Origin of the sequence: Pedobacter agri (assembly GCF_032678665.1) — a bacterium.
Classification (GTDB): Bacteria; Bacteroidota; Bacteroidia; order Sphingobacteriales; family Sphingobacteriaceae; genus Pedobacter; species Pedobacter agri_A.
In genome coordinates this window covers 230,686-288,356 of sequence record NZ_JAVTSH010000005.1, presented here as the reverse complement: position 1 = coordinate 288,356, position 57,671 = coordinate 230,686, and the positions used below count along the sequence as shown (strand labels likewise).

General features: G+C 38.9%; 43 protein-coding genes (2 of these 43 only partly in view). 5 read left to right on the top strand and 38 right to left on the bottom strand.

The window, feature by feature from the left end; genetic code table 11:
* The 10 genes from R2Q70_RS12440 to R2Q70_RS12395 all read right to left on the bottom strand — a co-directional run.
* A protein-coding gene (locus R2Q70_RS12440; RefSeq protein WP_316807904.1) for a toxin-antitoxin system YwqK family antitoxin crosses the window boundary here: on the bottom strand, positions 1 to 490 show its 5' portion. 353 nt of this gene lie to the left of the window's left edge; the window shows 490 of its 843 coding nt (coding positions 1–490); the start codon lies at positions 488 to 490; its stop codon lies beyond the left edge, outside the window.
* Positions 490 to 852: a hypothetical protein gene (locus R2Q70_RS12435; RefSeq protein WP_316807903.1), complete on the bottom strand. Its 363-nt coding sequence runs from the start codon at positions 850 to 852 to the stop codon at positions 490 to 492. The genes R2Q70_RS12440 and R2Q70_RS12435 overlap by 1 nt, the downstream gene beginning before the upstream one ends.
* Before the next feature lie 148 nt (positions 853 to 1,000).
* Positions 1,001 to 1,660: a hypothetical protein gene (locus R2Q70_RS12430; RefSeq protein ID WP_316807902.1), complete on the bottom strand. Its 660-nt coding sequence runs from the start codon at positions 1,658 to 1,660 to the stop codon at positions 1,001 to 1,003.
* Positions 1,657 to 2,397: an XAC2610-related protein gene (locus R2Q70_RS12425; RefSeq protein ID WP_316807901.1), complete on the bottom strand. Its 741-nt coding sequence runs from the start codon at positions 2,395 to 2,397 to the stop codon at positions 1,657 to 1,659. The genes R2Q70_RS12430 and R2Q70_RS12425 overlap by 4 nt, the downstream gene beginning before the upstream one ends.
* 4 nt (positions 2,398 to 2,401) lie before the next feature.
* Positions 2,402 to 2,914: a murein L,D-transpeptidase family protein gene (locus R2Q70_RS12420; protein WP_316807900.1), complete on the bottom strand. Its 513-nt coding sequence runs from the start codon at positions 2,912 to 2,914 to the stop codon at positions 2,402 to 2,404.
* Positions 2,915 to 2,963: 49 nt separating this feature from the next.
* Positions 2,964 to 3,710 carry a DUF2931 family protein gene (locus R2Q70_RS12415; protein WP_316807899.1) on the bottom strand — a complete coding sequence of 249 codons (747 nt, stop codon included), beginning with the start codon at positions 3,708 to 3,710 and terminating at the stop codon, positions 2,964 to 2,966.
* A gap of 4 nt (positions 3,711 to 3,714) precedes the next feature.
* Positions 3,715 to 4,023 carry a hypothetical protein gene (locus R2Q70_RS12410; RefSeq protein ID WP_316807898.1) on the bottom strand — a complete coding sequence of 103 codons (309 nt, stop codon included), beginning with the start codon at positions 4,021 to 4,023 and terminating at the stop codon, positions 3,715 to 3,717.
* A 12-nt stretch (positions 4,024 to 4,035) separates the two neighbouring features.
* Positions 4,036 to 4,611, bottom strand: coding sequence for a hypothetical protein (locus R2Q70_RS12405; RefSeq protein WP_316807897.1), 576 nt, complete (start codon positions 4,609 to 4,611; stop codon positions 4,036 to 4,038).
* Positions 4,612 to 4,627: 16 nt separating this feature from the next.
* Positions 4,628 to 5,062 (bottom strand): hypothetical protein, encoded by a 435-nt coding sequence (locus R2Q70_RS12400; protein ID WP_316807896.1) that lies wholly within the window; start codon positions 5,060 to 5,062, stop codon positions 4,628 to 4,630.
* 17 nt (positions 5,063 to 5,079) lie between these two features.
* Positions 5,080 to 5,376: a hypothetical protein gene (locus R2Q70_RS12395; protein ID WP_316807895.1), complete on the bottom strand. Its 297-nt coding sequence runs from the start codon at positions 5,374 to 5,376 to the stop codon at positions 5,080 to 5,082.
* 193 nt (positions 5,377 to 5,569) lie between these two features.
* On the opposite strand from R2Q70_RS12395, the gene R2Q70_RS12390 reads away from it, so the two are divergent.
* The 4 genes from R2Q70_RS12390 to araA all read left to right on the top strand — a co-directional run bounded on the left by R2Q70_RS12390 (position 5,570) and on the right by araA (position 10,350).
* Positions 5,570 to 5,794, top strand: a complete 225-nt coding sequence (locus tag R2Q70_RS12390; protein ID WP_316807894.1) for a CDGSH iron-sulfur domain-containing protein — start codon at positions 5,570 to 5,572, stop codon at positions 5,792 to 5,794.
* Positions 5,795 to 6,005: 211 nt separating this feature from the next.
* Positions 6,006 to 7,706, top strand: coding sequence for a ribulokinase (locus R2Q70_RS12385; RefSeq protein ID WP_316807893.1), 1,701 nt, complete (start codon positions 6,006 to 6,008; stop codon positions 7,704 to 7,706).
* Complete coding sequence (locus R2Q70_RS12380) at positions 7,703 to 8,401, top strand: L-ribulose-5-phosphate 4-epimerase (RefSeq protein WP_316807892.1); 699 nt, start codon at positions 7,703 to 7,705, stop codon at positions 8,399 to 8,401. Before R2Q70_RS12385 ends, R2Q70_RS12380 begins: the two co-directional genes overlap by 4 nt.
* Before the next feature lie 458 nt (positions 8,402 to 8,859).
* Entirely contained in the window at positions 8,860 to 10,350 is a 1,491-nt protein-coding gene (gene araA / locus R2Q70_RS12375; protein ID WP_316807891.1) for an L-arabinose isomerase, read from the top strand.
* Positions 10,351 to 10,608: 258 nt separating this feature from the next.
* On the opposite strand, the gene R2Q70_RS12370 is transcribed toward araA, so the two are convergent.
* From R2Q70_RS12370 to R2Q70_RS12295, 16 genes are all read right to left on the bottom strand, one after another.
* Positions 10,609 to 11,628: a zinc-binding alcohol dehydrogenase family protein gene (locus R2Q70_RS12370; protein WP_316807890.1), complete on the bottom strand. Its 1,020-nt coding sequence runs from the start codon at positions 11,626 to 11,628 to the stop codon at positions 10,609 to 10,611.
* 129 nt (positions 11,629 to 11,757) lie between these two features.
* The gene (locus R2Q70_RS12365; protein ID WP_316807889.1) at positions 11,758 to 12,546 is read right to left on the bottom strand and encodes an SDR family oxidoreductase; all 789 of its coding nucleotides are present in this window, start codon (positions 12,544 to 12,546) and stop codon (positions 11,758 to 11,760) included.
* A 162-nt stretch (positions 12,547 to 12,708) separates the two neighbouring features.
* Positions 12,709 to 14,997, bottom strand: coding sequence for a DUF5703 domain-containing protein (locus R2Q70_RS12360; protein ID WP_316807888.1), 2,289 nt, complete (start codon positions 14,995 to 14,997; stop codon positions 12,709 to 12,711).
* Positions 14,998 to 15,109: 112 nt separating this feature from the next.
* Entirely contained in the window at positions 15,110 to 16,537 is a 1,428-nt protein-coding gene (locus R2Q70_RS12355; RefSeq protein WP_316807887.1) for a sialate O-acetylesterase, read from the bottom strand.
* A 339-nt stretch (positions 16,538 to 16,876) separates the two neighbouring features.
* A complete protein-coding gene (locus tag R2Q70_RS12350; RefSeq protein WP_316807886.1) occupies positions 16,877 to 19,066 on the bottom strand; it encodes a glycoside hydrolase family 127 protein in 2,190 nt (729 codons plus the stop codon).
* A complete protein-coding gene (locus tag R2Q70_RS12345) occupies positions 19,041 to 22,478 on the bottom strand; it encodes a glycosyl hydrolase (protein ID WP_316807885.1) in 3,438 nt (1,145 codons plus the stop codon). Before R2Q70_RS12345 ends, R2Q70_RS12350 begins: the two co-directional genes overlap by 26 nt.
* A gap of 92 nt (positions 22,479 to 22,570) precedes the next feature.
* Positions 22,571 to 23,869 carry an L-fucose:H+ symporter permease gene (gene fucP, locus R2Q70_RS12340; RefSeq protein WP_316807884.1) on the bottom strand — a complete coding sequence of 433 codons (1,299 nt, stop codon included), beginning with the start codon at positions 23,867 to 23,869 and terminating at the stop codon, positions 22,571 to 22,573.
* Between the two features lie 160 nt (positions 23,870 to 24,029).
* The gene (locus R2Q70_RS12335) at positions 24,030 to 24,470 is read right to left on the bottom strand and encodes a MaoC/PaaZ C-terminal domain-containing protein (RefSeq protein WP_316807883.1); all 441 of its coding nucleotides are present in this window, start codon (positions 24,468 to 24,470) and stop codon (positions 24,030 to 24,032) included.
* Between the two features lie 270 nt (positions 24,471 to 24,740).
* Positions 24,741 to 25,832: a Gfo/Idh/MocA family oxidoreductase gene (locus R2Q70_RS12330; protein WP_316807882.1), complete on the bottom strand. Its 1,092-nt coding sequence runs from the start codon at positions 25,830 to 25,832 to the stop codon at positions 24,741 to 24,743.
* Positions 25,829 to 27,067: an extracellular solute-binding protein gene (locus R2Q70_RS12325; protein WP_316807881.1), complete on the bottom strand. Its 1,239-nt coding sequence runs from the start codon at positions 27,065 to 27,067 to the stop codon at positions 25,829 to 25,831. Before R2Q70_RS12325 ends, R2Q70_RS12330 begins: the two co-directional genes overlap by 4 nt.
* Entirely contained in the window at positions 27,060 to 28,223 is a 1,164-nt protein-coding gene (locus tag R2Q70_RS12320; protein ID WP_316807880.1) for a CaiB/BaiF CoA-transferase family protein, read from the bottom strand. The genes R2Q70_RS12325 and R2Q70_RS12320 overlap by 8 nt, the downstream gene beginning before the upstream one ends.
* Positions 28,224 to 28,429: 206 nt before the next feature.
* Positions 28,430 to 29,581: a CaiB/BaiF CoA-transferase family protein gene (locus R2Q70_RS12315; protein WP_316807879.1), complete on the bottom strand. Its 1,152-nt coding sequence runs from the start codon at positions 29,579 to 29,581 to the stop codon at positions 28,430 to 28,432.
* Positions 29,578 to 30,738, bottom strand: a complete 1,161-nt coding sequence (locus R2Q70_RS12310; protein WP_316807878.1) for an ABC transporter substrate-binding protein — start codon at positions 30,736 to 30,738, stop codon at positions 29,578 to 29,580. Before R2Q70_RS12310 ends, R2Q70_RS12315 begins: the two co-directional genes overlap by 4 nt.
* A gap of 49 nt (positions 30,739 to 30,787) precedes the next feature.
* Positions 30,788 to 33,304: a beta-galactosidase GalB gene (gene galB / locus R2Q70_RS12305; RefSeq protein WP_316807877.1), complete on the bottom strand. Its 2,517-nt coding sequence runs from the start codon at positions 33,302 to 33,304 to the stop codon at positions 30,788 to 30,790.
* A gap of 12 nt (positions 33,305 to 33,316) precedes the next feature.
* Positions 33,317 to 34,420, bottom strand: a complete 1,104-nt coding sequence (locus R2Q70_RS12300; protein WP_316807876.1) for a glycosylase — start codon at positions 34,418 to 34,420, stop codon at positions 33,317 to 33,319.
* Positions 34,421 to 37,171, bottom strand: coding sequence for an alpha-L-rhamnosidase (locus R2Q70_RS12295; RefSeq protein ID WP_316807875.1), 2,751 nt, complete (start codon positions 37,169 to 37,171; stop codon positions 34,421 to 34,423).
* Positions 37,172 to 37,446: 275 nt separating this feature from the next.
* Here R2Q70_RS12295 and R2Q70_RS12290 point away from each other — a divergent pair, with 275 nt between their 5' ends.
* On the top strand, positions 37,447 to 38,220 hold the full coding sequence (locus R2Q70_RS12290) for an IclR family transcriptional regulator (protein ID WP_316807874.1): 774 nt from the start codon (positions 37,447 to 37,449) through the stop codon (positions 38,218 to 38,220).
* Positions 38,221 to 38,321: 101 nt separating this feature from the next.
* Here the strand turns inward: R2Q70_RS12290 and R2Q70_RS12285 are convergent, their stop codons facing one another.
* The 12 genes from R2Q70_RS12285 to R2Q70_RS12230 form a co-directional block, all read right to left on the bottom strand.
* A complete protein-coding gene (locus tag R2Q70_RS12285; RefSeq protein ID WP_316807873.1) occupies positions 38,322 to 40,496 on the bottom strand; it encodes an amylo-alpha-1,6-glucosidase in 2,175 nt (724 codons plus the stop codon).
* A 91-nt stretch (positions 40,497 to 40,587) separates the two neighbouring features.
* On the bottom strand, positions 40,588 to 42,177 hold the full coding sequence (locus R2Q70_RS12280) for a sodium:solute symporter family transporter (RefSeq protein ID WP_316807872.1): 1,590 nt from the start codon (positions 42,175 to 42,177) through the stop codon (positions 40,588 to 40,590).
* A gap of 238 nt (positions 42,178 to 42,415) precedes the next feature.
* A complete protein-coding gene (locus R2Q70_RS12275) occupies positions 42,416 to 43,501 on the bottom strand; it encodes a Gfo/Idh/MocA family oxidoreductase (protein ID WP_316807871.1) in 1,086 nt (361 codons plus the stop codon).
* A gap of 187 nt (positions 43,502 to 43,688) precedes the next feature.
* Complete coding sequence (locus R2Q70_RS12270; RefSeq protein ID WP_316807870.1) at positions 43,689 to 46,310, bottom strand: L-rhamnose mutarotase; 2,622 nt, start codon at positions 46,308 to 46,310, stop codon at positions 43,689 to 43,691.
* 1 nt (position 46,311) lies between these two features.
* The gene (locus tag R2Q70_RS12265) at positions 46,312 to 47,205 is read right to left on the bottom strand and encodes a sugar phosphate isomerase/epimerase family protein (RefSeq protein WP_316807869.1); all 894 of its coding nucleotides are present in this window, start codon (positions 47,203 to 47,205) and stop codon (positions 46,312 to 46,314) included.
* A 6-nt stretch (positions 47,206 to 47,211) separates the two neighbouring features.
* On the bottom strand, positions 47,212 to 48,804 hold the full coding sequence (locus R2Q70_RS12260; protein WP_316807868.1) for an acetylxylan esterase: 1,593 nt from the start codon (positions 48,802 to 48,804) through the stop codon (positions 47,212 to 47,214).
* On the bottom strand, positions 48,779 to 49,072 hold the full coding sequence (locus tag R2Q70_RS12255) for a GIY-YIG nuclease family protein (protein ID WP_316807867.1): 294 nt from the start codon (positions 49,070 to 49,072) through the stop codon (positions 48,779 to 48,781). The genes R2Q70_RS12260 and R2Q70_RS12255 overlap by 26 nt, the downstream gene beginning before the upstream one ends.
* Before the next feature lie 273 nt (positions 49,073 to 49,345).
* Positions 49,346 to 50,482 carry a sialidase family protein gene (locus R2Q70_RS12250; RefSeq protein WP_316807866.1) on the bottom strand — a complete coding sequence of 379 codons (1,137 nt, stop codon included), beginning with the start codon at positions 50,480 to 50,482 and terminating at the stop codon, positions 49,346 to 49,348.
* Positions 50,483 to 50,556: 74 nt separating this feature from the next.
* Positions 50,557 to 51,234 carry a DUF3826 domain-containing protein gene (locus tag R2Q70_RS12245; protein WP_316807865.1) on the bottom strand — a complete coding sequence of 226 codons (678 nt, stop codon included), beginning with the start codon at positions 51,232 to 51,234 and terminating at the stop codon, positions 50,557 to 50,559.
* 177 nt (positions 51,235 to 51,411) lie between these two features.
* Complete coding sequence (locus R2Q70_RS12240) at positions 51,412 to 54,150, bottom strand: alpha-L-rhamnosidase (protein WP_316807864.1); 2,739 nt, start codon at positions 54,148 to 54,150, stop codon at positions 51,412 to 51,414.
* A 178-nt stretch (positions 54,151 to 54,328) separates the two neighbouring features.
* Entirely contained in the window at positions 54,329 to 57,100 is a 2,772-nt protein-coding gene (locus R2Q70_RS12235) for a glycoside hydrolase family 2 protein (protein WP_316807863.1), read from the bottom strand.
* A protein-coding gene (locus R2Q70_RS12230; protein ID WP_316807862.1) for a sialate O-acetylesterase crosses the window boundary here: on the bottom strand, positions 57,100 to 57,671 show its 3' portion. Its footprint extends 991 nt past the window's final position; 572 of the gene's 1,563 nt are visible here — the last part of the coding sequence; its start codon lies beyond the right edge, outside the window; its stop codon occupies positions 57,100 to 57,102. Before R2Q70_RS12230 ends, R2Q70_RS12235 begins: the two co-directional genes overlap by 1 nt.

Below are 57,671 nucleotides of genomic sequence, written 5' to 3'. Positions count from 1 at the left end.
GCACCTGATCTCCAGAAAATGTTTGTGATAAGCCATGTTTTTTATCTAATTTATAAACTGATTTGTTCACCAGTTTACCGTTGCTGAACATCTCACTGACTCCATTTTTTTTGCCGTCTTTATAATCCTGACGTAACCAAACTTTACCCTGGTTGTCGTAATTTTCTTTAATCCCGTTGCGAACACCGTTTTTATAATGAAGTTTACATTCCATGGTTCCGCCCTGCGAATACCAAAATGCCTCACCCGTAATTACGCCCGCTTTGATATTGTAAAGTGCAAAACCGCCTTCATCAAATGGTATTTTGTATTTTCCCTGTAAAAGCTTGTTATTTAAACTCAATACCAATTGGCTGCTATCTGAACTATAATTTTTTTGGAGGTGTTTCCATTTAATTTCTTCGGGGAGTTGGGCAAATACCGAACTTGCGATTAAACTAAATGTTACGATGAGGTAAAATTGGGAAGTTCTTTTAAACAGTTTCATCATTAATATAATTTATCACGCTGTTCGTTCCATTTTTTTGCCAACACATCCAAAAGGGCGAGGTAATCCTTTTTCTCCTGCCCCTTTAATTTGTCTTCAATTTTAAGTGAAGTGATGGCCCAATCGGAAAATGAAATACTCAATTGAGGTGCGTTATCTTTTGCATTGCTGTTAACTGAGGTAAGCACTAAATTATACAGGTTTTTGTATTCATTGAGATGATTGTTTATGGTTTCATCGCTAAATTTTGGAATTTTAATATCCGATTTGGAGAAATAATCTACACCATCACTTTTCAGTGAATTTGAACAGGCAAGAAGAGCGCCCACAAGAAATAAAAGACAAAAGATTTTAATGTTTTTCATAAATAATAAAGTTTTATGATACCAATTTATTGGTTTTTCACTCACAAAAATTTACCCTTTATTATTCGCCAGCTTTGATTTATTATTCGTTATTGTTTGCCAGATATTGTTAAATCTATAATAGCCAGCGCTAAATTCACCTGATCAATTATCCGGCAAATACAATTCGTTGAAAACGCAGCTTTTTGCCGTCAAGAATATCAAACACATAAATCTTATTGTGTTCTCCTTCACTCACCGGATCTCCATTTTCATCTACGGCGTTATTGGTATAACTAAGGTTTAAGTGAAGTGTGGTTTTATCTTCCTCATAACAGTTTGCTAATAGTTTGAAGTTAAAATCGCCTTCATTAAACTCCTGGGTTTCTGCCTCATGTTTTTGAAGAAGACTTGCCGTTTTTAGCTTCATGATAGATTTTAGCAGATCCTTATCGAAAATTTGGTCATAGTAGCGTTCAAAGTCTTTTTCGTACAATAAACTGGGATTTGTGTATTTGGCTTTTCGTTCTTTAAGCTCGTCTGCTGTAAACTGAACCGGATATCCCCAGTTATCATCGCCGACAGGAAAACTAAAGTAGGTTTTTAGCTTAGCGACATCTTTGCTGTACAAAGCCTGCCGAAAATCTTTCAAATCGTCAACCCACGATGTATTGCTTTTATTTTCTGCACTGATACCAGTAGTAGCTTTGCTCAATGTTGATGTATCATTTTTAGCAGCTAGATCTGATACATGAGTTGACTGATCTGGTTTGTTCTTGCAAGAACTCACTGCAACCAATAACATCAGTATAAAAACGCTATTTTTCATTTTATTTTCTCTTTTTTTAAAATCGTTAAGATTTTTCGATTTAATATATCTTCATCTCCTTCAAAATCATCTCCAAAACTTTCGCCAACCTGAAAAACTTTGTGATTGGAAATTTTATACACACTGAAGTAGTTCTTCCCGGCATACCCATAAGATAAGATCACCTGATGTTTTTGATCATAACTTGGATTTACCACTTCATCAAAGCCCTGAACTTTCGTTACCTGATTTTTTTTTGGATTGATCAGATAGAGATAATGATATTCGTTACTTCCGCGAGCGCCAGTTTCTTTAAAAATAAGTAAATCCTCAACACCATCGCCATCAAAATCTTCATATTTAAGTGTTTCACCGCCGTTTGGCTGAACAAAAATATTTTCTGCCCAAATAATTTTATCTGTCAATCCCCTATCTATCCCGAAATATACACGTACATTCTTTTCCTTTTCTATGTATTCTTCATCATAGTTTTGAATGGCAATTACGTAAGTGCTGTCCGAAAATGGATGGTAATACTGCCAAACACAATTTGGATCGCATTGATTGAAAATTTTGCTATCACTTGTATTCTGCAGAACTTGATGCACATTCCCTGCTTGTTTTTTCCTCTGTTTAAGCGAGGTGTCAGTTTTTAAAACTGGTAGTTTTTGCGGTGCTGAACTACATCCAAATATCAACAATAAAAAAGATAGCATACCTAAACTTTTCAACGCTAAAAATTTTATTTTACGCATCATCGAATCACGGATTAATTTGAATCTTGGTTCCGATTTCCACCGACTGATACAACTCATCAACTTCTGTATTTGTTAAAGCAATGCATCCGTTGGTCCAGTTAAACCACCTTTGAAATTTGTTGATGAAACCCAAACCATTTCGCAAGCCGTGTATCTTAATATCGCCACCTGGTGATTTGCCTATTGATTTTGCATGTATCATATCTTGTGCATTCGGATAGGAAACGCCTAAGTTTTTATGGTAGCCACTTTTATCGTTTTTTGCATTAATGGTATAAATGCCTTCTGGTGTTTTCTCATCACCTTCGAATTCTTTATGTCCTGTTGGGTTGTCTCCAAATGAAACCTGATAAGTTTTAAGGAACTTTCCTTGCTGATATGCGAGCATCTTATGTTGTGATTTAAAAACCACCAAAGAATCTATCTGTGCAGTTGTAGCAAGTTTAGCTTCCGGATAGACATTATAAACCAAAGCAGCAACCAATATTGGAACCATTAGCAGCAATATCTTTTTCATTTTTTCATTTTTTAATAGATCTGAAGTCTTTATTGGTGTAGAACGTACACTATTCGATATAGCCGTTCTTCTTCTGGTATTTCCACAGTTCCTTGTTTTTATCAATGTAGTGCGTTGGCGTATCTATGTAATTTGCTTTAATGTCCCACCCTCTATCGAGTTTTAGTTTCACACTATCCGGCAAGTCTTCAAAACGTTTTTTTATGTAATCGACTTTTGATAACCGTTTTTCGTAATAAGTTTCATCGCCTTGTGGTTCTTTTGAAGTTAACTTTTGCTTCAAGATTAATTTTTCCAGAAAAACACCCCGCAACCATACCGCCACGTTTCCATTATTAGCAATGCCCACCAAAAAAGTAAGACCTTTAACATCTCCCGATGGGTTGTATAATTTTATTGCCTGTTTGTTTAGAAAGGCTGAATTAAAACTCTGTTCAATTTCTTTTTCAGGCAAATTTAAAATGTCGCTGTAAAATTTTTTATCCCTCCAAGAAACATATTGCAAAACCAGTTGCACGGGTAAACGTTCCCGCCGGTTGCTTTCAGCGAAATAGTATGCTTCGCCCCATTTAGAGGTATAATTTTCTACAGCCTCATCTTTTATATAACCCAAATCGCCATCAGCCAAAATAAAGTAAGCGTTATGGATCGCTATTGGATAACTTTCTGGTGCGCAAACGCTTGAAAAATAGTGATATCGCTCCCAACCTTTGTAACTAAAAATTTTGAAAACAATTGCCCCAACCAAAATCAAAGTAATGGCCAGGTATAATTTGTTGATTAAATTGAACCTCATGATATTAATGTTGAAATGCCCTGGCTAAGCCTGCGGCATACCACAATAAGCCTATTAATAGCAAACTAATGATTAATGAAGCGGCAAAAAGCCATTTGGCTATCCGATAACGCTTGCCATGATAACTGAATACATAAAGGCCCAATAACACCGTTGCACCGAAAGATAGATAGCAATAATTTATGATGCCCTGATCATTTGCGTTGTCACCAATATTTGCAAAAACGAGTAGCAAAACTAAATTAACAATGATAAGCAAAATAGATAGATTGCTATTTTTCTGTTTGTTTAATTGCAATTCTTTATGTTCCATATCGTGATGTAATTACATTTTATTGGCCTTAACTAAGCTGTCTAGCAGCACTTCGAAAGTTTCCGTTTTGCCACCGCAAGCATTGTAAACTACTTTTCCTTCAGGGTTTATTAAAATTTTAGCAGGTGTGCAATAAACATTTTCGTTAATCACCTGATCCTTTTCCGGCCCCTGGGTATTATCAATTTGTTGAAAATTGAATTTAGCTTCGATTATGCTTTTTGTCATCGCGGCTGCATCATCAGAAAATCCATTTACAATGCCAATCATCGGGAAATGTTTACCAAACTTTTGATGCGTGGCATTCAATTCTGCGACCAAATCATAACTGTCTGATTTTTTTAAGTAGCTATTTTGGTAAACAAAAATTACCCAGTACTTCCCTTTATTATCTGCCGATTTGAATAAACTCCCATCAGCGGTTTTTACCGAAAAATCTTTCGGGCTATCGCCTAGCAGCAAATCGATAGCTGTTTTATCTGCAATAACCACCTCCTTCATTTCTTCATTTTTTATTTTCTCCTGAGATTCACCGTCGCATCCAAATAAAGCGATGATCATCAGACTTAACAATGTTAACTTTTTCATAAATAGGGCGTTTTAATTAACAATCGTAGTTCTCATAGTGTGTTCGTTCGAGATCGGTCTCAATAATCTCTTTCTCTTTAACTGAAAGATTTGTTTCTGCTAATGAAACTTTCAACTGTGTTTTACCATCCGGACTTATCCATACTCCATTCAGGCTTTTTCCATCTTTTTTCAGTATCATCACTCCCGAAAAATTATATTCTGTTAGGCAGAAATTGCCCTTGCCATTGGTAGATACAGAAAGTTCTATCCAGTTTTTTCCTTTACCGTATTGGTAGATGCCTTCATATATATTCAGCATGGAGCCACCACATTGGTTGCCCCGCTCTTTTAAATACAAACGCACTGTCCGGTTGTTTACGGTACCACTGTATAAAGTTGTTTTAATATCTTGAGCATTAGCGCTGGTGAAGGTTATAAGGCTGATGAATAAAGCTAGTATGATTTTCATAATTCTATTCTAAATGGTTAATATTGATGATTTACATACAGGCTGATGATAAATATCACTCCGAGTGAACATGCGGCATAAGTACTGATTAAACCTTTGCGATTGAGCTGTTTTGCAAATAATATTAATGCTTCTACGATTAAAAATGCTTCCCAGGCCACAAAGAAAATCATTGGAACAAACTTTTCCAGATTAACAGACATGCCACTGTTTCCACTTTCGCCCCTTGAAAATAAAGCAGCCACAAAAAAACCTAAAGGAACGGCACCAATCATCAGCCTGAGCAAAAAACGTTCTGTCAATTCTCTCTTCATTTAATTAAAAATACATTTATTGAATGCTTAGGTTTTAGAAGATTCATATTCGCTAAGGATGGTTCACTATTCGCATGTAATGGCTTACTATTTGCAAAGCAAACAAGTTCTACACGGAACGTTTCTAAACTGCAAACAGATTCTTTATTTTATTTCATTTTGAATTAATTTTGAGGCATAATAACAAAACATTATGTCTAAAACGAAACTAACGATCAATAACAATGGATCGGTAAAAATTGAAGGCGATTTCGAAATTGTTGATAGAAACGGAAACGTTTATGGTTTACAAGGAAGAGAAGTACTTTCGATCTGCCGTTGCGGTTTATCTAAAAACAAACCTTTTTGCGATGGTGCACACAATGGCCACTTTGAACATGAAGCCCTCGCTTTTGATTTACCTCCGAAAAAGGTATAAGCCGAAATTTTATATTTGCAAAGCCTTGCAGAAATGCAGGGCTTTCGCATGTAAAATGAATATTATAGTTAAGTTAAGCCATTACAGAAAAACTATTCAACAGCTCTCCTGGCGCATTCCCAAAATCATTTTTATGAGTTGGGGATGAAAAAAATATTTAAAATTTTTTAGTTTAAATAAATAAACGTTAATTTGACGATTATTTATTGTTATGAGCACAGCAAACTATGTAATTGGTGTAGATTACGGGACGGATTCTGTTCGGTCCGTTTTGGTAGATACCGCTAACGGAAAAGAGATCTCCTCTTCCGTATTTCTTTACCCCCGATGGCAAAAAGGCCTGTACTGCAAGCCATCGATCAATCAGTTCAGACAGCATCCCTTAGATTATATTGAAGGGTTAACCCATACCATTAAAGATTGTTTGGCAAAGGCCGGAGGATCGGAAATAGCACCATTGGTTAAAGGTATTTCAATAGATACTACAGGATCTAGTCCAGTAGCGGTTGATGCATCAGGAACACCCTTGGCATTAACTCCAGGTTTTGAAGAAAATCCAAATGCCATGTTTGTACTTTGGAAAGACCACACTGCCGTTAAAGAAGCTGCTGAAATTAATGAGCATGCCACTAAATTCCCGGTAAACTACTTGAAATATGTGGGTGGAATTTATTCTTCTGAGTGGTTTTGGTCTAAGTTGTTACGCATTTTAAGAATCGATTCATCTATTAAACAAAGTGCACAATCATGGGTTGAGCATTGCGATTGGATTCCATTTTTACTAACTGGCGGAACAGATGTTTCGACCATGAAACGCAGTCGCTGTGCTGCCGGACATAAAGCATTATGGGCAGAAGAATTTGATGGACTACCTCCAGAAAGTTTCTTCAGCAGCCTTGATCCGCTTTTGGCTGGCTTTAGAGAAAAACTTTTTGTTGACACTTATACTTCTGATGTTTCAGCAGGAACATTAAGTAACGAATGGGCAGAAAAATTAGGACTTACCACTGAAGTTATAATTGGCGTTGGAGCTTTCGATGCACACATGGGCGCCGTTGGTGGCCAGATTGAACCTTACTATCTGAGTAAAGTGATGGGCACCAGCACTTGTGATATTTTGGTGGCACCAAACCAGGATTTGCATGGAAAATTAATTAACGGAATTTGCGGGCAGGTAAATGGCTCTGTAATTCCTGGAATGGCTGGTTTAGAAGCAGGCCAATCGGCCTTTGGCGATGTTTATGCCTGGTTTAAAAACTTAATCAGCTGGCCTTTAAATCATTTGCTAACTGAATCTAGTTTAATTGATGAAGCAACAGCGGTTGCTTTAAAAGATGAACTGGAAAGCAAAATTATCGCTAACTTAAGCAAGCAGGCAGAAGCACTGGAAGATGATGACTATGCAGAATTAGCGATAGATTGGCTAAACGGCAGACGCACACCTGATGCCAACCAGGAACTTAAAGGAGCCATTACTGGTTTAGGTTTAGGTACCGATGCCCCAAGGTTTTTCCGTGCTTTAGCTGCTGCCACTTGTTTCGGCGCAAAGGCCATTGTCGACCGGTTTAAAGAGCAAGGTGTACCGGTAAAAGGAATTATTGGTATTGGTGGGGTGGCCAAAAAGTCATCTTATATTATGCAAATGATGGCCGATGTTTTGGAAATGCCGATCAGAATTCACCGCTTTGAACATACCTGTGCTTTAGGTGCAGCCATGTTTGCAGCTGTTGCAGCAGGCATTTACCCTACCATCGAAGCCGCCATGGCCGCTATGGGAACCGGATTTGAAAAAGAATATACCCCAAATGTGAAAAAGAAGAAAATGTACAGAATGCATTATCAACAATATTTGGGTTTAGGCAGATATTTAGAGCGTTACAACAAAAAAGACGTAAAACCTTATTTATCATGAGCATTTACCAGGATATAAAAGACCAGGCTTATTTAGCCAACATGCAATTACCAAAACTGGGATTGGTACTGTTTACTTTCGGAAATGTTAGTGCTGCAGATCGTTCTAAAGGCGTTTTTGCCATTAAACCAAGCGGCGTTCCTTATGAGGATCTATCGGCAGAGAAAATGGTGATCGTTGATTTTGATGGTAACACCGTTGAAGGAAATCTACGCCCATCATCCGACACGAAAACTCACGCCGTTTTATACAAACACTGGGAAGATGTTGGTGGTATTGTCCATACACACTCAACTTACGGAACGGCATGGGCACAGGCTCAAAAAGCCATTCCAATTTATGGAACCACTCATGCCGATCATTTAACAGTTGATATTCCATGCGCACCGCCGATGGATGATGCCATGATTAAAGGCAATTATGAATACGAAACCGGGTTTCAAATTATGAACCATTTTGAAAGTTTGGGCTTAAGCCATAAAGAAGTGGAGATGATTTTAGTGGGCAACCATGCCCCGTTCACCTGGGGAAAAACAGCAGAAAAAGCGGTTTATAACAGTGCGGTATTAGAAGCGGTAGCGCAAATGGCTTTGTTAACGCAACAAATTAATCCGCAAGCACCTAAATTAAAGGGTTCATTGATTGAGAAGCATTACGAGCGCAAGCATGGTGCAGGTGCTTATTATGGGCAATAATTGGTTGGGAGAAAAGCGTTTGGGGTGTTGAACATCTAGAATCGTCATTGCGAGGGACTATTGTTCATATTTCGTGGCAATCTCATCCTAAAAATGACTTGAAAAGCAAGTGCAGTAGTGCTTTGGTTACGAAAGTCCCGCCATTTGCTCCAATCTTTTTGTTATGGTGTATTGCGCTATTGAAACCTCGCAGGTTTTCAAAACCTGCGAGGTTTAGTAAAAATAACAAAAAGTATTTACGCTCCTGTCGGGTTTAAGACAGTAAGGTTTACCTAAGTAAATTAAACCTGATTGGAGTGAGCATGAAGTCCCAACTATTGGTTGGGCGAAATAAAACGGAAAGCAGGACTATCCTATCCGATTTAAACAGAAACCTGCTTTTCATAAAAATAAAAATTTTAGTTGGCTGTTATTTCAGTTAACCAATTAAAACGCTAAAGCGATTAAACAGATTTAAAATGATTGATTTAAAAAAATTACAAGTTTGGTTCATCACCGGCACACAACATTTGTACGGTGAAGAAACCTTGAAACAAGTGGCAGACAATGCCCAACAAGTAGCAGATTCGTTAAACCAGAATAAAAATATTTCGGTTTCGGTAGTGTTTAAGCCAATTGTAAAAAGCACAGAAGAAATTTTTGAAACTTTACAACAGGCCAATATTGATGAGAACTGTATTGGTGTGATTACCTGGATGCATACTTTCTCGCCTGCTAAAATGTGGATTAGAGGTTTAAATGTTTTGCAGAAACCTTTGTTGCATTTGCATACACAATTTAACCGCGATATTCCGTGGAATACGATCGATATGGATTTCATGAACCTGAACCAAAGTGCTCATGGCGACCGTGAATTTGGTTTTATGGTTACCCGCATGCGAAAAGACCGCAAGGTTGTGGTGGGACATTGGCAGGATGAGGAGGTAGCAAAACAAATTGATACCTGGTGTAGAGCCGCTGCTGGATGGAACGATTGGCAAGGTGCAAAATTTGTTCGTTTTGGCGATAACATGCGTTTTGTTGCTGTTACTGATGGTGATAAAGTGGAAGCCGAAATGAAATTTGGTTTCGCAGTAAATACTTATGGCATAGGTGATCTAGTAGCGGTAATTAATGCAATACCTGAGGAAGCTATTCAAAGTTTATTAAGTGAGTACGAAGAAACTTATGAAATGGCCGAGGATTTGAAAGCTGGTGGTGCCAGACATCAATCTGTTTATGATGCAGCTAAAATTGAATTGGGTTTAAGAAAGTTCTTAGTTGACGGCAGCTTTAAAGGTTTCTCTGATACTTTTGAAGATTTGCATGGCATGATTCAGTTACCAGGTATTGCGGCTCAACGTTTAATGGCCGATGGTTATGGTTTCGCTGGTGAAGGCGACTGGAAAACTGCTGCCTTGGTACGTGCCTGTAAAGTAATGGGTGCTGGCTTGCCTGGCGGAAATGCTTTTATGGAAGATTATACTTACCATTTTGACCCTGAAAACTCAATGGTTTTGGGTTCGCACATGCTAGAAGTGGATGCAAGTTTAGCTTCTGGTAAGGCAAGTTTAGAAGTTTATCCATTAGGTATTGGTGGCAAAGCAGATCCTGCTCGTTTGGTGTTTAATGTTGCAGGTGGCGATGCTTTAAATGCATCTTTAATTGATATGGGTAACCGTTTCCGCTTATTAGTGAACGAAGTAAAAGCTGTTGAAGCTGAAACTGATTTACCAAACTTACCTGTTGCACGTGTGCTTTGGAAACCACTTCCGGATATGAAAACAGGCTGTGCTGCCTGGATTTACGCTGGTGGCGCTCACCATACTGCTTACAGTCAGAATTTAACTACCGAGCACCTATTAGATTTTGCAAATATTGCTGGTTTAGAATATGTAAACATAGGCGCCGATACCAAAATCAATCAATTCAGAAATGAATTGCATTGGAATGAGGTCGCCTATAAATAAAATACAAGCTCTCAATTACATCTTAAAAGCCGATAGTTTTTCAAATTATCGGCTTTTTATTTCAAATTCTGGTTGGTGTGTCACAAACCAGTAGGGAACAGAAAAGGGCAATTTCTTCATCAGAAATTGCCCTTACTTATTTTAGTTTTGCTTGTTCAACCGTCATTGCGAGGCACGAAGCAATCTCTTTTCAAACTTTCAATAGCGACTGCTTTAAGATTGCTTCGTACATCGCAATGACGACAGGTATATAATTTTTTAATCTTCTATCTTTACCATCGCTTTAATCACACCATTTTTCGGATCCAACCAGCTTTCAAATTCATCTTTCACTGCTTCGAATTTTACCTGATGTGTAATGTAATTTGTAGGATTTACCAAACCCGCTTTCATTGATTTGATTACATGCTCGAAATCTTCAATCGTTGCATTTCTACTGCTCATCAGGGTAGATTCACGTTTATGAAATTCCGGATGGTTGAAAATTAAATCGCCTTTTTGCAAACCAATTAACACAAACCTGGCACCATGCGCCATGTAATTAATGGCGTTATTGATTGCTTTTTGATTTCCTGTCGCATCAATGACTACTGTTGGCATATCGCCATTGGTAATTTTACTGAGTTGCTCGGTAACATCTGGCGATAAAGCGTTTATGACGTGCGCTACGCCCAGTTTTTCTTTACAGAAAGATAAACGGTCGTCATTAATATCTAATGCGATTACATTTCCACCGGCAATTCGGGCAAATTCCATGGTACCTAAACCAATCGGACCGGCACCAATCACCAACACAAATTCACCAGGTTGAACATCGGCTCTGCGAACGCCATGTGCGCCAATGGCCAAAGGTTCAACCAAAGCCAATTCATCATAGCTCAGGCCTTCACCATGTAGAAGTGTTCGAGAAGGAACCTGAAGATATTCACGCATTCCGCCATCTACATGAACACCGCAAACCTGCATTTTAACGCAGCAATTTGGTTTGTTCATTCTGCAAGCAATACACTCACCACAATTGAAATAAGGAATAAACGTAACTGCCTCTCCTATTTTAAAATCTTCAGCACCATCAGCCTCCACCAATTTTCCTGAAAGCTCGTGACCTAAAACTCTCGGGTAACTAAAAAAAGGCTGTGTTCCTTCAAAGGCATGCAAATCTGTTCCGCAGATCCCAATTCGTTTAATTTTTATGATAGCGTGGTCTTTCTTTAATTCAGGTTTTTCAGTTTCTGAGTATTCAAAGGTGCCGGGTGTTGTACAGGTAAGGGTTTTCATTATTTAATGATAGAATTTTGAATGATAGAATGAGTGAGTAATTGAATGATGGAATGAGTGAATTGCGAATTAATGAATGGTTAATAGCGATTTCAAAACATTCTCTCAATCTATCATTCACTAATTAAATTACGCGTTTGCCAAAGCTCTGTCTAAATGAACATAACCACCATCCACATGGATAATTTGCCCGGTGGTATGGCTCGATTTATCAGACATTAAAAAAGCCGTCATGTTTGCAATTTCTTCAGCCGTAGTCATTCTGTTTTCTAACGGGATTTTAGATGTAATTTCATCCAATTTCGCCTGAGCATCAGATAAGGTCTCAATCCAGGTTTCATAAGCAGGCGTCCAGCATTCGGCTACCACAACCGCATTTACGCGGATTCCGTATTTCAACAACTCCACTGCCCACTCACGTGTTAACGCATTTCTACCACCATTTGCAGCAGCATAGGCAGAGGTATTGCCTTGTCCAGTTTCTGCGGTTTTTGAAGTGATGTTTACAATTGCACCTTTGCTTTTAATTAACTCAGGCAAGGCATGGTGTGCCATTAAATAATAATGAACTACATTTTTATGGAGTGAAGCCATAAAATCTTCATAGTTCCCGCTTTCCAGTCCTACACCATCATTCACACCTGCGTTGTTTACCAGACCGTCTATCCTACCGAATTTGGCTACAATTTCTGCAACTACTTTTTGGCAATCTTCAGGTTTTGAAAGTTCAGCTACAAACTGCGCTGCCTTTCCTCCAGTTTGTTCAATTGCATCAACTACTTTCTGATTATCTTCTGCTTTTCTGCCCACAATTACCGCGATGGCATTTTCTTTTGCAAAAACTTCTGCAATACTTCTACCAATACCTTTTGCGGCACCAGTGATAATGATAACCTTTTCTTTTAAATTTAAATCCATATCTTTTTTAATTAGTGAATTTTGAGTGAGTGAATTAGTGAATGTGTCACGAAAGTCGCTATTCAAGATTCTATCATTTTTTAATTAGTAAATGAGTGGGTTTTGAATGATTGAATGTTATAAGCAAATCGCCATTCAAAATTCAATAATTCAATCCTTCTCTCATTCAATCATTACTTTGACGTCCGCCCTCCTCGCTTCCGGAAAGACTTTCAAAATTGCTATTTTTCCGTTTTTCAATTCTACTTCTACAGTGGTTTGATATGGCGCATGTAACTTAAAATGTACATCCCAATCTCTAGGCCATGCAGGGAAAAGATAAATTTTCTTGCCGTCAACCTGCATTAACATTTCCTGCAAACCAATCATGCCCGAGCCTCCCCAATTATGGTCTGGAGTCCAATCGAAACCAGGCCCCCAAAATGCCGGAAATCTTCTGCCTGAATCTTTCAGTTTTGCTGTTGTTAATTTAGCTGCCTCCTCAGTTAAGCCCAATCTAGCGGCAAAAATATTGTCTTGTTTCCAACCTACATGACTCCTGAATTTCAAAACATCGGTATCTAATTGGTAAGTATTAATTGCCGTATCTAAACCTGGCTTTCCCACTCCGTAAATTCCCCATGGATAAACCGGGTACAATTGCGGGCTTTCTGTGTTGTTAATGCGCTCCCAAAGTTTTGCAGGCGCAATGGTGGTATGACCATCAAATGCTCTGAAATTTATTGGCGGAATGGTTTTTAGCATCTCCTGCCAACCTGCCTTTTGTTTTTCAGATAAACCCGGAAACTCAATTAATCTTTCTAAAACGGTTTTTAAACCAGCGATTGTCGAGGTAGAATTATAAGCCATTTTATAAGTTTCAGCTCCTGAACCCGGATATAAAACTAAATGACCGTTTGCATCTAATGATTTCGCCCCTCTTTGTTTAGCCAGATAAGTATAATGTTCTTTAAAAAATGTTAACGAGCTTTCAATTAATGGAAGATATTTTTCAATGTTTGCTCCGTGATATCTTTCCGTTTCCAGAATCATCATGCAAAACTCCAAAACGGTATCCCATTCGTATTCCAGCCAGGCATTGTATTCCATGCCTTTGTTAAAATTAGCTGGGCGTTTCCAGCCATATTCCGCAGGGTTTGGTAATCCAAAATTTTCTAATTGTTCGGTAAAACTGGCACCTTTATGTCCCCATGCAGCTTCTGTTCTGATTTCAGCATTCTTTAATAAATCAAGATAAAAATCAAATTGCGGCTTCATCATATTGAAATCGCCACTTTTGAGCATAGGCCAATACACCAACCGCTGATTTTGAGCCGTATGTGTGCCGCCACCCCAATTTCGGAAGTCGGGTGTATATCTTAAAGCGGTATCTGTGAGTTGAGGATCGAAAGTAAATAAACCACCATTAAACTTCGTTGGGTAATTACCGAAAGCATTGCAGCCCAACATGTACCGGAAAAGCTGGTAGTTTTTGGCCGATTGGTTCGCGGTTTCATCCTTAGCGTTGATGTTAATGAAACTCTTTTTCCAGAAATCATTCCACCATTTGATACTGGCTTTCTGGTCGCCCTTGTAAGGAACTGCTTTTAATTTCTGTTCCCATTCCTGAATGGAGGTTGATTTTGAAGTATTTAGTGTAATCGTAATTTGGGAAAATTTAACAGGCTTTTTGCTCTTTAATGTCCAACCCTGGAATGCCGTATTTAAATAACTTCCCTTGTAATTTCCTGCAGGAATCATGTGATTACCCTGCATCAAGCCGCCAAAAATCAAGTCTTTTAACGGATTGAATAACTCAGATTTTCGATCATCCAGACCTTGCTGCTTTACGGCTACATCAAAAACGGTTTCAGCTTTATTTTGATGATAAAATTGAACTCCATTATTTTTAAAGGCAATTTCATCCATAAAAGTTTTCACAACACCTTGCGGCGCCCATTTATACGAATTCTGGTTATTCTCTTTGCCTTTAGTAATCCGGTCTTCAAACCTCCAGCTTTCGTAACTGGCTTCGGTAGAGATGTTTTGATTGGATTGCACATCAAGATGAACGACCGGATTAAAAACATCGACCCAAACTTTTATTTTTGTGTTTAGTTTATCATTCGAACCGCTGATTTGGGCGTATCCATCTTTTAAAATCAATTCTTGTTTAAATGTTTTACCTTCAAATGGATTTGGACTAAGTTTCAGTTTTACCCTACCCAATTTAAGCAGCGTATTGTTTTCATCGAAAGTTCCGCTACGTGATAAATAAAGATAAACATCTCCTTTTTCTACCCAGAGATTTAAACCTACATCACCTCCGCCAACAGGCATTGATTCTGAAGAATTTTGGCTTTGAGAGGTCCACGTAATGTTTTCTTGTGCATGAGTTGTGGAGATAAACCACAAAGACACTAAGAACACAAAGAAGAGGTTTACCGTCTTTGTGTATATTAGATATTTCAAAACCGTGTTTTTCGGCATTATATTCTTTGTTTCTATTTTAAATTTGTCATCATTGCGAGGTACGAAGCAATCTATTAGTGAGATTGCTTCGTGCCTCGCAATGACGTTATCATCAATTATCCCAGTCATCCGTTCTGAATGATGAAACCGGTAAACCATCATTTCCAAATAAATCGCCAATAACAAAATCTTTAAACGCATAACGAACTGCAACAGGGTTTTTTACCTGTTCAGCTGAAACAGTTATACTGCTTCCTGTTATTACTGCTTTCGCAGGATAAAATTTCTTGTCCGCTCCTGCAACTTCAAACAGACACAGTTCTTTGCCGAATGAAGTTAAGCCATTTGGTACATTTTGAAACTTAATTACTGCTTTATTTTTATCGATGGTTAGCGATTCATAAGTTGGACTTAATGCACCAAAACCTTTAATGCCATAAGTTTGAGCCAAAGCAAGATACGCTAATCTTTCGCCTCCTTGTCTTTTGCCTGCCGGGTGGATTGATTTTTCTTCACCAATATCCATCAAAACTGCCATGCCAGAATTTGGAATTTTAGCGAGCGATTTACGCTGCGCATCTCTTAAAAAAGCTGAATTGAATTTCCCTCCAACATGATAAGGTGGCAATTGTGCATAATTGTAAGGAGCAATCTGGGCATAATAAAAAGGGAACTCACCATGATCCCAATTTTTTCGCCAGGAAGAAACCATCGCCGGAAACAATTCTTCGTAGCGATCAGGTCTTTCATAATTGGATTCACCCTGGTACCAAATGGCGCCCTTGATTCCATAACCCATCACCGGATAAAGCATTCCATTATACAGCGTCGTTGGTGTCCTGCTTACTTCTTTAATGGTATCGCCCTTTGATGGAATTTTAACTTCAGGAAATGCTTTCAAATCTTCGGGAGACATCCAGGCTTCGATTGAAGATCCACCGTAGCTGTCATTGATAATCCCAATAGGAACATTTAACAATTCACTTAATAAAGCACCAAAATAATAGCCGGTTGCACTGAAATTTGAAACCGTTTCGGGGCCAGCAAGTTTCCATGGAGAGGGTTTGCTGTTTTCTTGTTTTTCGATGATCGAAGAACGTGGAACGGTGTAAAGTCTGATATTTTTGTTTGACGATTTTAAAATGGCTTCATTTGAACCTATGATAGGCTGACTTTTGAAACCTTTCATCGGCATCTCCATATTCGATTGACCACCACAAAACCAAACTTCACCAATTAAAATATCGGTTAAAATTAACTTCTCACCATCATTGAGTTCAATATCGTAAGGTCCGCCGGCTGCTGGTGTAGCCACTTTAATTTTCCACTTTCCATTCTGGTCAGCAATAACCGAATAGTTTTGCTTATTCCATGATGTACTGATTTTTACTTTGGTGGATGGTTTTGCCCAACCCCAAATGGCTACGTTGCTTTGTTGTTGCAAAACCATGTGGTCGGTAAAAATAGAAGCTGGTTTTACTGTTGCAGCTGCAATGGCGCAAAAAGCAAGGTTTAAAAATACGATGAGTTTTAGTTTCATTTTATTATTTTCAAATTTTTAGTCGGTCGTCACCCTGAATTTATTTCAGGGTCTTAAAAGCAAGTCTTTCTTCAATAGACCTGCTGATCCCGAAAGTTCGAGACAGCATAATGACATCCTAATAATCCGTCTGTTTACTTAATCTAATTCCTTTTATTGTTGATTTTTAATTCATTCTGTCTTTAATCTTACCATCTAAGACATCTTAGAACACCTAAGTCAATATCAACTAAGATGAACTTACCTGTCTTAGATGGTTAAGTTTTTTATACTTGCCTTCATTGCGAGTTACGAAGCAATCTAGCTATCAGAGATTGCTTCGTACCTCGCAATGACGATTTACTTACTAACCGGTAACCAAACCGACATTTCTGAATGACCACGATTGCCCCAGGCAAAATATGGCACCAGTTTTATTTCGGTTTCCATATTGTTGGTATTAACCGGGCGATACAAAACGTTCTTCCAGCTATTTGGCTCAACAACTTTAGCATTACCTACCAGACTCATCATCTCCGCTCCATCGATGCTAATTGGTTTTGCTTCAAATTTAGTTGATGTTGGTACAAAAGCGTTAAAGATACTCTTCCCCGGCAAATCAGTTGATTCCAGGCAGTACACTATCGGTCCGCGTTTAACGGCAATTTGGTTTCTATTTTCTTCAACCAAAGGATTAGCTTCAATCAACGTAGCATCCATCGGGAGATTCAATTCGATTACATCGCCTTTTTTCCAAACCCGATTAATTTCTGCGTAAGTTCCTGAAACAACTTTAATGTTTTCTGGCTTTCCATTGATGCTGATTTGCGCATGCTGCGTCCATGCCGGGATTCTAAGAAACAAAGAATATGGTTTATTTCCAATCTCTTTCACAGCGATTTTAATCTTTCCATCCCATGGATAATTGGTTTCCTCTGATAGAGAAATCTTACTTCCATCAGCTAATTTAGTAGTTAAATTATTACCGCCATACAAATTGAACCACAAACCTTTATCCGAAACGCTATAAGCATAATCGCTCACTTCAGCAATAGTCCTTACCACATTTGGCGGGCAACAATTTGATAAGCCAATGTACGGCACTCTGTCTTTCGACCAGCGCTGTTTGAAAGGCAAATCATCCGATTGTGCCAATGGATTAGTGTACAAAAAGTTCTTTCCATCAAGGCTGATTCCAGATAAAACGCTGTTGTGCAAAGCCAATTCCATTACATCCGCATACTTGGCATCGCCAGTAATTTGCAGCATCCGCCAGTTCCAAAGCACATTACCAATATTGGCGCAGGTTTCGTTGTGCGCAGTAAAGTTTGGCAATTGAAAATCGCGACCGAAAGCCTGATGAATTTTCTGAACATCGGCAGGATTATACGAAGTGCCATCTGGTGATGTTCCATCATAAAGCGAACCACAACCACCTGTAATGTACATTTTATGCTGATTTACGTCATCCCACATCAAATTCAACGTATTTAAAAGCGAATCTTTACCTGTTTCAGCATACAAATCGGCAACACCTGCATACAGATAGTTTGCCCTTACCGCGTGTCCCATCGCTTTTGTTTGTTTCAGGAATGGAATCCTGTCCTGATTATCATCTGTTCCATCATCAATTTTGCCCTTTATAGCGATTAAATGTTGAGCCAGTTCCAGATAACGAGGGTCGTTTGTGGTGCGGTACATTTCAACAACGCCCATGTAATGCGATGGGCAAATGGCGTTCCTGGCCAACGTTGGCGATGCTGATTTGTAAAAATTGTACAGGTAATCTGTTGCTTTTTTGGCTATATTAAGCAAAGTAGTTTTGCCTGTTGCCCGATAGTGAATGCAGCCAGCCGTCATTAAATGGCCGATATTGTAAGATTCGAAGCTTAACCGATCCTGAAATTGGTTTTTAGAACCAGTTTTACGTTGCTCAATCATCGTCTTGGTATAGATGTAACCATCTTCACGCTGCGATTTCCCAATCACAACAATAGCTTTATCCATCATTTCATTCAATTTTGGATTTTTGGTCGAAGCATATAAACTTGCCACAGCTTCCAGGGTTTTGTAATAATCGCCATCATGGAAAGACGGACCAGCATGTGAGCCCGTATCTAAACCAGCCGCAATTTCAAAGTTTTTAAAAGCATGACTTATTTTAGGGTCGTTATAAATTGCCCACATGTTCGGCACCATGGTTTCGGTTGCCACCCTAAATCTGTCGGCCCAAAAACCTTTGGTCCAGGTCACATCGCTCATGTTTACGCTATGCAGTTTGGCATATTTACTTTTCGAGGTATTAACAAGCGCTTTATCTTGTGCGTTGGTTTTTAGTAAACAGAAGAGTAGAATTAATATTCCTATAATCCGGAAATAGAATCGTCTTTTCGACTGAAACGCAGTGAAATGGAGAAATCTTTGAACTATACCTATCGAAAGGTTCAAAGATTTCTCGACTTCGCTCGAAATGACGATAATAGCTTTTCTTTTTAACAACTGAAATTGTGGAACGCTATTCTTTTTAATCGCTAATAAATCTCTCATCATTTTCTTCAATTTGTATTACAACTGGTCCAAATAAACCAGCAGGATTTAAAGGCTTCCCTTCCAACCTGAAAGGCGCTGTAGTTTTGGTAAGTCTTTTATTTTCTGGTAATTTACTATCGCCAATTAAACGGTTAGCCCAGGTATTCACAACCTCAATGGTAATTTCATTTTTACCTTTTTTAATCGCTTTGCTGATGTCCAATCGGTGTGGTGCAGTCCATAATGTACCGCAGTTTATACCGTTAATTTTCACTTCTGCCATGCTCGAAAATCCACCTAAATCAATCCACGCATTTTTTGTATCTCCTTTGTAAGTGAAGCTTTTTGAATAAACAGCCGTTCCGGAATAGTACTTAATTGAACTATCGGGATGTTTCGTCCAATCCATTAGCTCCTTAAAAATAACAGCTTTTGAGGGGCCGTGATAAGCAGAATTAAATTGAACCTGCCAATCTTTAGAAATATCCTGAATGGTTTTAAACTTATCAGAATTTAGCCCGGTTTGCAGTTGATTTAAATTAGTCTTTTCCTTAAAGATTGCGAACAAAGAGCCATTTGCCGGCAGTCTTAAATTGAAATAAGTTCTACCATCATTAATCGACCAGCTTTTTAGAGCGATTGTATCGTTACTAACCGGATTGTAAATTTTCGGTACCATTCCACTTATTCTGAAAGAAAAATTAAATGCTCTTTCTTTAGCCTCTTGATTGGAGATGAAGTAAATATCAGAATCGTCAGTTTTTCTATGTGAAAATGTTACATTTTTTGTTGGCTGAATTACAGAATTTAATAGCGAAGGAATTTCAGTGATATCCAAATCCTTTTCCAAACCCAAGCTATTGAAATCGTTACCTTCAAATGGTGCTCTGTAGATTTGACCTAGACCTAATTTTTTAAGATAGATTGGTCGCCCGCCGCTTTTAAATGATTCAAAATTACCTCCCCAAATTTCTTCAACCAGATTATCAAATTCCGATGATTTAATTTTCTTTAAACCAGATTGATACAATGGCTTATCTGCAACAATCACTTTAGCACCCGCTTTAATCAAATCATAAAGTTTTTTGACCACCTCATAACTCATGTATTGATAATTCGGGTTCATTTTCATCACCCCTGGAATAACTAAGATTTTATATTTTGAACCACTTTCAAAAACCACTTCGTCATCTTTTACAGTAGCAGTGCTCAATACATCTGGATTGAAACTATCATAAGCATAACCACGTAACGGATTTACCCAATTTTCAGGGTCGGCCATGTTTGCAGAATGTGTAACACCTGCAGGCATTTGCCTTAAAGGTTCTTCAACATTTGCCAAACGTTTCCTTTCAGCTTGTACCACATCATCGCCAAAAATCCCAGGTAAAGTTTCTACTAATCGATCAGGCAAAACCGAACGACGAGGCAATTCTTCGCCTGTAAAAACGGCTATGTCTACTACGGGTTTTCCTTGCTGCAATAGATTTTGTGTTCGCTCTGCATAATCTACCCAGGCTTTACCAAGTTTCCACCAGGTTTGGTCGCGTTGAAAATACAAACCTACGCCATCTAAGGTTACGCCAGGTTTTCTATTGGTAAACGGATTTTGAACGAAAACGTGATAGACCAGTTTGTTAATTCCCAATGCATAATTTCTATCCTGTAAAGTTTTCATATTCGCAGGACTTTCATTCCAATCCATCCGAACAGTGGTAAAAGCTTCTGCCTGAATAATGTTTTTACCATAAATGTGAGCACCTGAAATGGCATCAAGCATGTCATTTGGCTTATCATGGGTTGGGCTGTTTAACCAAAACTCTCCCATCGGCACATCAACCGTTTTGTAATGCAATAAACCATCGCTCATCATGGTTGGGGCAATACTTTCAGCTGTAAAAGTTACACCCTGCTCCTTTGCGAGAGCCGCTAAGGTTTTGTAAAATTGGTCGACAACCAACTCAGAGATTGTTTTTCTAACATCATATAAAAATCCTTCAGAAACTTCTGCACTTTCTACAGGCAGGCCCGTCATGATTGGTAAATAAGGCGTTAAATCATATCCTCTGCGCTTTAAAAATTCAGCTTTAAACAAAGGCGACCAATTCTGGCTGCCGCATTCCCAACTATCGACATGAAAAGCACTCAAAACTCTTTTTGCAATTTCTGGTCCACCATGTTTGATGGCTTCACCATACCAACTGTTAAACTGCAACTTCACTGCTTCCGGATTAAATTTGTCGCACTCTAAGCCTTTTCCACCACCTGCTGTTGCATTCATGTGTCCGGTTGAGGTATGTCCAACCCTTAAAATTGTCCAATTTCCTTTTGGGGCTTTCCAGTTTAAAGTTCCATCTGGATTCAATTTATCCGTTAGGTTGATCATTTTATTTAAAGGAACACACAGGTTTTTCGCGATTTGCTCATTGGTACTTCTTTTACTTATTCTCCAAACCGAACCGTTTTTGCCTTCAAACTGATTAATTTGTGCTTCGGCAGATAATTCGAGGTTAACCAATTTTAGAGATGGCTTCCATTTCGCAGCGTCTAAATCTTCAGCACCTGGCTCAGAGCCCTTTTTATCGTAAATAAACCTGAAGTATTTAGCCGTAGTAGGCTTGATGGAATGTGTTACATCTTCGTCCGTATCCTGCCATCCGTGGCGTGGGGCTTCTAATCTCCCGGCAGAGCGAAAGTTTTTTCCATCATCACTTACTTCTAGTGCCAATCGTTGCGCCTGATAATTATTTCCGCTGATTTTAATAGTAACCGTACGGCAGGTGAATGGCTTTTCGAATCCGTATTGTATGTAGCAAGGTTCACTGGATCCGAAACTTTTCTTATTACCTGGTTGAACCAAACCAGTGGCATCGGCACCGTTACTCGCCATAATTTTGGGAACAATTGTTCTTGTTGAAACATTTTCGCCAACTGGCGATGGATAAGCATAAACTGCGATATCTTTATAATAATTTTCTTGATGTTCTGGTTTAGGTAAAATTATTTTATTAATTGAATTATTGATACTTAACTTTGACCAAACTACTTTTTGCATCGAAAGTTCCGGTGTAATCCAGGGACCTCCAGCCAAAGCAAATCCATCACTCACATGCATACCTATTTTAAGGTTCAGGCGTTTAGCTTCATCCATTGCAAATTCCACTAATTTCCACCATTCTGGTGTTAACTGAACTGCTGGAGGTGAATAAACAGGAGTTTTATCCGGACCTTGAATACTCATTAAATAAGCACCTGCAATTCCATTGGTCTTCATGGCTTCCAAATCGGCAGTAATGCCCTCTTTCGAAACTGCGCCTTTAACCCAATACCAAAATACCCATGGTTTTGTATTTTCATTCTTTTGTGCATAAAGCTTAAAGCTAAATGCACAAAGCATTAATAACAGGAAGATTTTGCTAACCTTAAATTCCATTTTTAGTTGTTTACCACTAAGTCACAAAAGACACTAAGTTGACTGCGTTATAATCTTTAATTTCTTTGTGTTCTCCGAGTCTTGGTGGTTATTTATATTGTTTTATGGGCAATTTTATATCCCCTTAATCCGAAGTACAGGATAATCAAATAACAAACCAGAGGGATGCTATAGCCAATTTGAATGTTATCGCCATACATATCGATAAGAGAACCCATTCCAAAAGGTAATATCGCTCCGCCAACAATTGACATGATTAACCACGAAGAACCCGGTTTTGTATCTTCTCCAATACCATCAATCCCCAACGCAAAAATGGTTGGAAACATAATTGACATGAAGAAACCTAATCCGCCGAGCGCATAAACGATCACTACACCGCTTCCGGTAATGGCAACGATGCTTAATAAAACCGAAATGACTGCGTAAATAGCCAACAGTTTGTTTGAGGCAATAAATTGTAAAAGTGCTGTTCCTGCAAAACGCCCAACAGTAAACAGCAAACCATAAATGGCCAGGTAAGATGCCGCTGTTTTTTCATCGAAACCGCCACCCTGTTGTGCCATCCTGATAAAGAAGCTGGTTACGCAAACCTGAGCGCCAACATAAAAAAACTGTGCAATAACCGCCCACCTTAAATGCTTGTGGCGTAATGCGCCAAAGAAACTTCCTTTTGCTTCCCCATCAACACTTTTGGTTTTAATTTCCGGCAGGTGAATGAAATAAAATATTATTGCGATCACCAATAAAATGATACCAAGTGTAATGTATGGTGTTTTAACGGATGCAGCCTCTTCCAGAAAATAACTGTTTCGGCTGGCTTCTGTCATTGCAGCAAGCTCTTCCTTAGTATGCGATTTTCCTGAAAGGATAAACAAACCACCAATAAGTGGCGCTACCATTGCAGCTAAACCATTGAACGAGGCTGCCAGATTTAAACGGCTGGTGGCTTTCGATGGGTTACCCAAAACTGCCGCATACGGGTTTGCAGATGTCTCGAGCATGGTTAATCCGCAACCAATAATAAAAAGTGCAATTAAAAAGGTGATATAAGATAAATTATTTGCAGCCGGAACGAAAAGAAAGGCACCAAAGGCGAATGCCAGCAATCCCGAAATCATTGTGGCTTTGTATCCCCACCTTTTCAGGATCATACCTGCAGGTATAGCCATTAAAAAGTAGGCAAAGAAAACCGAAGTATCAATTAGTGTTGATTGGCTGTTACTTAAATTACAGGCTTTTTTGAGGTGTGGAATTAAAATCGAATCGAGATTATGCGCCATGCCCCAAAGAAAAAATAAGCTTACCACTAATATAAATGGCAGTAAGTATCGTTTTCCTGATGATGGATCGCCTTCGGTAATGATTTCTGGTTGTGTGTTGTGGTTCATTATATTTGGTTTATTTTGGTCAATAGTTCATTGGTTCATTAGTCAATAGTTCATTGGTCATTAGTCAATAGTTCATTGGTCATTAGTCAATGGTTCATTGGTTCATTAGTTTAATTAGCAATTTTAACTAATGAACGAGTGAGCCAATGAACGAGTGAACTTATTTCTTCTTCACTACAAGTAAATGGTCGCAGACTAAAACAACATCCCCATGTTGGTTAATAATTTCTACGTGTTCGGTAACGGTTCCGTATTCTGGTCTTTTACTTTCTCCTTTTTCAGAAATCGTGATTTCAGAATGGATGGTATCGCCAATAAAAACAGGTTTTACGAAACGCAATTTGTCATAACCTTTAGACATGGCTTCCGGATTAATCTCGGATGCGGTTAAACCGATTCCAATACTAAAAATCATCGTTCCGTGGGCAATACGCTGTTTAAAAGGTTGCGTTGCGCACCATTCTGCATCCATGTGATGCGGGAAGAAATCGCCAGTATGGCCAGCGTGAACCACAAAATCTGTTTCTGTTATCGTACGACCTAAGGTTACACGTTTATCTTGTAATTGGTAATCTTCAAAAAATGTTGATTTGAAATACATAATTTTAATTCTTTACAGCGTGGTATTTTACAACCATTTATTTTTTTTTGTCTTAGCCAGACGGGCTTTTTTCTTTTGACCGCAAAAGAAACAAAACTCCCAGCTTAAAATTTTTCTATTTAAGCCACTGCTTTGGCTTTGACAATGCATCCCTAATCCCGTACGTACGGGATGTTAGGCTGGATTTCAGCAAAACGATTTTTAGTGCTTTGGCCTTTCAACATGCAAATAGCGTGTGCACCCAAATTTTTTACTTTTTACTTTCAACCTTTAACTTTCAACTTTTAACTCAAAACCCGAAACCTTAACCCCTCCAATGTCACTCGATTGGTACGCACTTTCTACAACCGCCATCGTTTGGATCACATCTTCTACGCTGGTATGCAATACATCATCGCTTCCTTCATTGTAACGCATTAAATTTGCCATTGTACCTATAAACGCTTCTGGAAACCAGGAACCCTCTAATTTTACCCTTTGCCATTCATGTGCTTTTCCTTCTTCAACAATACAATATTCAAAAACATCAGGCACACCGTGTGGATAATCCATTAGCAAACCAATTTTAGCTACAATTGCTCCTTCGGTTCCCTCCCATTTTATGTAGCTTTCCTGGTGATCTGAACCGAAATCATGGTCGTGATTGGTGTTTATGACTGCATGCATCGTATCGCCATAATCAAATAAAATGGTAGAGCGAGAGGATGACAAACTTTTGGCAGGATGTTTTAAGGTTTTTGCCAAAACGCTTTGCGGATTACCCAAAAATGAACGGATTAAATCAACGTAGTGAATGCTGTGGTATTGAATTTCCAACCTCGGATGAATAATCACATGAGGAAAAATTTCCCAGGGCGTTTTAATTGTTACGCGAACTTCCATATCGTACAGTTCGCCAATTAAACCTTTATCAATCAAATATCTCGCTGCACTTACAAAAGGCGCAAAACGCAACTGGAAGTTTATCGCTGCCTTCAAATTCTTTGCCCTGCATAATTCCAAAATTTCATTTGCCTGTGCAAAATCATCGCCCATTGGTTTTTGAATCAACACCGCACTACCATCAGGTAACTGATTTAAAGCATCTATATATTGTGCAGGCATGGTTGTTAAATCATAAACCGCATTTGCTGGTGCATTGGCCACAGCTTCCGCAACGGTGTTAAATACGTTGGGAATGCCAAAGGCATCAGCTAGTTTTTGCGCTCTTTCTTTGGTTCTGTTTACAATTCCAAAAACCTCGAAACCTGCAATTTTATACGCAGGTAAATGCGCATCGGCGACAATTCCTCCTGCACCAATAATGATGATAGGCTGCTTCGTTTTTGGTAATTCTGGTTTATATTTTATATCAATACTCATTTATCAATTTCATTAATTTGGTTTTGAGCAAGCTGAATCAATTCCGAACTTGGCGTATCGGTATTGATTGCCTGTAAAACCATTTTATCAATTATTGCCGCAATTGCAGCCCAGTTTTCTTTTTGCGGAAGTGTTCTTGCCACTTCATGCAACTTTTCCAATTTATGGTAATAAGGTATAATTCTGTTGATTTCAGCATCTTTCCAGGTTGAGATTCTACAACCAATCCCACCTTCTAACGTGAGCTGTCTGTCTTGCTCTTCGGCCATGGCAAAGCGAAGAAAATCGTATGCAATTGTTTTATTCTTGCTGCCTTTGGCAATGGTATAAAGCCAGTAAACATTCAAAGATGCGGAGTTTTTATCAGCTACAGATGGCAATAAATCAACTTCAATTTTACCTTTAACTTTTGAATTTTCATCTACTTCACACATTGCCGCAAAACCAAACCAGTTAATCATCATCGCGGCTTCGCCTTGCGAAAAAGCAATTCCTGCAGCTACAGATTCAAATTCAGAAGATTTTGGATGAACAGCAGTTTTATCATTTACGATTGTTCGGTAGAAATTTAAGCCATCGACTGCAGCCTGCGTATTGATTTGGATGAAACCATTTTTATCAACCAAACTCCCGCCTCGGGTCCACAATTGTAAACAGAAATCGAAAACGGCATTATGTCCATCAGGGTAACCGGCAAAGATACTTCCATATAGATGATCCGCAGGGCGATGAAAAAACTGTGCCACCTGATGAAAATCTTCCCAGGTTTTTGGAACTTCTAAAGCTTTTCCAAATTGTTGAAGATAATTTGCCTGTTCAGTTTCGCTTTCAAATAAATCTTTTCGGTAAATGAAACATTCTGGCCCATCGTGAAAGGGCAAACCTACCACTTCCCAACCGAAACGCTGCAAACCCAACAGTGATTTGCTCCATCCCTGTGGAAAATGCTGTGGTTTATTTCTATTGATGTATGGATTTAAAATTTCTACATCCTGATTGGAATAAGCTTCCAGAATCCAATCGGTGCTGATGTGCGCAATATCGAAATTTCCGTTTGCCAAACCTTTCTGTGTAATGGCTGCATCGTAAAGTTCATGCAAATCCATCACCACCATTTCCAGCTTTAACTTACAGCCTGAAAACGCACAAAATTTGTCCCAGAATTTCTGCATGGCAGATTCAAAAGGTGCAAATTTACGAACCGCAATCCTGAAAGTGTCTAGCTGATTATGCATTTGCAGTGGTATTCTGGGTAATAAATTCTTTAATGATTTTCTCGTTGTCCTGACCCAATTTTGGCGAACCTTTGGATGACATTAAAAGCTCTCCGTCAATGCGAATCGGGCAACGTGTAGTTTCATATTTGTAGCCATCAACCATTTCAACCTCTTGAACCATATTCAAAATCTTGAAACCCTCGTGAGCCATTAACGCGTTCCAATTCATAACATCGGCACACCAAATATCTGCTGGTTCTAAAATAGAAAGCCATTTTTCAGTCGTGTTTGATAAAAGATGTTCAGCTAAAATTGTCTTAATTTCATCGCGTTTATTGAAAGCCTCACTTGGTTCTAAATAATCTTCGAGTTTCTCGCAACCCAATAACTTACCAAGTTGCGGGATGGAGCCCATCGCCAAAGCTAAATATCCGTTTTCTGTTTGATAAATTCCATACGGAGCACCCAAATATGCGTTTGCATTGTTGTTTTTCGAACGCTCTGGCAGTGCGCCACCATCGTTCATGAAGGTGGTAATGGTTTCAAACTGAAAATCGTAGGCTGATTCCATCATGCTCACTTGCACAAAACCGCCTTCATTTTTTATCGCTTTGCGATACAAACAGGCTAGAAGCCCTTGAGCCAAGTGCGCACCTGCCAACATATCCACAATCGACAAACCCATTGCAACCGGGCCGCTATCGGCATTTCCTGTTAGCGAAGTTAAACCTGTTACCGATTGTAATAACAGATCCTGACCAGGTTTATTTTTCCATTCAGTTTCTGTTCCATAACCAGAAATTTCGCCATAAATAATGGTTGGATTTATTGCTGTAACAGATGGATAATCGAAACCTAAACGTTCCATTACGCCTGGACGAAAATTGTGAATCATGACGTCCGCTTTTTTTAGCAGCTCACGAACCATTTCACAGTCCTCTTCATTTTTTAAATCAACTTCAAAACTTTCTTTATTCCTGTTGATGGCATGAAAAACCGATGATTCGCCATTCATAATCAAGTTTGAGGTGTAAAGCGTACGGCAAATATCGCCCACACCCAAACGTTCAATTTTGATTACGCGGGCACCCATATCTGCCAAGCGCAAGCTCGCCGATGGCCCGGAAAGAAACTGGCTGAAATCGATAACTAAATAATCTTCAAGCGGTCTCATAATATTTTATTTTTTAACAATTGTCGTTATAAGCTGGAGCGGTCGTCATCTCGACCGTAGCGGAGAGATCTTTTAAGCTATTTTAAAAGATTTCTCCATTCCGTTGCACTCCAGTCGAAATGACGACCGATTTTATTTCATTTTAATTGTCATTCTGAGCTTGTTGGAGAACATTTTATTGCGTTTCGACGGGCTCAACGTGACAACTAGTTTAACTCAAACTCTTTATTAATCTGTTCGGTATTAAAACCTAATTTTGGTGCAGCTTTTGCCGCAAACAACTTTTCATGATCCAAACGAATTGGGCTAACTGTAGTCTTGATTTTAACACCTTTTCCTAAATCCAAATGTTGTTCTATTTCTAATTTTTTGTAAGCACTCAAAGCTGTAGCCGTTTGATAGTTCAAAACCTCTGCACACCAGATTCCATGACTTTCTAAAAGATTAACCCAGTTTTTAGTATGATCTTTCTTAAAAGTTTCAGCTAGGCGAACAATTAACTTATCCCGGTTTTCGAATGCAGAACCTGCCTCAACATATAAATCTGCAATATCACAATTGATAATTGCACAAATATTAGGCAGATTTCCCATTGCCATTGCAATATAACCATCTTTGGTTTCATACATGCCATAAGGAGCGCTTAAGTACGCATGTGCGCTACCCTTCGCTCCGCTTCTATCCGGTAGTTTTCCACCATCGTTTAAGTAAGTGGTGATCACTTCAAACTGAACATCTAAAATAGATTCCAGTAAACTCACCTCGACCAAAACACTTTTGTTGGTTTTTGTCCTTTTAATGAGCGCCGCCATGATGCCTTGCGCCAGATGGTTTCCACACATGATATCAGATACGGAAAGCCCAAAAGGAACTGGCCCATCGATATCAACCCCAGATAAAAACGTTAAACCTGAAACGGCCTGTACCAATAAGTCCTGACCAGGTTTATTGCGCCATGGACCTTCATTTCCATAACCGGTAACCATTCCGTAAATAATTTTCGGATTGATTTGCTGAACATTTTCGTAATCCAGGCCAATTTTTTCCATTACACCTGGGCGAAAATTATGTGTCATTACGTCAGCTTTGCTGATCAGTTTTTTTAACTTTTCTAAATCTTCTGGATTTTTTAAATCGGCTGCATAACTTTCTTTATTTCGGTTAATCGTATGAAAGAGCAAACTATCTTCATCAACAAAAAGATTTTTGATGGATAATTGGCGGCAAGCATCGCCAGTATTTGGACGTTCGATTTTAATTACACGGGCACCTAAATCCGCTAATTTTAATCCAGCGGATGGACCTGCCAGAAACTGGCAAAACTCTAAAACTAAAAGCCCTTCTAATGGTCTGTTCATGATAGTACCAAAGTTTTAGATTTACGGTATAATTCGTTCATTTGATTTAAAACCTGAATTTCATCTCCACCATTCATTAAATAATCGCGAACTACATCGCCTGCATGATCTTGAAAAAACATTGAACCATGGTAACGCGGACGAAGAAATGCCCGCTGCAAAGCAGGTAATGTGTTATAAAAATAATTCTGGCTTTGGCGATTCACCTCGTCGTTTTTCCAGGCGGTTAAATGCCCGGGTTGTCCGCCGTTTTCAAAAAATAAGGTGGCTTGACAAGCTGGTGAACCTACAAATTCTACATATTTGGCTGCAACATCCAATTCCTCACATTTAGAGGAAATGGCTAAACCTGTTCCACCCAAAGTACTCCTTAAATTGGTTTCTCCATCCAATGAAATCATATCGTGGAAATGCAAAACTTTACGGGCATAACCATTTCTTGAATAATTTGAATAGCCGTAAGCAAACGGACAGTAAGCAATTTCATCGGTTAACGTCATTGCCTCATAAACCTGAATTGGATTTCTATTGAAATTTGCCTTATCGATTTTGGAAGCCAATTCACGATACATTTTTAGTACTTTAACACCTAACTCTTGCGAAACAACCTCTTCGTCGTTTTGGCAAGGATCTTCGCCCAATGAGCAGCATAGCGTATAAAAATTCATTAACACATCTATCGGAATGCCTGCAAACGCTACTAAGCCTTTATCGGCAAGTGCTAATAAATCTTCAAACAATTTGGGTAATTCCAGTTCTTTTTCCTCAAATAAATCTGGTCTGGATGCAGCCACAGGTGTTGCAGCATCAATTGGTAATGCCCATAAATGTTCATCGTAAAAATAACTCTCGTAAGATTGACCAACAGAATTTCGCTCCTGATCGGCCAGATAATCATCAGAAAGATAGAAATCCAAAGGAACAATAGATTTTGTTTTCGCTGCAAAACCCGCCCAGGGATGGTCGATCACCAATAAATCGAATCGCTCTGCTAGTTCCTGAATAGAGAAATCGGCAAATTGCTGCAAACTTCTTTTCTCCCAGGTGATGTTCACATTAGGATACAATTCAGAAAATCGCTGCGCCGTTGCCACCATTGGCAAAAGCCCACGACTGTGGTTCCATGTTATTCCTTTTAAATTAATCGTTTTCTCCACTGATCTTAATTTTATTTCTTTTAGTTTCCAACCGCTATATTGATCGGAATTATTTTGTATTAATGGTTATTGATGAGCTGCTTAATCCTTTTGCAGTTGCCGTCAGTTTAATACTTCCAGCTTTTTCTGTTGCCTGAAGGATGGCTAAGCATAAACCGTGAAATGCTTTCCGATAGTTGGCTTTGAACGGCTCCACACTGGCCTGAAAACCATTATCAACACCGGCAATAAAACCATTACCTTCAACTTTAAAATCAACCAGATCATCAGCATTTGGCACTACATTTCCACTTGCATCTAAAATGCGAACGGTAATAAAAGATAAATCCTTACCATCGGCTTTGATGTTTTTCCTATCTGCAATGAGTTCAATTTTTGCAGGTGCTCCAGCTGTTTTTATTTCACGAACTAAAACTTCTTTGCCATTTTTTCTGGAAACTGCCTTCAATGTCCCAGGTTCAAAGTTTACATTCCAAAGCAGGTGTAAATCGTCATTCTGTTTTGATTTTTTTCCCAGTGATTTTCCGTTGAGATACAGTTCAACTTCATCGGCATGATTATAGTAAGCCCAAACCTCGATTGATTTCCCCTGCTCCCAATTCCAGTGTGGCAAAATATGTAGAACGGGCTTGTTGGTCCACTCACTTTGGTACATGTAATAAGAATCTTTTGGGAAGCCGGCTAAGTCAACAATTCCGAAGTATGAACTTCTGGCTGGCCAAGGATACGGCAATGGTTCGCCGAGATAATCAAAACCAGTCCAAACGAACAAACCCGAAACATGGTCGTATTTTTTTGCCGCTTTCCAGGTTTCTTCGTGGGTAGAGCCCCAATAGGCGGAAACATTGTCGTATGATGATGCAGACCATTCTTTATTTCCTTCCGTAAATTTGGTTTTACCGTCTCTTGGCCAACGGCGAATGGTATCTGCGGTATCGTAAAAACCTCTTGTTTCTAATGCAGATGTCGTTTCGGTGGCTAAAAACTTAACGCCGGGGTAGTTCTTCGGAAAATCAGCATATTTTTTATGGTTATAATTTAGTCCATAAATATCCAGGGCTTTGGCCTGGTAAATGAAATTCTTGGTAGAATCAGTCTCCGTTAGCGCAGAAATCACCGGACGGGTTTTATCCAGATTCTTTACAATTCCGACCAGTTCCTTCGTAATTGCGATACCTGTACTATCAAATTGCTCACGAATTTCGTTACCAATGCTCCATAAAATAATTGACGGATGGTTACGATCGCGTTTAATCATATCTTCCAAATCGCGTTTATGCCATTCTGGGAAATTTAAATGATAATCGTTTTTGGTTTTCTTCTTGGCCCACATGTCAAAAGCTTCATCCATTACCAGAAAACCCATTCTGTCGCATAAGTCTAAAAATTCTGGTGCAGGTGGATTATGAGCAGTTCTGATCGCATTTACGCCCATTTCTTTCATGATCTCCAATTGGCGTTCCATCGCCCGAACATTCACGGCAGCACCCAATGCACCTAAATCGTGGTGCAAACAAACACCAAGTAATTTCATGGGTTTTCCGTTTAATGAAAAACCTTTTGCCACATCGAAATTGAATGAGCGAATGCCGAATTTGGTTTCGTAACTATCAAGTACTTTTCCATTCTGAACAATTTGGGTAACCAGTGTGTATTGATATGGTTTTTCGACAGACCATAAAATGGGATTTCTAATTTCTAAAATCCGATCAAGCTCTAAACCAGAAGTATCTATTTTGACATTCTGTTGTATCGTGTTAGTGATCAATTTACCATCGGCAGCAAATACAGCATTGGTGATGACAACGGTTTGTAATTTTGATGTTTTATTTTGAATCTGCGTTTGAAACGATACTTTTCCTGACTGATCTGCTGTTACAAAAGTTCCCCATTTTGCCACTGCAACTTTAGCGGTAGATTTTAACCAAACATTCCTGTAAATACCTGAACCTGAATACCAGCGTGAATCTGGCTGCGCAGAATTATCAACTTTAACGGCAATGATATTTTTTCCAGTTTTAAGATATTGGCTGATCTCATAAGAAAACGAGGCGTATCCGTACGGACGTTTACCTAAGTATTTTCCGTTTATCCAAACCTCTGAATTCTTGTAAACACCATCAAATTCAATGGTTATTACTCTGCTTGCGAAATTAGCTGGCGCTGTAAATTCTTTTCTATACCAAGCAATTCCCGTTGGCAAACCTCCGCCTTCTGGTTTTGCCGGGTTTTTCTCATCAAATTTCCCTTCAATACTCCAATCGTGTGGCAAGGTTAATTTTCTCCATTTTACATCGCTGTAGGCAGGAGATTTTGCCCCAGGTTCATCTCCTAAAAAGAATTTCCAGTCTTTGTTAAAGCTTGTTCGAGTGCGAGGCGCTACATTTGTCGTCATTTCGACCGCAGTGGAAAAATCTTTTCCGTTTGTGTTCAAATTACGTTCAAAGATTTCGCCACTACGCTTTGCTTCGGTCGAAATGACGGCCGAATTCGCTTTTGCCTCACAATGACGTGAAGCCGATAATCCAGCAATCACAAAAACTAAAATCTTAAAAAAACTTCGCATCTTCATATCCAATTATTGAACAAAATTCACTTTACTTTTACCTAAATCTTTCGACGTTGCAACTGCAATCCCGCGTTGGTCTTGCTTGTTTACTGCGCAATAGAAGTGATAAACTATGCCTTTATGTTTGAGTACAAAAGATTTATGCGCATACAATTCATCGTATTTCTCTGATGACTCAATCAGGTTATCGCCCGTCCAATCGGTCCAGTTCACCAAATCTTTCGAAACCGCAAATCTATTAAATGAACCTTTTCTATCCTGCCAGAACGCACCAAAATAAAACATTACATACTTATCGCCTATTTGCTGAATCACACCATCACCCGTAATTCCAACCGGATGATGAACCACAGGATTCTTTTGAAAACGTTTCCAGTTAACCATATCATCAGACACCGCCATGCCAATCCGCTCGTACCAACGTGTTTTTTTATTGTTTGCTAACGAATCGCCAACGGCATTGTAATACATCACAAAGCGATGACCAGTTAAGCGTTTTTTATCTTCAATTACTGTGCTTTTGAAAAGCTTATTCCGGTTTTCCCACCAACGCACATCACGATCTGAAGAACTTAAAACCGGTTTATCTAACCTGCTCCACTCCTGAACAATTGATGGGTCTTTTGCGGTGTAAGCCATCCCGATGGATAGTGGCTCCACTTCGTAACCTTTCTCTTTTCCACCGAAATACGACATCCAATATTTGCCATCAAATGTTTTGGCCTGGTAACTTCCTGCCCATTTCATATCTAACAAAGCATTGTAACCTGCCTTTTGGTTATCATCCCACAATCCTGCATCACCGAAAGACATCAATTTCCCCTGATTTTCCCAGTGGAGTAAGTCTTTGCTTTTTGATAACCAGGTTTCATATCCCCGACCGCTGAAAATCAGGTAAGTCATGTACCAATATTTTCCCTTTTTAAATATGGTCGGGCAATCCATTTTATGCTCTTTATCTTCCGGAACCATCACCAAACCATATTTGTAAGGCGTTTTTACTTCTTGATAAATTTTTTCCATTTCCGTTTGAGAAACAGAGTTTTTAATCTCCTGAGCCAAGGCAGAAAAGCTTGATAGCGCAACCAATATGTATATCCAAATCGCTCTCATCTATCTCACATTAAATTTATAGGTACCAGAACCGATTGAAATTTTTGTTTTTCCATTTTCAGAACCAATGGTTTGGAAAGCTAACTGATTCACCTCACTAACTTTTTGATTGGCCGAAAAAGGAAGATAGACCACAGCCTTGGTATTGACCGGGATTTTTACCTCGATCTCAAAACTGTTATTCGTTTTTTTCCATGAAGAAGAAATCTCACCGTAAGATGAATTATAACTTACACTAGCAGAAGTTAAATCGCCAACTATCTCTGGTTCAATCTTAATGTTGCTAAAAGCGATTGAGTTTTCAGTCTGACGAATGCCGCCAACGCCACTATACAGCCATTCCATTAAATGCCCAAGCATAAAATGGTTGTTTGAAACGGTCGGCAAGGCTGCCCAACTTTCGGTTAAAGCCGTTGCGCCTTTGGCAATTTGCATCCCGTAACCTGGTACATCAGAGCGACTGTTCATGTCGAAAATTACATCAGATTTCCCTGCATCTTCTAAAACCCGCAATACGTAACGGTAGCCAATATCACCTGCCGTTAAGCTGTTTTTTCTATCTCTGATATCTTTAACCAAATTATCGATAACTGCTTTTTTATCTTTATCCTCAACCAAACCCATATAAACCGCCATAGCATTTGCGGCTTGTGAACCGGTTGCATACTGCTTGGTTTTAGAGTCGAAGAATTTGTTGTTAAATGATTTTTTGACTTCTGCGGCTAAATTGGAATAAGCGATTGCATCAGCCTTTTTACCTAAAAGCGTAGCCATTTTCTCCAAAATCTTCAAATCATAATAATAAATTGCCGTTCCGGTTACACCCATTGGCGTTAATTGAGAAACGCCAGGAGGTTTCGGACCCAAGTCGTACCAATCGCCCAAACCTTGCAATAAAATGTGGTTATCAGCTTTGGTAGCCAAATAGTTGATGTAACGCTGCATCATCGGGTAATAATTAACCATTGCCTGTTGATCGCCATACCATTGATACAAATACCAGGGTAACAAAATGCCACTGCTTCCCCACTCCGGCGAATCGCGGAACATATCTCCGCCCCATTCAAATTTTACATATTCAGGTGCGATTTCAGGAATTAATCCGTTCGGCAACTGAGAATTTTTCATATCCTGCAATGCCTTTTTGAAAAGTGGTGCAGCGTTATAATTATAGCCAACCGAGTTACCCATTAAATGCAACTGTTCCAGCCAACCCAATTTTTCGCGGTGCGGACAGTCGGTAAAAACGCTAACCATATTGCTTTTAATCGACCAATCGATTAGCTTGAAAGTTTTGTTAAATAACTCATTAGATGAAGAAAATTGACCAACTTGTTCTGCAGCATTTCTAATGTGTAGTGCACTTAAATTTTCAACAACTGCTTTATTTGCATTATGCTCTTTTCCTGCCGGAACAGCACCTTTAATTTGCAGGTATCTAAATCCGGTGTAGAAAAACTTAGGCCTCCAGGTTTCTAAACCACTGCCTTTCAAAACATAAGTGAAGTACGATGGACCACCGATATTTTTTTGTGTAACCGAGCCATCTTCCTTTAATAATTCGGCAGGCGTAATGCGAATGGTATCACCTTTTTTACCCCGAACTTTCAGCTCAATGGTGGCTGATGAGTTTTGTCCCATATCATAAACCCACTCATTTGCAACCGAAGTAATATTTTGAGGTGAAAAGCTTTCGAAAATTTTAACCGGATCTTCCTTTTGCGCTTTCAGTTTTGGTCCTCCAACAATTAATGAAGTTTTCCATTTTAGATCCTTAAAAGCAGGTGAATTCCAGCCTTGCTGTTCCATATTGGCGTTGTGATCTTCACCACCATAAATGCTGGAGAAAGTAACTGGAGATGGAGCTGTTTTCCAGCTTTGGTCACTGATGATATTTGCAGTGCTTCCATCAGAATATTCAACCAAAACGCGGCAAATCATTTTTGGGTAACCGTAAGCTACCTTTAATTTTCTGTACCGATCTTTAACGGGCGGAACATAATAAAAGCCGTTACCCAGCATCACACCAATTGTATTAACACCTTTATTAATTTGTTTGGTAACATCGTAAGTCACAAACAAAGCTTCCTGATCATATTTTGTCCAACCTGGGGCGAGAAAATCATCTCCAACTTTTGCACCGTTTAAGCTCATTTCGAAATGCCCCAAGCCTGAAATAAAAGCTGTAGCTTTTTTTACTGACTTGGCAACGGCGAAGTTTTTCCTAAACATGGGCAACACATTGCTACCGGTATATTTATCCTTCTTTCCATCAACAGGTAATACATTTACATTCGAATCCGCAAGTTTTTCATAGGCGATCCATTTAGCACCTTTCCAATCTTCCTGAGCCAGTAAACCCATTTGCCAGAAAGCATCTTTGCTCCAGGCAGATTCATTTTTATAATTATCCCAAACCCGAACTTTCCAAAAATAGGTTTTAGTGGATAAAAGTTTTGCACCCTTAAACGGTACCTGAATGGATTGAGATGAATTTACTTTTTTAGTGTCCCAAACATCGCCTATATTTTTATTCAAATTTTCAGCACTGCTCGAAACCAATATCTGATAAGCAGTTTGGGTGACATTGTATTTTGATGATTCCAACTTCCAACTTAAACTTGGCGAAACAAAATCTATCCCAACCGGATTATTTCGATAGCCACAACTCAAATGAGCCACTTTAATATCCTGTGCAAAAAGCGGAATACTTAGCAAAAACAACCAAGAAAAAATTACGATTTTGCTCATGAATTTACTTACACCGTTCAGGGATGTTTAATAGGTTTATAATTTGGTTATCACCACAAAATGTTAATTAAAATTAGCTTCAAAATCAAACGAACAAAGCCTGAATTATTTGCTAACTTTAATTTTTATGTGTAATTCAAATATAAATATTTTTTTTAAATATGAAAACATATTATCTTGTATAAAATTATAGAATGTGTTCTAATCGCAAAATAAGAAAGCATTTTGTATGTTTGAAATTGTAAAAAATACGCTACGACCAAATTTAAACCTGTATGAACGAAAAGGAATCAAAATATCAGGCACCAGCGCTAGATAAAGGGCTTGATATATTGGAATATTTATCCGCACAATCCATTCCCCTATCTCAAACGGAAATTGCTATCGGAATTGAGAAAACACCGAATGAAATTTATCGGATGTTAATGAGTTTGGAAAGCCGCGGATATATTTTACGCGATGAAGTTTCGGGAAAATACAGACTTTCGTTAAAGCTTTTTTATTTGTCGCACAGGCACTCGCCAATGGATGAACTGCGCAAAGCGGCGCAATTTCCGTTGGAAGAGTTGGCCAATACCATCCGTCAATCTTGCCACTTGAGTATTTTGTATATGAACCAGGTGATGGTGATTATCCATGCCAAGAGTCCGGGTCCGATTGCGCTTTCCATTGAAGAGGGAAATCTTTTTCCATTGCCGTTAACGGCTTCAGGTAAGGTGTTACTGGCCTATATGCCTGAAGCAGAACGTTCACTCACGCTTAAAAACAATGCTATTTTTAAAAAATATGCTAAAACTCAACAGGAAGATTTTGTTGATTCGTTAACGGATATTCAAAAAACAGGGTCGTATTTAAGAAATAGTGATTCTGTATCTGGTGTGACCGATATTTCTGTTCCCATTGGAATTGGCGGCAATAACGGTATTATTGCCTGTTTAACCATTTCGATGTTAAATGCTTTAAACGCAGATAAGGCAATCGAAAATGATGTGATTCTTGCCGAAGCGAATAAATGCGTTAAAAAAATTGAACAGAGGATTGGGGTTTAAACCCCCAACCCCCTAAAGGGGGCTTTTGACTTTCTACAGTTTAAACCACTCAATTTCAAAATAAACAGGGCCTATTTCCATTTTGCTTTTCAGCTCCCCCTTTAGGGGGTTGGGGGGTTATATCTCACCAAATAATTCTTCCCTTTTTCTATCTTTATTTCATAATTACCTTGTGTAAGCGCTTTAACTTCAACACCTTTAACAACCGGTTTTGATTTGCTTTTGATTTTAAGCGTACCCGTGCCTACAGCAGAACTAACTTTAATTTCTTTCTTGTTCATATAAACAGAAATATCGCCATTCGCTGTCGGTACTTTACCTTCCATCCATTCTAAGCCACCCAAACTTGGTTCAATGGTGTAAGTTTCATAACCAGCCGTAACCGGACTCACACCCAAATAGTATTTACCCAATAAATAAATCGGACTGGCGCCCCAAGCGTGGCAAAGGCTTTTTCCATATGGGCGACCGTACATTTCTAAATGCTCCACTCCTTTTTTATCAGGATTGTATTCCTCCCAAAAAGAAGTTGCCCCGAGTTTTAACATACCACCCCAATAGTTTTTCATTTCCTTTAAAACGTAAGATTGTTCGCCCATTGCACATAATGCTTCCAACTCGTAAAAGCGCATGTAAGGCGTAGTAATTTTTGCAACCTGATCATTCAGCAAAACGTTCTTTTTAACACCCAATTTTTGCTCTGGCGTGAAATAATCAAAGAAAATTCCGAACATATTGGCATAACGGGTTACGTTGTCTGTTTGCTGATCATTAATTCTGCTGTGTACCAAAGCATTTTTACTTTGATTCCAATACAGTTCGAAAATTTTGGCTTTGAGTTCCTTTGCCTGCTTATCATATTTTGAAGCACCATCTGCATCGTTTGCCAGTTTAGCACACAACGCCATGGTTTCTAAACTTCTGGCATATAATAATTGCTCAAAACTCACTTCCCCATCTTTGCTTAATTTATCAGCCCAATCGATAAATATCCAATCACCCGGCATCCATTCCAATAAACCGTTTTCATTTTTTCTGCCATCAATATATGTCATAAGCGATTGCATTCTTGGATAGATGTCCTGCACAAACTTCTGGTCGCCGGTAAATTTATAGTAATCGTAAATCCCTAAAAACCAATAAAAAGAATAATCCATAATGGTATTAATGTGCGCTGTCACCGGGTCTTTACCACGCTGAGCAAGTAATGTTCTTTTTACAGTTGGCGCATCGAAAAACGAATAATAATTCATTAAATAACTTTGATAAGCATCACCACTCCAAACCCATCGGTCGCGTTTTATACCATCGATAAAAAACTCACGTGTGTTTAAATGGAATGTATATTTCGCCACATCATAAATTTTGTTCAGTTCAGCATCTGATGATTTGAAACTTCCACGCTCGTTAACAGGAGCATACTCGTAAAGCATGGAAACTGAGTCTACCGAAACACTTCCGTTAGGTTGATAATTAACATATCTGAAAGCTTTCGAGAGCGGCATAATAGAATCTTTCTTCTGTGCTAAATCGATATCTAAATGGTCTAGCGTTTCGCATTTGGCGACTGATAAAGCTTCTTCCGGAGATTCTCCGTAATAAAGACTTGCTCTTCCCTTTCCTTTTAATCCATGCAGCTTAATAAAGCCAAAGGTCTCTTTGCCAAAATCATAAAGTGTTCCAGCTTCGGTCTTCTTTTTAGAAACTGCCTGAAGCGGTTTAGTTGGCAATTTAAATTGCGATGGTAATTTTGATGGGTCGGTTAAATTCCAGGAACCAGCCGTTACAAAAGTTGTACCTGATTTATCTGAAACCTTACCACTCTGGTCAATCCATTCCTTGTCTTCAAATGTGGTTAACCAGGTTTCATCAGAAACTACGGTTTTTCCTTGAACAAAGATTGCCGGAACAGCTCCCTGGCTGTAGACTTTTAAACTTAGCTTATGTTTTCCGGCAGGAATTTTTACAGTTTTTGGGAAACCCGAAATCGCCTGACCATCCACTTTAACATTGTAAGTTCCCTCTACAAAAAGTTTTACTTCTTCGGGTTGACTGAGCGTAAACTCTTTATGAAAATCGACCAAAACATAATGGCTATCCATTTTCCAGAACACAGGAAAAAATGAACCACGTTCCGTTCTTCGGTTCTGCATTACATTGCTCATGTAAATATCAAAATCGCCGGGGTACCAAATCCATGATGCTTTCTGTGCAAAAGCTGGAAGAATCAGGCAGCTAAAGAGCGAAAGTAAAAGTATTTTATTGAAGTTTTTCATAATAAATTTATTAAGGTTTTTAACCACAGATGAACATAGATTGACACAGATTTTATCCGTGTTCATCCTTTTTATCTGTGGTTAATATTTTTTAATGTCCGTTAAAGCAAATATAAAGTGCAATCATAACCACAGCTAAAGCTGCCCACGAAACCCAAACTGTTTTATCTGGTTTTTCGGTATTGGATTGGTGTTCTTCGTTTATGGTGTAAATACTTGGCGACCTATCCAACAGGGAAATTAACATGGCGATAATCAATAATCCTGCAAAAATGTAAAAGGAAAGCATCAAATAATGTGGCCAAAAAATGTATTCGCTTGATGGTAAAATCCATAAATAAGTAACGCCAACTCCTAAACTTAAAATTGAACCAACTGAAAGCGTAAAATTTACAGCTTTACGCGTTGTCCTTTTCCAGAATACAGTTAACAAAAACACAACCGAAAGTGGCGGCGCAATAAAACCCAAAACAGATTGAAAAACATCGAAAAGATTTAAACCTTTAATGTTATCAATTGCCAAAACAACAATCACAGCGAAAATACAACCAGCAACTACCGCCCATCTTCCAATACGGATAATCTGTTTATTACTGGCCTTCGGATTGATTTTCTTGACATAAATGTCCATTGTAAAAACGGTGCTCAATGAGTTTAGTGAAGAACCGATTGTTCCAACCAAAACCGCAATTAAAACCACGATAACCAAACCATTCATCCCCGGAGGAAAAAGACTGGTCACCATGGTCATATATGCCTCGTTGGGGTCTTTTAAGTTTGGAAACAGCACATAACAAAGTATTCCCGTTCCGATAAATAGTGGCAATGAAAGGATTTTTAACCAACCTATAAAGCTCACACCCAATTGCCCCTGTTTTAAATCTTTAGCACCTAAAACCGATTGAACCATCGATTGGTCGGTACAGAAAAAGGCCACTGCAGCAACCGGATAACCCAGTAAAATGGCATACCAGGGATATTTTGGGTCGCTGGCGGGTTGAATTAAATTCCAGAAATGGCTTGGTGTTTTGGCGTACAATGCTGATATTCCACCAACTTTATTTAAGCCCAAAAGCATTAAAGAAAGTGAAACCGCAATCAGTAAAATCATTTGAAAAACATTCACTTTGGCAATGGCTTTTAGTCCTCCGAAAAAGGTAAACAAGCCGGCGAACGCTACTAAAACGGTAACCGATTGCCACATTGGGATACCTAAAATCTGGCGGACCAAAAAACCACCAGCGAATAAACCAAGCGACAACCAGGAAATTAAAATCTTAACTAAAGCATACCAGGCTAAGATATTCTGGGTAGAATCGCCATAACGATTACCCATAAACTCGGGCATGGTACTTACTTTTGCAGCCAGGTATTTAGGTGCAAAAACTATCGCCAGCAGGAATAAAAATATGAACGCGTACCAATCGAAATTTACCGCTACGATGCCTGTGCTGTAACCGATGCTCGCAAAGGCCAGCAACATTGACGGACCAACATTGGTACCCCACATATTAAAGCCAATGCTCGACCAGCCTAAAGATTTATTAGCCAGAAAAAGCGTTTCATCATCATCTTTCTTTTTCGAAAAACTGGCCCGGTACCCGATGATGATTAAAATAATCAGGTAGGCAACTACAATGAGGTAGTCTAAGCTGGTTAATCGTTCTACAATATTGTTCATTTGTTAATTTGGTTAGTTTGATTTAGGTTTTGCCACGGAATCACAGAATTCACGGAGCTGTTGCAGGTGTACACGTCATTGCAGGGTACAGTTTATCCCGACACTTCGGTAAAGCAATCACTTTACAATTGGATAGCCAAACCAAAGTTTAAAGATTGTTTCGTACCTCCCAATGACGACCGTTTTATTAATAGTATTTCATATTATTCTGTGTTCTCCGTGTTTCCGTGGCAACAAATTATAAGCCTATCGATTCCCTTGTGATATTGTTAGCTTTCAAGATATCATCAATTTTAACTGGCAAACCAATTTCCATTGATTTATCCATGGCTTGCAATAGCGCAACTGTTCCAATTCCCTCTTTTAAATCGGGATAAGCGGTAAACTTGTTATTAATGCTATCCGCGAAATAATCCAGATAGTTTTGGTATTCACCAGCATGATGGCTTTGTCCTTCGAAACGGAAATAATGTTTCAAAGTAGCATCGCCCCAAGTGATAATTTTTTCCTCGCCAGTTTTAGTTGTGACCGAGTAACGCAATTCGTGGTAGTCAGCCTGGCTTGCACCTTCCGTTCCGCGGAGAATACAGCTCATTCCGCTATCGCGACTTGCAGGTTGCGTCGGACCGGTGTATGCACCACTCACACGGGCAATTCTACCATCCTTTGCTTTAAAAATAAAATGCATCGTATCCTGATTTTTTATTCCTGCTTTCAAACCATTAGCACTCAGCATACCATAACCCATAACTTCTTCAATATCGGGCATGTACCAACGGATGAAATCAACAGGGTGACTTAAACCACCATAAAGCCATTTGAACGATTGTTTCAGCGACCAGCCTTTTTCCAAAAACCAGCGGTGGTCGGCATGGTAATAACTTTCAATGGTAATTAATTCGCCAATTAAACCTTTATCAAAATCTTTCTTTTGGCGCATGGCAGGCTCAAAAAATCGTGAGCTTTGTCCAACAAAAATCTTTCTTCTCGATTTCTTTGCCAGTTCCAAAAGTTCATTAGCTTGTGATAAATCATCAATAAAAGGTTTGGTACAAACCACATGTTTGCCATGCAAAAGCGCCTGCTTAATGTGTTCGAAATGCAAATGGTCTGGCGTGTAAATCGCAATCATATCGATTTTATCACTGGTTAACATATCCTCATAATTGGTTGTCCAGTTTTGAAAATCAAATTCCAAAGCACGTTCCTCGCAAAGCTTTTTATTGGCATCGCAAATTTGTATGAGCTTAAACTTTCTGCTCGCCAATGATGCAGAAATTGTACTTCTGCCCTCTCCTAAACCTAAAATCCCTAATCTTAACATGATATTATTTTTTTTAAGCGTTATTGTTTTTTCTATTTTTTTATCATTCTGAGTGCAACGAAGAATCCGCAACATATGAGCAGTGCACAAACCTTACCCACCAACATTCAAGGATTCCTATTTACGTTAGTTTTCCATCGCTTGCAGATTCTTCCTACGTCAGAATGACAAAATCGGTAACATTTTATTATTCTATCGGTTTAAAAAACACCCAAGTTTCATCAGGTTTTGTGCCTTCAATTCCTTCCTGGTATTTCTTCATGATTGCATTCCATTCATCCACTTTTGGATTGTTTAAAGTCGTTTTCGGGTTCAAATCATCTAATTTTTTTCCTTTCGGGATACTGATAATCAGCATCAGTTGCCTATCTTTTTTGAAAATCGCTAATCGCTGAAATTCTGCATTGCAAAATCCTTTTGATATTTCTGGCCATTTCTCAAATTGTGTTTTATGATAATCAAGATACTCTTTTTGCATTTTCTCATCCTTAACCAAATTGGCTGATAAAATGATGTTATCCCATTCTTCAACAGGTTTATCTCCACAGTTTTTTTCACGGTTAAAATCGTAAAAAAGATTATCATAAAGTTTAGTTTCTGTTGCATTTAGGCGTTTCAATGTTTGTTGCAAACTTTCTACTTTTAAGCTTGAAGTGTAAATTACCAATCGATTATTCCATTTGTACATCGAGCTTGCTAACAGATTATTTTCTTTCGCAAAAGTTTCCAAGGCTTTGTTTGATGGCAGTTTATCATCTTTAAAAATCACTTCAAAAACAACCGATTTATCTTCCGCCTGATTGACACCACGATTGGAATAAACAGATTTCTCTTTTAACAAAAACTGAAAAGGCTTTTCTAAACCTGCCCGTTGTTTGATTTCATTAGAAACTTTTGGTCCGTTGCTTTCCCATAAATTATCTGGTCCGTTGGCATTTTGAAGATACTTCGCGGCAGGCGTCCAATTGTTTTTTATGGTAAAATACGATGAACCTTCATCAGTATATAAATAAAACCAGTGCTCAGGCAGATGCGCATAAGGCGCTTTGTAGATACTATCAATTACATTTTCTGTGATGAATGATTCAGGCTGCGCCGACAAAGTATAAATCCCGGCCACATCATACATGTGTTTGCCATAGTGATGGATTTTATTGGCAGTGATGGTATTATTCTTCATCGCATTCTGCGTTTTTGTCCAACCCCAGCCCATACTGATGCCCGAATAAGAAACATCACTGATTTCGTTGTGCAAAATTTTTATGCCCTGAACATAACCAGCGCCAATGCCCACTGCGCCCCAATCTTCGTTGGTTACATCGGTAATTAAATTGTTTTCAATGCTATCGTTTGTAGAAATTTCTCTTTTATCTGATGGATTGTAAGGTAGATGAACTTCTGTAGCTTCATCTGAGAATGTTCCGATTAGGATTGCCGAACCGCCGATGTCTTTGAATAAACTACCTCTGACAAGATTTTCTGAAGTTCCTTTTTTATAGTCCAACCCAGTTGAGGCCAAATGCTCAAAACGACAATTTTCAAAGGAAGTATGGTTGGCATAAGTAACCTCAACGGCTGATGCTGGTCGGCCAACCCAAGCCTGATTTTCCAATGCAGCTTTATCCGGCGTTCCAGGTATTTTAAGTTTATAAGCATCGAGCATATACATACCTGCTTGGTGCGGAACATGACCTTGTTTTGATGGTCGTAACCAGGTAGAATGCTCAAATGAAATTCCTTTAAAATTGACAAAAGAAACCGGATGGTCAATCGTTCCTTCAATTTTAACAAGGTTTTCAGTAGCTGGCGCTACCACATCAGCGTTAAGCATATTTTCTGATGCTTTTGGCCAATAATAAAGTTTATGATTTTTCAAATCCTCAAACCATTCTCCGGGTTCATCCAAAAATCGAATGGCGTTGGTAAGGTAGAATGCCGAATTTCCAGTTTTTTCAGAAATCCAGGGTGCAGGCCAGGGATGCTCTGATTGAATTCTGCTTTCGGGCTGCAAGAACGATAATTCGGCTGTATTCCCAATAACTTTTACGGATTTGACACGAAGATTTGCAATTGCCCACCATTGATGAATGAGCATTTCCATGCCTTTAATATTGGCAAGATTAATACCTTTCTGGATTGGAATTTTGCATGTTTGCATTTCTTTATCCCAGGATGAAATTCTGCCCATTTCGTCGCCATTGTAGTTTTTGGCACGAATGGCCTTTTTTCCATTTACCCAAAGTTGCCGGAATTGTAAGCCACTTCCATCAAAATCAGGAATGTCTGTAACCCAAATTTTTCCTATGGATTTTTTCGGCAAACCAGCAACATTCCCGTTCAATTTTTTCCAGCCGCTAATTTTCACACCTCCGCTTAAAACTACTTTTTCGGTAGCTATGATTTCCGTCGGACTATCTTTTGTTCCTGAATCTTCTGGGCGGAGCACTATAGGTTCGTTAAGTTGATAAACACCTTTATTAATGATTATCCTAATTCCACCCTTAATTGAAGCATCATTCAAGCGACGTAACTCACGGGCTTTTCTAATAGCGGCGTGGAGTGTAGCAAAAGGGTTTTCTTTGTTACCTAGATTAGTATCCGAACCATTTTTGGCAACATAAATATCTGCTGCGCTCGCTATGGAGGAAAGCAAAGAAAAAAGAATTGCCAGAATCAAAAATGGTTTGGTTCGTGGTGACACGAACCATGACGATTTAGGCGATTGCATGATGCCGTGGTTCGTGTCTCCACGAAACACTAACATGAGGCACCAACGCATTGTGCTTACACAGTTTTCTAATCCATTCATATTATTTCGGTTGAAAAACTGATTTTAGGTAATTGGTATTGGCGCTGAAATTATATTTCACGTTGGTCGGTTGCGTTGCATCTCTACTTCTTTCTACCACTAACCAACCTTTCCAGTCCATATCATCAAGCGTTTCTTTTACTTTTTTCAAATCAATTTTAGGGTCGTTTTGTAACCAAACACCATCTTCATTAGTTGCATGAATCTGGATAATATTTTTCCTTCCTAAAATCCGTAACTCTTTATGCAAATCTCTTCCATTTTTTATTGCATTAGAGAAATTGAAATAGCTTTTTACATGTCTGGAACCTATCTCTTTCAACAACTGAAGTTCGCCTGCGGCATCTAAAGAAGTTTCAATTCCAATTACAACACCTGCTTTGGAAGCCATTTTTCCAGCTACTTTTAATCTTTCTACAATTGGTCCACGCAACTCAGGGTTTTTGACTAAGTCGCCTTGAACACCCAAAGGAAGAAATACAACCTTAACATTCATTGCTTTCGCAGTATCCAAACAATCCTGAATCATTTTTTGATAGGTTGGTCGCGTAGCAAAAGATTGGGCATAAAAACCCGTCATCGCTAATGAGCAGATTTCGAGGTTTAACTCTTTTGCTTTATCTAAATATTCCTGCCTGATTTTCGGGTCTGCCAGCTTATTATCGAAAGTTTCCCTATTGCCCAAACCGCCCATATCAATTTCCAAACCATCGGCACCAATTTCTTTAGTTAACGGTAACGCACTAATTTTCTGGCGTTTTAAAATCATCAAATCAATCACAGCGACTTTATACCTATTCTTTTTCTCGGCAGCCAAAAGCAATTGATTAGGAATGAGCAAGGCACCCGCAAGCAAAGTAGCATTTGTAATAAAGGTTCTTCTGTTTAACTCCATGATTTATTATTTCGTTGCGCTTAATGGAAACAATTTCTCCAGATTTTCAAATCCCATCACTGCATTTTTTGGTAACTTTTCGCCCTTATCACCAAAAACATATAAGGCATTTTCCTTTTCTATAGTGACTTTGCTTTCATCGTATTTTCCGGCTTTATCCTTAACTAAGGCACCATTTAGCTTGAAATTTTTGATTAGGAAATCGTACAACGCAATGCGCTTATTAATGCCAAAATCATGTTTTTCTTCTGGAAGATGAACATTTTCAACTTGATCTTTCACACCATAATAACCATACATTTTTTGAAGATATGGAAAATCATGCTGAGGCGTGTGAGCTGTCCAATCGCTACCGTCTGACACCAATAATTGTGGTCGTGGTGCTGCCATTGCAGCTAATTCTACATTATCAGTTCCGCCACCGCACTGATGGATTGGCATGCCGCTTTCGCATGGACAACCGCCGTAAAAATATGACGACATCGCCACTACAGGTGCGCTTAACTTAATCCGATCATCCATTGCTGTCATTAAAATGGAATGACTTCCGGCACCCGAGCCACCGCTAATTCCAATTCTGTTGGTATCAGTTTCTTTTAGTGATGAGAAGTAATCTAAAATTCTGATTCCGCCCAGCGATTGAACCGTTTGTGCCAGACTACGGCGATGGTCTTCGTATTTAAATTGGAGCATCGACTCGCCCCAGGCAAATAAATCGTAGCTAAAAGCCATAGCGCCCATTCTTGCAATTGTCGCACAACGAAGCTGACAATCGGCTCTGTACCTTTGTTTTTCCCAATGTCCATCAGGACTTAAAACCACGGGGATTTTTCCTTTTGCATTTAGTGGTTTATACAGTGAACCATTAATCCAAACGCCAGGGAGAATTTCTAAAGCAATGTTTTCTACAGAATACCCATCGAAAATTCTTTTAGCCGTAACAATTGGTTTTGAATTAACCTTGGCTGGCAATGGAGATAACATTAAGGCTTTGTACAACTCGGGTTTAATTTCCGCCTTGCGTTTCTCCCAGCTTGCTTTATCGTGATACTTTGTTGCCAACGAATCCAAATATGCCCAACCATCCTGAACTTCCCAACGGTAATATTCATACTCTTTCAACTTGTAAACGCCTGGCTTTTCTTTGTTTACTTTCATATCCAGAGGCGTAAGCACGTTCGCAAGGGTTTCATCTACATCAGCACGGAAACGCCACTCGGCATAGTTTACCCACTTGTCTTTTATTTGTGGTTCGGAATATTTAATCTGAACCTTAAAACGGGTCTGAATTTCTTTTAAAACATCGGCTAAAGGTTTTTTATAAAGGTTATCGCTGTTTTGGGTTTGTGCAGAGAGGTTGGTGAAATGGAATAGTGAAATTGTAACGAGTAAAAAAGACTTAATCGAATAACTAGTTTTCGAAAGAGATTGCTTCGTGCCTCGCAATGACGAAGAGGCGAGGCTTGATGCCAATGAATCCGTCATTGCGAGGTTTGATTTTTCATCAACCGAAGCAATCTCTTTTGGAAGCGTAGATTTTGTCGGCCTACCTCCTAGCAATGACGAAGATGTATTAGTCCAATGTTTTATATAAGTCATTCCAATTCGGATTAAATTCATTTATTAACTTAAGTTTAGCGAGCCTACTTCCCGCTTTTATTTTTTTTTCTTCAGCTATAGCTTCTTCAATACTCCAGAAAAAATTATAGTAAACTAATTTATAGCATTTGTATTTTGAGGTAAAACTATTCGGATATTTATTATTAACATGCTCGTAAATCCGATTCCTTAAATCAGATGTGACACCTGTATATAAAACCATATGATTTTTATTCGTCATGATATAAACAAATCCTCCTCGTTCCATCTTCCCTTATTTATTTTAAAAGAGATTGCTTCCTGCCTTGCAGTGACGATATTGCGCTTGCCATTGCAAAGCTCGTCATGTTCGAGCTGATGCAGCCTAACCGTTCAAATTGAGATTGCTTCGTACCTCGCAATGACGATGAGGTGAGGCATGATGCAAAAGAATCCGTCATTGCGAGGTTTGATTTTTCATCAACCGAAGCAATCTCTTTTAATAAATTAGATTGATTCGTTCCTTGCAATGAAGATGGGCATAAAAAAGATTTCATTTTTCTCACGGCTCTTCGTTTTTAGTTTCGGTAATTACTGGAGCGGTATAACCATTCAGCTTTGGCCAAATGCCATTTTTAATCTTTTTTAGTTTCAACTTTGATGGGTCGACAACTACATGTTTAATTTTTTCCCTTCGCCAGGTATAAATAAAATGCAGCATGCCATCAGAAGTTTGGATAACTGCCGGATAGGAATACTGACTAATCGGTGAATCTTCTAAAATTAATGCGGCTGACCAGTTTTTTCCATCTTTTGAAACCGAAACATTCAGCGGGGTTCTCGGCCCTTTGGCTAAATCGCCCGGAGGCAAAACATGGTTATAAACCAACACGTGGCGACCATCTTTCATGGTTACGGCATCTGTACCAGAGTTGTTATTTGGCAAGGAAGTTTTGCTTAAAGCCGACCATGTTTCACCATTATCATCCGACCATGATTCTACAATTGCCCGGTTCGCCGTTCTGGCTAATATTTGAAGTTTGCCGTTTCCGTGCTGCAAAATACTTGGCTGAATAGCCTTAATACCATTTTCTGGCAATGGACCAACTGTTCGCCAGGTTTTGCCATTATCTTTTGTTACCTCGAAATGGATTTTCCAGCCGTTACCCTCTTTGCTTGAGGGCGCAAAAAGATTTCCGTTGCTTAATAAAACTGGTTTATTTTTAACAGGTCCGATGTAGCCATCAGGTAATTTTGTAGCGTCAGACCAGGTAATTCCACCATCTTTTGATGTTTTCATCAAGCCCCACCACTCTGATGGCTTTGGTCCGATTTTATAAAACAACAATAAATCTCCTCCAGGAACCTGATACAAAACCGGGTTCCAGGTGGGTAATCTTTTGCCACCAGGCTGAATACCATTCGCCACAGAAACTGGTGCCAACCATTTGCCATCAACAAAACGGCTGATATAAATTTCTACATCCGGGTTTCGTTCTTTCGTACCACCAAAAAATGAGGCTACCAAACCGGTTGGTGTTTCAGCGATGGTTGCCGAGTGGCAAGACGGAAAAGGTGCTTTATCGTATAAAAATTCTTGTTTTACAACGCCTGTCTGCCATTTTTCTACCTGAGCCTTAGCGCTTATAGCAAGCGTAAAAGCAAGTCCTAATGTGATGTATATTTTTCTTTTAAACATAGTTCTTTTATTTGAGGTAAATGGAGCATAGAAAATGGGAAATTGATTCGAGTCCGTTTTCTAGCCTCCTTTTCCTATTTCCTATTCCCTTCTTTAGTCTTTTTTGCTTTCTCCTCTTTTATCTTTTTAGTGTAAGCACTGTAAAGCGCTCTCCAGCTGCGACCATTGTTATTTAACATCTGCTCCGATTTCGTTTTGTAAATCTCAAAGATGGCAGAAATCTGTTTCATGTTTTTATAATCTACGGCTTGCTCACGGGCTTGCTTTAAAAAACCCAAAATTTTCGCTTCTTCATCAGCAGTTAAATCCGGAACGATGGCTTTATAACCTTTCATCGTAAAATCTACTTTGCCAATCGTGTATTTATCCAGTATTGTTTCCACTTGCTCTGAAGATAAATTCTTCTTCAAGCCATCCATTAAAGCTTGGTGAACAGTTGCAGGCATGGCCGAATCGGCGATAATTTGTTTATCTAAATCGCTTAACTTATTTCCCGTAACCGGATTAATCCCATCCGGAACAGTAGATGAAGGGTGATCGTTATGCCAGTCTCGAACAGTTGTTAAATGCACTGCAATAGCATTTTCAACCGTTGATTTCTTTGTCGCATCTTTTAAATCTAACGCCGAAACCCATTCCTTCGCTTTAGTTACGATTTCTTCAGGCACTACGACATCTTTTGTTTGACTGAATGTGTTTACCGCGGTTAGCAGTAAAGTAAGTAACATTATTGGCTTTAAAAACTTTCTCATAATTGCATTAATTATTGGTTATCAAATATCTATATACCGCCTTACATGAATGGTCTTGAGGCGAGGTAAAATGTTTATTTATTCCTTCTCCGTCATTCCGACCGTAGCGGAGGAATTTTTTGAACAAGCTTCAAAGATTTCTCGCCTTCGTTGCACTCACTCGAAATGACGAATTTTCTATTTCCCCTCCACCAAAAAAGAATAATCCCCTGAGCCAACCTCATAAATCGCTCTATCTTTCTCCATTTTTATAAATTTTAAATCTTTTATCGATTTCAGTTTCTCTGTAATTTCATTTTTATTTTTTGCAGGAATATAAAGCATGGCTGTAGTGTTTGCAGGAACCGTTACATTCCACTTGAACTGCTTTGCTGTTTTTGTATAACTGCTTTTGATTAATCCATAAGTCGAATTGTAACTGGCATTAACTGAGTTCAAACTACTAATCATCTCCGGTTTCATAATGATTTTTTTGAATGCCTGACTTTCAGATTTAATTCCCGCCAGGTTTTCATAATACCAGATTAGTAAATCACCCAACATCATCACATGGTTTTGAGAGTTCATTTTTGGGTCGGCGGTATTGCCATTCCATAATTCCCAAATGGTTGTGGCGCCGTGATCTACCATATATCCCCAGCTTGGATAAGTTTTTTTCGTGGCGATGGTATAAGCCAAATCCGGTCTGCCATAATCATTTAAACAACGCATTAGCCATTGAATACCCACTAAACCATTGCTCAAATGACCTTTATTGGTTACCTCAACAGTGTAAGTAATATTTTTAAATACCTCATCCACTTTGTTTTGGGGAACCATGCCAAAATATAACGGAATAATGTTATCTGTTAAAGCATTGGCGGCATAATAACCTTTGTCATTATAATATTTCTGGTTAAAAGCATCTTTAATTTTGTTTCCCAAAGCCTGGTAATCCTTAACATCCGCTTCGTTTCCTATCGCCTGTGCAAATTGAATCATCAACTGTGTGAAATGATAATAATAAGCGGTTGAAATTAAGGCTGACGGATACTTTTTATCAGCACTTTTTCCACGTCCAAATTCGATGGTAATGGGTGGCATACACCAATCGCCATAACTATCTTTTGTTAAAATGTACTCTTGCATGTAGCGGTCTTGCATGTACGCCAGCCATTTTTTCATTGCCGGATAATTGTCGCGAACTGCAGAAACATCTCCGGTTTGCTTGTAAACCATTTCTGTAACCAGAAGCATTGCGCCCGGCCAGGTCATGTTATCGCTGTAATAACGCCAAAAAGCGGGTGCAACATCAGGAATCGCACCATCTTCTTTCTGCGAATTTCTAATATCCTGCAACCACTTGGTATAAAATCTGCCGTTATCAAAAACAAAATTTTCGCCATAGGCAACTGCACCTCTATCTCCTAACCAAGGCATGCGCTCATTACGTTGCGGACAATCAATCGGAATTCCTTTATAATTTCCGGCAATTCCCCACCAGGCGTTTTTGAAAATCTGGTTGGTTAAAGCATCAGAAGTTTCGAAAGTTCCAACAGTTTTAATGTTATCGTAAATCATTTTCCCCAGAAAATCATTTACCGAGGGTTGATAAGTATAACCCGAAAGCTCAACATATCTGAAACCACGATAGGCAAAAGTTGGTTCCCAGGTTTCCTGCTCACCGCCCTTTAACGTGTATAAATCGGTACATTTTGCATTGCGAAGATTGGCTGTAAAAAGTTCACCATTATCTTGTAATGATTCTGCAAAACGCATTTTAATTTGCTTTCCTTTTATACCTTTTACTTTGATTTGCAGCCAGCCTACCATATTTTGCCCCATATCCAGGATGTACCGATCGCCAGAGATTTTTTTGATTGACACCGGTTTGAGCGTATTCATCACACGCATATTTTCATTCATCTGCGCTTCAATCACACCTGTCGGTTCCTGAACAAATTCTGCCTTTGCCCATTTGCTATCATCGAAACCGATCGTATTCCAACCAGTTAAGTCTTTGGTCGCATCGTATTCTTCGCCATCGTATTCGTTGTTGGTTCTGATTGGCCCATCAGCAGTGCCTTTCCAACTGTCATCGGTATCAATGTTTGCAGTTGTTCCATCGCTATAAACAATATTAATGTTCATCAGCATTTTCGGGAAACCAAACGTTTTAATTTTATAAGGTTTTTCATTTTGACGCATGGCGAAGAAACGACCATTTCCTAATACCGTTCCAACCGCGTTTTTACCGTTTTTGATGTATGAAGTAACATCAAAAGTATTGTACTTTACATTTTTGGTGTAATCTGTTGGCGATGGTGACAAAACATCCTCCCCAACTTTTTTACCATTGATGTAAAGCTCGTACAAACCCAAGCCAATAATTGAGGCGGTGGCTGATTGTACGGTCTTTGCACTTTGAAATTCCTTTCTGAAATACCTTGCGGATAATCGTGAATCGGTTTTAATATTATCCCATGGGAAAGCCCTGTCGAAACCTATCCAACCTTTTGGCCAGTCTTTGTAATACAACAATCCCATTGAAAAATAATTATTAGCCGACCATTCGCTTTGCCCGGCAGTAGTCCAGACTTTAACCTTCCAGAAAGCTTTTAGTCTGCTTTTGAGTGCGTTTCCATTGTAATTCACATGAATGGATTCGGTGGAATTTACCTTTCCTGAATCCCATAAATCGCCCTCATTGGCATTTAATTTTTCTAACGATGAAGCAACCAAAACCTGATAAGCCGTTTGCATTACATTTCTTTCTTTTGAAATAATGTGCCACGCCAAACGAGGTTTTTGAACATCAATTCCTAGAGGATTTGTAAGCATCTCGCAGGTGGTATTTTGCAACGAAACCTGCGCCAAAACTGTGTTAAGTGGCAGGAGCCAGATGCTGATTATCGCTATGTAGATTTTAATGTTCATTTACGCTTTGCGGTTGATTATACCGATTTCTATATTTTTTATTTTTTCCCGCTGATTTTGGAGATGTACGCAGATTTCTAATCTCTTTCTGTGTATATCCGCGTGATCTGCGGGATAAATCTTTTTTCCTATCATTTCACTAATTAGATTGCTTCGTCGTGCCTCCTCGCAATGACGACTATCGAATTGAAAAGTCAAAATACAAAGTCATATTTAAAGCCCTGCTCGGTTCTTTATCAAAATCATAAAAAACATGTTTCATTCCCATCGGACCAGTTGTTTCTGGCTTTTGCGTTTTCGTTCCAATTGCCGAAATTCCATTCATAAACGAAATATCTCCCGTTGGAAAAGTCGGGCTCATGTTATCCCATTCCGTATCTTTCGATTTCTTCGGCGTAAATAACCTTAAGAAAACATCCTCTCTATCGGTTAGCACTTTAAAATTTTGAGATTTCCCGATAAATTCACACCAATACATATTTGAGTAATAACCCTTAAACTCTGGATATTGCCAAGCCGGTTCTCCAGTTGCCGAATCGTTGTAATCTTTTTTCCAGATGTCAAACTGCTGCCCTTTCATCCTGTTTTTCCAAACGCGGTATGGTCCGTTGCCTTTATATTCAACTGATTTGATTTCACTTTCAGGATAAGAAAAATTTAATCCTACGAATGTGGTGAAATATTCAGCAGGGAAATATTTTACTTCCATTTTTAACCAACCCGATGGATAAATTGTCCATTGCAAAGTATTCCAGCTTTCTTTTTTATCAAATTTGGATGAAATAATCAGATTTTCGCCGTCCATTTTAGTTGTAAAGTTTTTGAAATTATTCACGCCTTCCTGTAAAATCGGACCATTAGAAAACGGGATTACACCTTTAGCATTTTTAGCTTGCTGCAATAATCCGGTGGTTTTATCAAAAGTTAAATCGATACCATTTGCGGAAACCTGGAAAACTTTCGCATCTTCCTTTAAAATCACTTTTGATGAAGCTGTTTTCACCACAAGTTTCGCTGCATCGGATGCAGGCAAAGTAATTGGGAAACTCCAGGTAAAAAGTTCTTTTCCGTAAACATCCTTTGCTGTTAAATACAAAGCATCAAAACTTCTCCAATCTTCCGGAAGATTAATTTGTAATTTCCCTTTTTCGAATGGTTTAATATTTGGCGCATCAGCTTTTCCAGCCTTAAAATCTGCATCGTCGCTAGCTTTAAGTTTTTTCAATTTCCAGTCGAAAGTGCATTGATTAAGATTGGTAAAAGCATAACGATTTTCCAGTAAAAATGAACCATCAAAACCAGCTGTCATTTCTCTTTTCTCTACAAAAACCGGGCTCCAAACTTCTTTAATGGTAAAGAAACTGCCCTCTTTTTCGTGATAAGGGCCAACAATTCCATCCGGACCGTGGTTTCCATCGGTGTCCATTTCTCCGTTTTTATCGGTCCGCACAACGGCCTGGTCGGCAAAATCCCAAAGGAAGCCACCGGCAGATTGCGGGTTGTGCCACATCGCATTCCAATAATCTTCAATGCCTGCGCCATGACCACCATCCCACATGCCATGCAAAAATTCGGTAGGCATTAAAATGTTATGTCCATGGTCGTAGTTTCCAATTCCATAGTTAAACTCACGGTAATGCGTGGTTTCAAATCCATTAAAAACTTCCCAAGGGTGAATGAGAGGGCGTTTTTGAATATCTTCTTCAGCAAAAAGGTGGTCGAGTTCGCGATTGTGTCCGCCTTCATTTCCGTTTGCCCAAAAAATAATCGATGGATGATTTTCATCATTCAACATCATTTCTTTCATCAGCTTTGTTCCTGTTGGCGTATCGTAAGTGCCATGCCAGCCGGCGAGTTCATCCATCACAAATAAACCTAGTGAATCGCAAACGTCCAAAAAATGCCCGTCAGGCGGATAATGCGACATCCGTACCGCGTTCATGTTCATCTCCTTCATTAGTTCAACATCAGCTATGCTGATTTTTTTACTTGTTGTTCTGCCCGAATTCGGATAAAAAGAATGACGGTTTACGCCTTTGAATTTCATTTTTACGCCATTTACGTAAACGCCATCACGTTCTTTTACTTCAATGGTTCTGAATCCTATTTTTTTTGAAACTTGATGAATTTCTTTTCCTTTTTTTATTAAAGTAAAGGTAGCTGTATAAAGGTTTGGAAACTCTGAAGACCATAATTCGGGATTTGAAAACTTCTGGTTCAACACCAATTTTTGATTTCCTTTTTTAATAGAAGTGGTCAACTTATTGCCAAATCGCTTTCCATCTTTGCCAAAAATTTCAACTTCAACTTTGTCGGCTTCGCCAGTGTAAGCGAACTGAACATTTAAATTTCCGTCAGCTTTTGCATCAATCTGAATTCGATCGATATGCGTTTGCGGTAAAGACTCTAAATAAACAGGTCTGAAAATGCCACCAAAAATCCAGAAATCGGCTTTGCGTTCCGCCTCGTTAACCGACTGATTGGAAGAATGCTTGGATACTTTTACTTCAAGCAAATTGTCACCTTGCTTTAATAGTTTTGAAATATCGTATCTGAAAACATAAAATGATCCCTGGTGAATCTCTCCAGCTAATTTTCCATTGATTTTAACTTCAGTATCGGTCATCGACCCTTCAAAAACAATATTGACTACCTGGTTTTTCCACGCTGTTGGTACATTGAATTTGTATTTGTACAGCCCTTGCTCCTTGCCTTTATTCGCTTCTTTATTAAAACCATAGTTGTATTTCCCGAAACCGTGTAATTCCCAGTTGGAAGGCACCGGAATGGTGGTCCATTTACCGGCATTCATTCCCTCGGTGCAGAAGAAGTCCCAATTTACAGTATTGTCGTTTCCAGTTCCTGAAAGATATAGTTTTTCTGTTTGTTGTGCTTTTACCAAGCCAAACATCATTGTTAAACAAAAGAAAAGTATAAATCTGCGTTTCATTAATTGGTTTTAAATTGTTTGGTTAATGGATTATTGGTTCGGAAAGGCAGCGCTGGTAACTCATTGCTGTACAAATTTCCTGTTGGATTTTCTGTCCAGTTATAACGAACAGCGCTTGGTTTTGAAATTTCTTTTGAGGATACGACAACCTTGCCGTTTTTTAAAACCGCATCAGCGCTCACAAATTTCCCACTAGCATCGGCAATTGTGAAACCGGTGATATTTGTTGCGTTCGTTGTTTTTAAATAATCGAAATCTAGTAAAGCTTGATTATTTTTAAATGAAACCGCTTTAAACACTGGTCCTGAAAAATCTATTTTTTGGTTGTAGGTTTTACCTAAGGCCAAAAGTGCCAACCTGCGGCCAACTTCCCATTTATAGGTTGGATGCAAGTCGCCGCCGTTATCATTCAAATCATTGGTCGATATCATTCCGGTATTAGGCAAACGCAGAATTTGTTGTTGTGCTTCCCAAAAGTTTGGCTGCGTGTCGGCTGTAAGTACAACCTTATCACTTTTTTGCTTGCTGTAATCGAAAGGTGCAATCTGCACGTAATAAAAAGGCAGCTGTT

Bases quoted from the DNA above. Each gene is read 5' to 3' on its own strand.
- R2Q70_RS12300 (WP_316807876.1), bottom strand. From the start codon at position 34,420: ATGAGAGCGATTTGGATATACATATTGGTTGCGCTATCAAGCTTTTCT.
- R2Q70_RS12405 (WP_316807897.1), bottom strand. From the start codon at position 4,611: ATGAAAAAGTTAACATTGTTAAGTCTGATGATCATCGCTTTATTTGGA.
- R2Q70_RS12430 (WP_316807902.1), bottom strand. From the start codon at position 1,660: ATGAAAAATAGCGTTTTTATACTGATGTTATTGGTTGCAGTGAGTTCT.
- R2Q70_RS12395 (WP_316807895.1), bottom strand. From the start codon at position 5,376: ATGAAGAGAGAATTGACAGAACGTTTTTTGCTCAGGCTGATGATTGGT.
- R2Q70_RS12435 (WP_316807903.1), bottom strand. From the start codon at position 852: ATGAAAAACATTAAAATCTTTTGTCTTTTATTTCTTGTGGGCGCTCTT.
- araA (WP_316807891.1), top strand. From the start codon at position 8,860: ATGATTGATTTAAAAAAATTACAAGTTTGGTTCATCACCGGCACACAA.
- R2Q70_RS12365 (WP_316807889.1), bottom strand. From the start codon at position 12,546: ATGGATTTAAATTTAAAAGAAAAGGTTATCATTATCACTGGTGCCGCA.
- R2Q70_RS12425 (WP_316807901.1), bottom strand. From the start codon at position 2,397: ATGATGCGTAAAATAAAATTTTTAGCGTTGAAAAGTTTAGGTATGCTA.
- R2Q70_RS12330 (WP_316807882.1), bottom strand. From the start codon at position 25,832: ATGAGTATTGATATAAAATATAAACCAGAATTACCAAAAACGAAGCAG.
- R2Q70_RS12250 (WP_316807866.1), bottom strand. From the start codon at position 50,482: ATGTTTAAAAGAAAAATATACATCACATTAGGACTTGCTTTTACGCTT.
- R2Q70_RS12320 (WP_316807880.1), bottom strand. From the start codon at position 28,223: ATGAGACCGCTTGAAGATTATTTAGTTATCGATTTCAGCCAGTTTCTT.
- R2Q70_RS12345 (WP_316807885.1), bottom strand. From the start codon at position 22,478: ATGGAATTTAAGGTTAGCAAAATCTTCCTGTTATTAATGCTTTGTGCA.
- R2Q70_RS12335 (WP_316807883.1), bottom strand. From the start codon at position 24,470: ATGTATTTCAAATCAACATTTTTTGAAGATTACCAATTACAAGATAAA.
- R2Q70_RS12260 (WP_316807868.1), bottom strand. From the start codon at position 48,804: ATGACTTATATAAAACATTGGACTAATACATCTTCGTCATTGCTAGGA.
- R2Q70_RS12355 (WP_316807887.1), bottom strand. From the start codon at position 16,537: ATGAAACTAAAACTCATCGTATTTTTAAACCTTGCTTTTTGCGCCATT.
- R2Q70_RS12390 (WP_316807894.1), top strand. From the start codon at position 5,570: ATGTCTAAAACGAAACTAACGATCAATAACAATGGATCGGTAAAAATT.
- R2Q70_RS12270 (WP_316807870.1), bottom strand. From the start codon at position 46,310: ATGAATGGATTAGAAAACTGTGTAAGCACAATGCGTTGGTGCCTCATG.
- R2Q70_RS12370 (WP_316807890.1), bottom strand. From the start codon at position 11,628: ATGAAAACCCTTACCTGTACAACACCCGGCACCTTTGAATACTCAGAA.
- R2Q70_RS12265 (WP_316807869.1), bottom strand. From the start codon at position 47,205: ATGGAGTTAAACAGAAGAACCTTTATTACAAATGCTACTTTGCTTGCG.
- R2Q70_RS12385 (WP_316807893.1), top strand. From the start codon at position 6,006: ATGAGCACAGCAAACTATGTAATTGGTGTAGATTACGGGACGGATTCT.
- R2Q70_RS12420 (WP_316807900.1), bottom strand. From the start codon at position 2,914: ATGAAAAAGATATTGCTGCTAATGGTTCCAATATTGGTTGCTGCTTTG.
- R2Q70_RS12410 (WP_316807898.1), bottom strand. From the start codon at position 4,023: ATGGAACATAAAGAATTGCAATTAAACAAACAGAAAAATAGCAATCTA.
- R2Q70_RS12240 (WP_316807864.1), bottom strand. From the start codon at position 54,150: ATGAACATTAAAATCTACATAGCGATAATCAGCATCTGGCTCCTGCCA.
- fucP (WP_316807884.1), bottom strand. From the start codon at position 23,869: ATGAACCACAACACACAACCAGAAATCATTACCGAAGGCGATCCATCA.
- R2Q70_RS12245 (WP_316807865.1), bottom strand. From the start codon at position 51,234: ATGAGAAAGTTTTTAAAGCCAATAATGTTACTTACTTTACTGCTAACC.
- R2Q70_RS12290 (WP_316807874.1), top strand. From the start codon at position 37,447: ATGAACGAAAAGGAATCAAAATATCAGGCACCAGCGCTAGATAAAGGG.
- R2Q70_RS12275 (WP_316807871.1), bottom strand. From the start codon at position 43,501: ATGTTAAGATTAGGGATTTTAGGTTTAGGAGAGGGCAGAAGTACAATT.
- R2Q70_RS12350 (WP_316807886.1), bottom strand. From the start codon at position 19,066: ATGATGAGAGATTTATTAGCGATTAAAAAGAATAGCGTTCCACAATTT.
- R2Q70_RS12325 (WP_316807881.1), bottom strand. From the start codon at position 27,067: ATGCATAATCAGCTAGACACTTTCAGGATTGCGGTTCGTAAATTTGCA.
- R2Q70_RS12380 (WP_316807892.1), top strand. From the start codon at position 7,703: ATGAGCATTTACCAGGATATAAAAGACCAGGCTTATTTAGCCAACATG.
- R2Q70_RS12235 (WP_316807863.1), bottom strand. From the start codon at position 57,100: ATGAAACGCAGATTTATACTTTTCTTTTGTTTAACAATGATGTTTGGC.
- R2Q70_RS12280 (WP_316807872.1), bottom strand. From the start codon at position 42,177: ATGAACAATATTGTAGAACGATTAACCAGCTTAGACTACCTCATTGTA.
- R2Q70_RS12400 (WP_316807896.1), bottom strand. From the start codon at position 5,062: ATGAAAATCATACTAGCTTTATTCATCAGCCTTATAACCTTCACCAGC.
- galB (WP_316807877.1), bottom strand. From the start codon at position 33,304: ATGCGAAGTTTTTTTAAGATTTTAGTTTTTGTGATTGCTGGATTATCG.
- R2Q70_RS12255 (WP_316807867.1), bottom strand. From the start codon at position 49,072: ATGGAACGAGGAGGATTTGTTTATATCATGACGAATAAAAATCATATG.
- R2Q70_RS12415 (WP_316807899.1), bottom strand. From the start codon at position 3,710: ATGAGGTTCAATTTAATCAACAAATTATACCTGGCCATTACTTTGATT.
- R2Q70_RS12295 (WP_316807875.1), bottom strand. From the start codon at position 37,171: ATGAGCAAAATCGTAATTTTTTCTTGGTTGTTTTTGCTAAGTATTCCG.
- R2Q70_RS12315 (WP_316807879.1), bottom strand. From the start codon at position 29,581: ATGAACAGACCATTAGAAGGGCTTTTAGTTTTAGAGTTTTGCCAGTTT.
- R2Q70_RS12285 (WP_316807873.1), bottom strand. From the start codon at position 40,496: ATGAAAAACTTCAATAAAATACTTTTACTTTCGCTCTTTAGCTGCCTG.